A 57,671-nucleotide genomic window follows, 5' to 3' on the forward strand; every position below is an offset into this window, starting at 1 on the left:
CCGGTGGAAAAGTAGAATACACCTCCTACAACGGGCTCATGTATGAGCTGGGTGCAAGGGGTTATCTGTGTCTTGTACCCAAAATGCCCGATAATCTGGCACTTTTAAATACAAGTGCCGTAAATTCACTGACTTCCGGTTATGAGTCTTTCTTTGAAGAAAGGGGTAATATGGACTGGTATCTTGCAGGTCACTCTCTTGGAGGCGTGGCTGCAGGACTGCATATCAGCAGCAATCCGATACCTTTCAATTTTAAAAACGACCAATCAGACGATAACGAGGCAACCTCAGGTTACAAAGGACTTATTCTATGCGCATCCTACCCCACCACGGATCTGTCAGACAGCGATATCCGTCTGCTCTCAATCTATGGCTCATGCGATAAGGTGCTCGACCTTGAGAAATATGAGGACAGTAAAAAGTTCTGGCCAAAGGACTCCGAAGAGCGCATCATCAAAGGTGGAAACCATTCATATTTTGGCAGTTACGGCATCCAGAACGGCGATGGCGTACCCGAAATATCCAATTATGCGCAAATAACCCAGACTGCAAATATCATTGCAGCCTGGATTGAAGAAGATCAGCAATAATTTAATAGTTATGCGTTACTCCTCTATTTCGGGAGCCGCAATTCCTCTGAAAAGAGCAAGTAGCGCTATACTGATAAATACTCCGCCTAAAATGTCGGTAAACCAGTGTACACCACAAATAAGTCTGCCGATAACCGTGATTATCATGATCACAATGCAAAGTATTTTCAAAAGCTTTGCCATATTCTCATTTCTTACGTATTTTCCCAACACCATGACTGCGCTTCCCATAACCACGCAGATAAGCATTGTATGCGATGAAGGGAAGGACGCTTCAAGCTCATCCTGAAACAGATACTCAGGTCTGTAATTTATTACCACCTTTTCAAAAAGTGCATACAGGGCAAGTACAACAACATAAAGACCGCCAAGCTTGATTATGAGAGGATCTACCTTAAAAAGGCTCTTTCTCTTGATTAACTGAAGGAGGCCTACAAAAGCAAATACCGCACATACCAGAAGTGCCAGAATTCCAAATAATTCCGTAATTGAATACCACATGATATTCATACCAAAAATCCTGTGAACTGCAGTATTTATGCCATACAGACCGATAGGAGTACCTGTTAACTCCCATTCAGATACATCACAACTCTTAACAAGCACTATCAATAATAGTGTTAAGAGCGCAAAAACAGCTGAAACAACAAAACTTTTCTTAGCTTTCATACCTAATTATATCTCCCATTAATTATTTGAATACATCCAGTTACCAGCTCTATTTATCCTGATCCCCAGACAGGCGTTCCGCCTCGATAACATTTATGAAGTTAGCAAGCCTTCTGACCATAGAAAGCTGTCCGTGCATCTTCTGCTCTTCGGGAACCTCTATCTCCTTATCCCCGATACCTGTCGGCTGAGACATTGCCTGCGCCCCTTCACGCATACCTATAGCAATCAGCGTCACATGATGCTCAATGATGTAATTGCCCATTCGCATTATCTCGCCACTGGAGTAAAATCCGCTGACCGGCGCGATCAGACTGAAGGGCCCGGTCTCTTTATTGATAAGATATTTCCAGTAAAGCCTTCTGACACCGCATGAATACAGAAAAACTGCCTGCGGAGCAAAGCTTCTTACATTCCATACAACATCCTCAACATCCGATTTGATCACATCAGGATCTCCGTAGGAAAGATTAACCTTGGATCCCTGCTTGATATCAGCCGCAAGCATAAAAGAATTGTCTTCAGTATTGCATGAAAATGGCATACGAAGTACTTCATATCCATGCTGATTCGACATGATCGGGAACTCCAAAATATTGGCGAAAAAGTTCTCATCTGCCTGTATATCAAGATATTTGCTGTAGATGTTCCCTGCCGGTAAATTATCGAGCTCGTAAAGCCTTTTATCCTCAATCCTTGTTACTGTCAGATCTCTTCCAAGGGGCTTCCAACCGGTTGCATGGTGAACATCTATGTGGAAATCCTCACCGGAATATGTAACGAGGACTACGCCCTTGTGACTTATCCCGTCATCACCGATAACCATTGTCTCCGAATCTGCGATATGCTTAGCGGCGCTTCCACCACCAAAGATAACAACATCATTTCTGCATTTTTCAGCCCTTTCAAGAATCTTCGAGCTGTTAAGAGATTTTAGTGTTATTAAAAGCTCAGCAGCCTTGATATCCTCAGAAGCATCGATGATTGTGCAAATCCTTGTGCCTATTTCATCTTCCATGTCAGGTCCGCATTTAAGAAGCGTAACCTTCGTTTCCGTACTCTCAAATACTGAAACAGCCATAACAAGACCACTCTCAGCCAGATGTCCATCGCAAATATCACCGTTAGAGCTTGTTCCGGCTATATGCGCATCAGGATACATTTCCCTGATCTCCTGCTGAATCTCACGAATCTCATCCTCTTTGAATTCGATTGTGTATAGGTGGAATAAGATAGACTTGAAAGAATTTCTCTGAGTGTAAGCATATATCTCTGAAAGGGCCTTGCTTACATCTGATATCCCCGTAAATTCATAATTAAATTGTTTCAATAGTATTAACCTCTGCCATTGGAAATTATTTTCACCCCCTATTATATGACAAAAAATAATTATTCAAAATAGCCTTTTTTCAAAACACCTGTAATGCTGTAATTTTCGCCCTAAACAAGCCAAAAACACAATATATAGTGTTGTACATTAATAACCTGTCTATATATTGACCACCTAGTATATCTGTGGTAACTTATAGTTATGGGTGTTCAAAGTACTAATGGGGGTGTTCTTATGTATGATGTTGTAAAACGTGACGGAAGTGTGGCAAGTTTTGACATTTCTAAAATTTCTTCGGCTATAATTAAGGCTTTTGTGGCTCTTGAAAAGCCCTATCACACCAGTGTGATAGATCTCGTAGCCCTACGTGTTGCATCAGACTTCGAAAGCAAAATTACCAATAATAAAATAACAGTTGAACAGATTCAGGACAGCGTAGAGAAGGTGCTTTCAGAGTCCGGTTACTCTGATGTTGCAAAGACCTATATTCTTTACAGAAAACAGCGTGAAAAGGTCCGCAACATAAATTCTGCCCTTTTAAACTACAAGGACCTGGTAAATGACTACCTTAAAATCAATGACTGGCGTGTTAAGGAAAACTCCACCGTTACATATTCAATAGGTGGCCTCATTCTTTCAAATTCGGGCGCTATAACGGCTAATTACTGGCTCTCTGAGGTTTATGACGAAGAGATCGCAAAAGCCCACAGAAGCGCCGCTATTCATATCCACGACCTCGCTATGCTTTCAGGCTATTGCGCAGGATGGAGTCTTAAGCAGCTCATTCAGGAAGGACTTGGCGGTATTCCCGGCAAGATCACATCCGCGCCTGCTAATCACCTCTCCACACTCTGCAACCAGATGGTTAATTTCCTCGGGATCATGCAGAATGAATGGGCAGGTGCTCAGGCATTTTCTTCCTTTGATACATATCTTGCACCTTTTGTTAAGATTGATAACCTCTCCTATGAGGAAGTCAAGCAGTGCATTCAGTCCTTCGTATATGGTGTAAATACACCTAGCAGATGGGGCACACAGGCGCCCTTCTCCAACATAACTCTTGACTGGACTGTTCCCGCTGATCTTAGGAATCTTAGTGCTATAGTAGGCGGAAAAGAGGTGGATTTCACCTATGGCGATTGCCAGCGTGAAATGGATATGGTCAACAAGGCATTTATTGAGATAATGATCGAGGGCGATGCCAACGGACGTGGCTTCCAGTATCCTATTCCCACATATTCGATAACAAGTGATTTTGACTGGAGTGAGACTGAAAATAACAAGCTTCTCTTTGAAATGACAGCAAAGTACGGCACACCGTATTTTTCAAACTATATTAATTCTGACATGGAACCCAGTGATGTTCGTTCCATGTGCTGCAGATTACGACTGGATCTGCGCGAACTGAGAAAGAAATCAGGCGGATTCTTCGGATCAGGCGAATCAACCGGTTCTATCGGCGTTGTAACCATTAACATGCCCAGAATCGCATATCTTGCCAAGGACGAAAATGACTTCTACAGTCAATTAGATCGTCTTATGGACATCGCTGCCCGCAGTCTTAATACAAAGCGTCAGGTAATCAGTAAGCTTCTGGATCAGGGACTCTACCCTTACACCAAGAGATATTTGGGATCCTTTAGTAACCATTTTTCAACAATTGGCCTTATAGGTATGAATGAAGTCGGCCTTAATGCCAAGTGGCTCAGAGCTGACATGACTAGCGAAAAGGTTCAAGAGTTTACCAAAGAGGTACTTACTCATATGAGAGACCGCCTCTCCGACTATCAGGAGAAATATGGAGATCTTTATAACCTTGAGGCAACTCCTGCTGAATCAACAACCTATCGCTTTGCAAAGCACGATAAGGAACTCTATCCCGATATCATAACCGCAAATATGGACGAGACTCCTTATTACACCAATTCATCGCACCTGCCTGTTGGCTACACAGAGGATATTTTCTCAGCTCTCGATATTCAGGATGAGCTTCAGACTCTGTATACCTCAGGAACAGTATTCCATGCATTCCTCGGTGAGAAGCTTCCCGACTGGAAGGCAGCCGCTAATCTGGTGCGTAAAATTGCCCAGAATTACAGACTCCCTTACTATACAATGTCTCCTACCTACTCCGTATGTAAGGAGCATGGATATCTTTCCGGAGAGCAGACTGTATGTCCAATCTGCGGAAAGAAGACCGAAGTTTACAGCCGTATTACAGGCTATTATCGACCTGTTGCCAACTGGAACGACGGCAAGGCTCAGGAATACAAGGACAGAAAAGTATATGATATCGCTCACTCAACCTTGAAGCATGAAAAGATAAATACTCCTGTTTCCTGCGAAGAAAACATACGTGCTCAGGATTCTCCTGCAACCGCTAAAACAGCTGCAGAGCTGGAAAATAACTTGATTGATATAAAAACAACCGATACTAAATCAGTACTTTTATTTAAGACAAAGACCTGCCCAAATTGTAAAATAGCAAGCTCTCTACTGGATAAAGCAGGAGTAAAATACGAACTGCTTGATGCCGGCGAGAATGCTGAACTTGTTAAGGAACTTGGCATAATGCAGGCACCGACTCTTGCTATCCCTGAGGATGATGGTTACAGACTTTATCCCGGTGTTTCCGATATTAAGGGATGGCTAAACGATATAAAACAAAATACAGCGGTATAATCTATATACCTCCTTCAGAACGAAGAGCCGCATGTCGGCTCTTTGTTTTTTTGTTAAAAAGTGCATTTTGAGGGCCATTTTTCCATATAACATTAGACAAGTTCTGCATTCTCGGTTATTATTGTATGAAAGAGTTTTTATGGAGGAAGCAAAAAATGGGGAAAAAATCCATCAAGGAAAACAAGAATATATACTTTGAGAGCCGCGAAGAGGCAGGTCTTACAAGAGCACAGGCCAGTGAACGTATAGGCTTTATAAGTGAGAGCCGTCTTGAGAAGATCGAGACCGAGAAGACAGCAATTCAGCCTGAAGATGTTGTAGCAATGGCTGAAGCTTACAAAAAGCCTGAGCTTTGCAACTTTTACTGCACACATGAGTGTAGGATAGGTCAGGATTCCGTTCCTGTTGCAAAAGAATCCACTTTGTCCGAAATAGTTCTTGCTATGCTCTCTTCTCTTAATTCACTTGATGAGCAGAGGAACAGACTTATCGATATCACAGCTGATGGCATCATATCCGATGATGAACTGCCTGATTTTGTAAACATACAGAAGCAGTTGTCTCAGATTGATCAGACAGTTGAGTCTCTGAAAATTTGGATGGCTAATACCGTGGCTAATGGTCAGATCAACAAAGAGAAGCTGGATGCGCTTTTAGCTAAGAAATAATGGATAATTCCACCTTTAAGGGTATAAAAATAGCATGTGTTGAATAACACATGCTATTTTAATTTTAAATCATTATTAAATTTGAGCCTTATCCTGCATGTTTACTGCAAGTTCAGCGATTGTACCATCTCTGAAGGGACTCTTAAGTCCTACCTCATCAAGCATATCCTCATAGAACTTACTTGCTGATATCTTACAAAGCTCAAGATAGTGGTTCCATGCATCCTTGTAATCCTTATCCATCCATACCTTGAATTGCATTGCTATTACACTTGCAAGTACATAATCAATGTAATAGAAAGGTGACCAGAAAATATGCCCCTGCTTCTGCCAGAAGCCCCCCTCTGCGAAGAACGGATCTCCATCAAAATCGAGCCAGGGTCTGTAAGTCTTTTCAAGATCCTTCCATACCTGTTTTCTCTCAGCAGGTGTCATTTCAGGTTTCTCATACACGATGTGCTGATATTCATCAACCATACATCCATAAGGAATGAAAGTAATTGAATCTCTAAGGTGCATCTTGAAGTAATCATCTGCTCTATCGCCAAAGAACTTATCCATCCAGCCATATGTGAAATATTCCATGGACATTGAATGGATCTCTGCAGTCTCCATGGTAATGTCATTATGCTCGATAATCTCTTCATTTCTTGTAACATAGCCCTGGAATGCATGTCCGCACTCGTGAGTAACTACATCTACATCGCCTGCTGTTCCATTAAAATTCGCGAAAATGAACGGCACTTTGTACTTCGGAAGGAAGTTCATATATCCTCCCTGCTTCTTATTCTTTCTGCCAAGAACATCAAAGAGCTCATTTTCAATCATGACATCGATAAACTCTGCTGTCTCGGGTGACAGGGCTCTGTACATCTCCTGTCCGGCCTTCATGATTTCCTCGGGAGTTCCTATCGGTGCAGGGTTTCCATTCTTAAAGTAGACCTCATTATCAAAGTACTTAAGCTCATCGAGGCCTAAGTCCTCTCGTCGAGCCTCCTGAATCTTGCAAACAAGCGGAACAAACGACTCCTTAACCTGCTTTCTGAAATTCTCAACCTGAGGTCTTCTGTATGAATTTCTCATCATACGATTGTAGCCAAGCTCGATATAGTTCTCATAACCAAGCTCTTTTGCCTGTTGTGTCCTGTTTTTAACCAGTTTATCGTAGATATCGTCAATTTCATCGGTAACTGACATAAAGTAGTCTGAAAGAGCCTTCCATGCAGCTTTTCTATCATCTCTGTCGTTACCTGTAAGGAACTTTCTAAGGAGTGAAATATTGTACTCTTCTCCCTTGAAAGGAATCCTTGCAGAAGCAATTATCTTGTCATACTTATTGATAAGTGCGTTCTCTTCCTGCATAAGAGGGAGGATTTTCTCATCAATTGAAGCAAAATCCAGCTCCATATTCTTGAATGCTACCTTGCCGATTTTCTCTTCAAGGTAATCTCTATAAGGAGAGTTGTAGATCACTTTCTTATAATCATTCTTATACTGGGAAATCACAGGCCCTATCTCATCAATATACTCCTGCTCTTTCGCGTAAAATGGCTCTTTTGTGTCTACATCATGACGAAAACTTCCAATGATCATCATTGTCTGTACTTCACCTATAAAATCATAGTAGCTTTTATGGAGCTCAAACTGCTCTTCTCCGCTCTTAGCATTTTTACTGTCAGTGATCAACTTTTCAAAAAAAGCCTTCACTTCATCCATATCCACATGCTTATATGGCATTTCTGAAAATTTCATGTAGTTTTCCTCTACTTTCTACTAAAATACTGCTCTTCGATTATATTCTTACAAATGATTTTTGACAAGAAATTTTTAATTGAGTGCAATTTGATATTTTGATGTATTGATGTAATGAAGTGATGTTATAGTGATGTTTTTTATAAAATTTAGTTAATAAATTGCATAATATTTAATAAACTTTTCATTATTACCCCCAGTAAACACCTTTATAATGTTAATAACAGGATTAATTTGTTCATATCTAATCAGACAGAAAGGATGATTATCTATGGCTATCAAAAAGTTTATTTCCGTAATAACAGCCCTTTCGATGATAATTTTAGCTGCAGGTTGCGGTAAAACCGCTGAGGAAACATCAGAGGCTGTTGATCCGGGTTCATTAACTGTCTTAAATACAAAAAGTGAGGTCGCAAGCCAGATTGAAGCACTCGCCAAGCAATATACAAACGAAACCGGAATTCCTGTGACTATTGTGAATGTACCCGCAGGTGTCGATGCGCAGGCCACTCTTAAGGGCTATTATCTTTCAGACCAGATGCCTGATATCATCGCATGTGAAGCCTCCGGATTTGGCAACTGGGATGGTCTTCTCGTAGATCTTAGCGATCAGGCATGGGTAAATCGCACTGATGCTGAATATACCGACAGTACCTATGGTGTTTTGGGCTTCCCCTATACAACAGAGGCCATAGGTCTTGCCTACAACGCAAATATCCTGTTGGCATGCGGAATAGATCCCTCTTCGATAACAAATCCCGAAGCCCTTCAAAGCGCCTTCGAAACTATCGATTCAAAGAAATCGGAGCTAGGGCTTACTGCCGTTATCGGTTATTGCGCTGAGCCAAATGATGTAGGCTGGTCAGCCGGAAACCACATTTTCGGTACTTACATTGATTCAGGCCTCTCGAGAACCGATACCACCTATATAGACCTTCTAAATGACGGCGGAAAGCTGGATGATGAGCGCTTCTCGGCTTTTGCTGATATGATCGGTCTATTCAATCAGTATTCAGACCCCGCTGTCCTGACTGAAAGCGTCTATAACGATCAGGTTGCTAATTTCGCCGCCGGTAAATATGCTTTTGTCACACAGGGTTCCTGGATCGGCGCAACCATGACAGGTGATTCTGCAGCAGATTACGCAGCTGCCGGCAATTTTGAAGTAGGAATGCTACCCTACTGTTTTATGTCAGGACAGGACACTATCCTTACCAGTGCACCTTCCTGGTGGGCAATACCAAAAGAAGCCAATGTAGAAACTGCCAAGGCCTTCCTTGAATGGTGTTCAGAGGACTCGGGCCAGAAGATATTAGTCGAAGATGCAGGCTTTATCAGCCCTTTTACAGACTGCAAATATGTGGCCTCGGATCCTTTTGCAAAGGTTATTTCAAGCTATATTTCATCAGGAAAGACATCCAGCTGGCACTGGATGGACATGCCTGCAGGCCTGGGGCAGAATGGCCTTTCATTTGCATTTTATAAATTTGCAACCGGAGAGCTGGATAAAGAAGGCTTCATTAACGAAGTCAAATCCATCACTTCCGAATGGTATTCAAAGCTGTAAGGAGGTGTAAAAATGTCAAATAACACGCGTAATGATAATTTAAATGTGACTAATATAAGCGTTAAGAAGAAAGATTCAATCCTGTTTCAACTTATGCTTCTTAATTTGCTTATGCTGATTTCCTTTATCATTGTAATGAATCTGGTCATGAGTTCCATGAAGCGTTCAACCAATACCAGTATTGATATGTTTGGTTCAATGATGACGCTTACAGAGCATGAAGCATCCCTTAAAAATGATGTCATGTCTCTATACGATCAGACTACCGGTTATATCGCAGCAGATGCCGCTGAGACGAAGGAAGCACTCCTTCCTCAGATAAATGCCGTAAGGTCCACCATTAAGGCCGATATACAGGCTTTAAATGATGATTTCGCATCTGTTAATGACGAAGAGGCAACAGCACAATTACAGGAGATATCTGAACAGTATCAGAGATTATCAAATCTGATAGATTCTGCCATAGCAAAGTGCGATGCAGAAGACCAGGAAACAGCTTACAATATCCTTTTTGATAAGGCCGAAATTCAAAAGATTGCTATTTTCCACTCAACTAAAGCCTTAGACAATGCCATTACTGCCCAGTCAAATGCAACCACAGACACAATGAATGCACTCCTGGCTTCCGGCCGAATAATTGCACTGCTCGGCATGGCTGCTACACTTGTACTGATCATAATAAACTTCTTCATTAGCTATAAAAACATCGTTAGGAAGATTCGCTCCATAAGCGATGAGGTCAACACAATTATCACCAATATTGAGAACGGGAACGGTGATCTCACCTCCAGAATACAGACAAAAACGAAGTCAGAACTTTTATTCATAACAACCGGTATCAATCATTTTATCGAGACTTTGCAAGGAATCATGCGAGATGTAAGAAATGGTTCACAGGTTCTTACTTCCTCAGCGGAAGAGGTTGCTTCTCAGCTTCAGATAGCTGATGATAACGTCACAAATTCTTCTGCAGCACTTGAGCAACTATCAGCAAATATGGAGACACTTGCTGATACCGTAGCCTCAATCAATAATAAAGTAGCCGATGTTGAGGATGCCACAAAAGCCATAACCGACGAAGCTGCAAACGGTACAGCTACCGCCTCAGCTATAAAGGATGAAGCTAATATTCTCAAATCCCGTGTTACAACCAAGAAAAACGAGGCCGGGCAAAAAATGTCAGTGCTCTCCGAAACTCTTTCAAAATCCGTTAAGGATTCTGAGAAGGTAGGTCAGATAAGCGAACTCACCAATACAATCCTTGATATTGCTTCGCAGACCAATCTTCTCGCTCTAAATGCTTCAATTGAGGCAGCCAGAGCCGGCGAGGCAGGAAAAGGCTTCTCTGTAGTAGCAACCGAGATCAACGCACTTGCCGATAACAGTCGTCAGACTGCTGCAAATATCCAGGTTATAAGTAACGAGGTTACAGATGCAGTAAATGACCTCGCTAAAAACGCTCAGGATGCCCTGGATTTCATTAATGGCACCGTTCTTAATGATTATGACGAGTTTGTTGAAACAGGGGCCAAATACGAGCATACAGCTGATATTATGGATGATATGCTAACCTCATTTACACACAAGGCTGATAATCTGAATGAGATCATGACAGAAATGGCTGAATCCATACAAATGATCACCGCTTCAATAAAAGAAAGCTCCACGGCAATAAGCCTGTCAGCCGAGAGTTCTACTGAAATCGTTGGTGGTATTAAAAAGATATCGCTTGCTATAAATCAGAACAACGATGTTACTGAACAACTGAATGAAACGACAGAAAAGTTCAAATCTCTCTGATAGTTATGTCTATGATTAATTATTTAGAGGCAGTGAATATTATACACATTCACCGCCTCTTTATTGAATAAATAACATACGCTACATTATTTATCTTACTGCATCTATGAGGATTTTAGCCAAATCAGGCTTATTCATGATATAGAAGTGAATTCCATCCACTCCTCTCTTCTTTAGCTCCATAGCCTGTTTTATCGCATAATCAATGCCATATTTTCGCATTTCATCGGGATTGTCGCCATATTTTGAAATAATTGATGACAACTCCTCCGGAACAGTGGTTCCTGAAAGCGTAACTGTAGTTCCTAATTGTTTTGCACTCGTAATTGGCATTATTCCGGCCGATACGGGGGCTTTTACACCTAAGTCATGTAATTTATCGACCAGACGATAAAAGTAGTCATTTTCGAAGAATAATTGCGAAATAAGGACATCACAACCCTTTTCAACCTTTATCTTTGTATTATTAACATCATCCTCTTCACTTTTTGCTTCAGGATGCATGTGGGGATAGCAGGCACCAAGAAGGGTAAAATCCATACCTTTTCCCTTAATAAACTCTGCCATATCGCTTGCATGAAGAAAATCTCTTGTAGCAAACTGCTCATCAGTCATAAGTCTGGGCCTGTCACCTCTTAAAACAAGGATATTCTCTATGCCGATCTCCTTGAATCTGTTAAGACCTTCCTCCAATTTTTCCTTACTGAATCCGACGCTTGTAATATGAGAAACAACCTCTAATCCGGCCTTATTTTTGGCATAATCAGCGATTTCAACTGCCTTTCCGGCATTTGATCCGCCAGCTCCATAGGTAACGCTGACAAAATCAGGCTTTATCTCTGAAAGCTGCTCCAATTTTGTATATATATTACTGAATTCATCTTCTTTTTTAGGCGGATAAATTTCGCAAGATAATACGGTTTTACCTTTGTTATAAAGATCTTTTATACTTCCCACTTTTTCCTCCTCCGTTTTTTAAAGTGTATTGTACCATACTAACCATAAGAAAAAGCAAGTCTAATCTTCCTAACAATGCTATAACAAATGTCTAATATAATTCTTTTACGAAAATCCAAATACCTATTTACGTGAAAACTGCCGGGGGGCAGCCCGGCAGCTTTCTATATGGTTATCAAGCTTGCGATCCATCCTTTGATCACCGCAACGGTCCCTAAAAAAGGGCATAAAAAACCTGTTTCCATGTCGTTTCCCTTCCATGGAAACAGGTTGCTTTCCGTTGCTAATAAATATATCGGTGCATCTGTCAAAAATATTAGTGCAATTAGATTGATTTATTTTATCATTTAACCGATTGCCTTCTTAACAGCCTCAAGTACGCGGTCTGCCTGAAAAGGCTTAACAATAAAATCTTTTGCACCAGCCTGAATTGATTCAATAACCATTGCCTGCTGACCCATGGCGGAGCACATAATGCAACAAGCATTAGGATCCGCTGCCTTTATACCCTTTAGAGCACCAATACCATCAAGCTCCGGCATGGTAATATCAAGAGTTACAAGATCAGGCTTAAGTTCGTTATACTTGTCGATGGCGATTTTTCCATTTTCGGCCTCGCCAGCAATCTCATATCCACCCTTTGTCAGAATGTCTTTCAACATCATGCGCATAAAAGCGGCATCATCTGTAATAAGTACTCTCTTAGCCATTTCGAACCTCCATATTTTCTATTCCGGACTCTTAATTTGCGCTCCGGTATATCTCTCGAATTCATTTTCTATTTTATCATAAATCCATAAAAAAAAACCCTTAATCGTCGCTCAAACAATTAAAAAATGATAAAATTTCGTTCCGTTTCGAAATAAATTCTAAAAAATTCATATATAACGACAGCATAACATCATTATATATTGATGTATTCACCGCATAATATATCAAAAAATGGCTTTTTCACTTATTTTTTTCTTCTAAAATTATGTCTAATAATAATTTAGCTTTATTTAGAGCAGCATCTAATAGACTAAAGGCCAAATTTCTAAGATTTATTCTTCGATCTCCAACGATTTAATCTGTATTCCCTTTCCCTTTAATAATTTGCCTTTTCTTTCCCCACATTTAGGGCATCTATATCTGTTTTCTTTATCCGGATGGTACTTTTCTCCGCAGCCCTCACACTCAATTTCTACCTGAATCAGATTTGTTTCAAGCTCTGTATCCCTTAAATCCGTGTCTTTAACTGCCTCAGGATAGTATTTATGCAGATAATAGGGCACAACTCCACTCATTTCACCTACATCTACAATAATTTTCTTTACCTGTTTTATCTCATTTTTTTCAATTTCTTCCTGTACTGTATTAACAATATCGATAATATAGCTTAATTCATGCATATTAAAATAATCTCCTTAAATTGATTATACAATATAAAAAATAATCCAATGACTAATCAAGTCAATGGATTCTTAATTAATTAAGTAATATTTTATATAATATCATTTGTATTTATTTTATTCCTTATAATTTCTGAATTATATAATCAATAACAATTGTAATAATATGTAATTGACTATTCTGGTCATAAAATACTTAATTTACTATTTAGCAAATTAATATGTTTAGTTTTGCCGATATTTAGTGATTATTTTAATCAATAACATGCGCTATAATATAAATTGTATATTATATTCTGTAATATTATGTCAATTTATCTTATTACATCAAATATCCAGATTAGTCTGAAATATAAATATTTTTACTGATTATTTAATGTTTTCATATCATAGCTGCGTTTTTCCATACCATATTCACGCTCTCTGGTATGGATTTTTTCTGATCAGGAATCCCTCATAAATCATCCGGATAATTCACCTTGAAAAATCAGGCTAAAATCCCAGGATTTTTTCACGAATTTTTCTCTGATTTTTTCCTATTTTTGGCCTCTATATTATTGCGAAATAATAACGGCTTTATGATACTATTATATTTTATCATCTTTATGTCGTTTTATCAAGTTATATTATCATCTTTCTACATTGATACTATTATATTCTAGTATTTCGATATATTACTATATTGATAAAATGATAATTTGTAATTTTAGTATAAATGTATTTTGATAATTTGCTCTATTAATATAAGAGTATTTCGACATAACGAATTAATAATATATTTATATTTTATCACCAAACTAATAATATAGCAATATATTCTAATAACATTTTAACATATTATTTTGATATATTTGAATTTATACATCATGTAATATCAAAATCATTATATCACGATATTTATATATTATGCTATATTCACATCATTATATATAATTATATTTATACATCTACACCACATTATATAAATACATTTAGTCATCTTTACATAATGATGTATTTGATAAACGATATATAAATATATTATTCTCTTTACATCAATACATCAGAATACAATACAAAATACCTATGCTTTGTCATTCGTGCATCATTATATCATGATGTCATTACATCGCTTAAATTAAATAAATCAAACTTTATATATTATACCTTTAGAAACCAGATCAATTCTTTAGATTATTCCCTGGTAATTTTTGCAAAAAGCATGCTACTATATATTGATGCTTGATAAGTATATATATACAATATTTAGTATTTATCAATATATAATGATGTCATTACATCATTATATATGCAAAGCCCAGAACTATTATCCATTATATACAAATAGTTTTATCAGGAATGTATCAATTCATCAAAACATCATAAATGCATGCAAAAAAGCAGAGGTGATATAATGATGTCATGATGTACTTATATCATAATTCATAAATACACCGACCTCATTATATAATGTATCACCACATCATTTTATCATTTTATATTATTACATTTATTGTTTTATATATTTGTATTTTGTTATAATGTATCATTATATATTTATGTATTGTTATATTGTAATATTTATATTTTGTTTATTTAGTATCTTATATTCATTATATATTATTATTTTGATATTTTATTACTTTGATGTTTTATTATCTTATTACAATATTATATTGCCATCATTATTCATTTATATCTCGATACTTCTATATATAAATACATTTGTCTCATTATATTTTTATGCTTTTATATCAATGAACACTTATATCAATATACATTTTTCTTTACACATCGAGACATCAATGTTACTATATATAAGGAAATTTTGAAGAAAATGGGAGGGAATATGAAAACTATTTCATTTTGCAACCAAAAAGGTGGCGTTGCAAAAACAACATCTACTTATGCATTAGCTTCCGGTTTGGCAAAAAAAGGCTACAAAGTCCTTATGATTGACTCAGATCCACAGGAAAATCTCAGCCAGGCGGCCGGAATTGATCTTTATAATATACCTGCAGCCACATTATCCGACGTTTTTAAGCGCGAAAAAGGCGAACCAGGTGCAGATATCAACGAAACTCTTATTCCTGTAAATAAAAATATCGACCTTATTATTGGAGGAATAGAGTTTACATCAGCAGATCTTGACTATTCTGGCGTTACATCACGTGAATTTATGCTTAAAAGAGCTCTTAAGAAGCTTAATAAGGAATATGATTTCTGTATTATCGATTGTAGCCCTACATTGGCTCTTATTACGCAGAATGTGCTTGCTATTACAGATAAGATCGTTGTTCCCATGACTCCTGAAGCATTTGCGACAAATGGTGCTAATATGCTGTTTTCATGGATTTCTGTTATGTCTGAGAGACTTAATAACCCTGATCTTGATGTTGCAGGCATTCTTGTTACAAATTGTAGAAATACAAATAATGCGAGCATTTGGCTTGAAGGTATCGAAATGCTTGCGAAAGAGTATGAGATTAAGGTATATAAGACCAAAATCCATCAAAATGTTGCTGTAGAGGAGTCCCAGACGCTTAATCAGTCATTATTTGAATATGCACCTACAGCACGTGCTACAAAAGATTATGAAGCCTTTGTTAAAGAGTTTCTGAAAGGAGAATCTAAATGAAAAAGAATCTTCAGAATGCAATGACGAAGAATTTCCAGAAAATGGTGAATGAACAGCCTTCACAGAGTTCATCAAAACAGTCATCGTCAAGTTCAGAAAAAGAGACAAAGAAAGCAGAATCTTCTAAGGCAACAGTAGCACCTGTTATTGATGAATCTCCAGTATCCATGCCTGCTCCAGAGCCTGTAGCGCCTCAACCAGTTCAAGCTGTTAAGGAGCCTGAAGTACAACCTGTACCTACTCCTGAACCAGTTCCTACACCTGTTGCAGCTCCGGTTCAAACTCCTGTTGCAACTCCTGTCATCCCTCAGGTTGTTACACCTGTTGCAACTCCTTTTCCGCAGCCTGTTGTTAGCCAGCCTCAGCAGCCTGTACCGGCTCCTCAGCCTCAATATGCCGGATACGTTACAGAACCGGTTCAGTCAATGAATCCGCAGCCTTTTTATAATCAGCAGCCTGTTGCAGCTGTTCCTTCATATGAGCAGGAGAATGTAAAACAGCCAAAATCCTCCAATAAAAAGCCAATTCCTCTTATGCCAGAGGAGAAGAGCAGTGGAGTGCTTCATATCAGACTTGGTGAGTTAAGATCCTATGTAGATTTTATGACTCAATCAGGTAAAATATCCTATCAACAGTACATTAGTAATTTAATTGAGCAGGATTATGAAAGAAATAAGGATTTATACCTTAAATATAAGTCCTTTATGGAACAATTAAATATGTAAGCAACACTTGTTGTATACATATAATTAATTAACAACAAATTTCTTATTAATTAGAGACCTTGGGAAGCCAGTAAACATGAGCTTCCTGGTTTTTTTTTATGTAGAAAAAGGGGCAAATAATAGTAGAAAAATGGTACATGTTAGTTATATATACGGTTAAAGATGATAGAAAAATGGGACTTAAAAGGAAAAAAAACAGTTCAGATAAAGTATTAGTTAGTAGAAATTAGGTATATTTGAAGAATTTTATTAGTAGTTTATGGGGATGAATAATAGAAAAATGGTATAAACAGGTAGTTTTTAGGTAGATATATTTTTGCCGATAAATAAGGCCAAAACTGAGGATCAGATCAGAGAATATGGTAGAAAAAAGGTTATTTCGAGTAGTTTTTAGGAGTCTAATTATATAACTTAGTAGAAATTAGGTAGATAAATATTTTTTATTAGTAGTTTTTAGGGAGAGTTTTTACTAACTTCGATAGAAAAAGGGTATATAAATGTCAAAATCAAAGCATTTTTATCGAAAAACCCTAAAAAAAATGAAAAATCCATTGACCGGAAAAAGATTAATAATGACGAAGTTAGTAGAAAAAAGGTATATAAAAAGCTTTCTTAGTAGTAAATAGGTATATAAAAATTGTTTTCTAGTAGTTTTTGGGGAGATTATAGAGTTTTTTAGTAGTAAAAAGGTACGAATATTCTTTGGTACCAGTGTAGTCAATTTTGTCGCTGACCCATTTAGTCAACCAATAAATACGCTATAATGATAAAATAACATACATTATAATGAAAGATATTAGTAAAAGGGTATATAATATATAAAAAAAGGAATAAGTTAAACAAATTGAGGTATTTTTGTTTACAGTGTGTTAAAATAGCACTATAATAAGCTAGTATTAAAGAGGTATGAATTAAGACCTTTTGGGGTGAAGGAGGTAGTTTTGGGGCGTAAATCAAAACAGCAGATGGAAGAGGAAACATCTGCTATTGAAAGCTTTTTATCCAATCAACATTATAAAAAAGCAAATACACTAATAAATTCTAAGGGAAAATCAACACTTCTTGTCCAGAAGCTCTTCGCGGTCAGTATCGCGAAGGCAGAGCTTAATCAGGATAGCAATACGCTGGAAGCAAATATATATGGTACGGATCTTAAAAAGATATTCGGTGTTAAAGGTGGATCTTTCTACGAGCATATTAAGGCTGCAATCGAACCGGTTAAGTCAAAACCATCTATATTAGATTGGAGAATCATCTATTCTAATGATGAAACCAGGGAAATTGAGGCGATTAACGTTATTACGGATGCTTCATTCAAGAACGGTGTTTTGAATGTTCGTTATAATAGTAAGATTACTCCATACCTGGCGAATCTTCAGAATAACTACACCGTTTTGAGTCTTGCTGAAGCTGTGCAGCTGAATAGTGTTTATTCATTCAGATTATATGAGATTTTGAAGGCTGAAATGGATAAACAGCGCGCAATCACCAAGAAGGAAGGGCCTTATTATGTTCAGTATCACTTGACTGACTTAAAGCTTCGTCTCGGAATCATTGATTCACAGGCTGATCCGGCGATAATAAGTGCACTTAAAAAGGGTAATCCTGATTATGATGCGATAGAGAGACAGGCCGATAAACTTGATGGAGCCGGAAAACTCAAGACCTTTGGAAATTTTAAGAAGTTTGCGTTGGACAAGGCTCAGAAGGAACTCAATGAGACCACCAGTATCTGGTTTGACTATGAACCAGTAAAAGCAGGAAGAGGTGGAAAGGTAGTAAGCATCAGGTTTAAGATAGATGTTAATCCAAGAGTTAAGGATAAAAATAACATTAGTAATGATTTGATTCAAAAGGAAAATGCAATAAATCCTGCAAGAGAATTGGAACTTATGGATCAGGTTCAGGATATTATTGATGAAAAGGTTAAGCCATCAGAGATCAGATCAATCCTTAAAGTTTCCGGATATAACGTTGATAAGATCAAGAATGCCTATGATCTCTATACCAGACAGAGCAATACAGTTGAGAATTTTGTTGGATGGATGATTTCAGCGATCAAGAATAATTACAGCATTGCTGGAGCATCAACAAGACCTATTGTTGGCGAATATGTGCAGAGTACTCTGTCATATGAGGATATGGAATCGGAATTATTGGATAATTTCTAAAGAAAAAAGGAACTCGCAAGAGTTCCTTTTATTTGTCTAAAACAATATTCAGTTATGAAAATCAGCCGGCTACGAGATGATAGCTCTGGTAACCATCGATTAAAGCAGTGATTTTATTGGAATCACCGATAACAGATACATATAACGGCTTTAATAAATTAAGAGAAAGTAGTCCGATGATGGACTTACCGTCGATGTAGCTGTGTCCGCTGCGGACATCAACCTGGCAGGATGAACTGGAATTCATCTGCACGAACTTCAATACTTGCTTTTTGTCTTGGAAACTGATTTTAACATCTCTTGTCATAGTACAATTCGCACTCTATGAGTGCATCCCCCTATATAAATAATAAATAATAAAAAAATACAGTCACTACGATATCATAAATGAAAAAAAAGAACAAGCACAATATTTAGTATATAGAAATTTAATAAATACAATATATCGAAAATTGAATTATCATATTGCGACAAAAACTGTGTAAATTGCAAAAATTTGCGAAAAAAAGGCTGAATTTCATAAAAATTCTATAAAAACACAGATTATTCACAGAGTCTATGATATATTGATGTTGTAAAACAAGAAAAATACAGAAAGGAATGGATGATGCAAATGAAAAAGGTGCTATTTTATGGTGATTCCAACACCTATGGTTTTGATCCAAGAGGAATGATGGGCGGACGTCTTCCGGAGTCAGATCGATGGACAGACCTTCTGGCTAACAAAATGTACGGTGAGTGGCGTGTATTTGCTGATGGGATGAATGGCAGATTAATTCCGGATAATCCATATTCCCTTTTGTCTTTAGATAAATCAGTGTTGGATTACAGTCCGCTTGATCTTTTTGCAGTAATGCTTGGCACAAACGACCTGATAAATATGTCGCTTCCGGATGCTGAAACCGTTGCGACTAAAATGCGCGATTTTATCGAGAGACAGCTCGATAGAACCGAGTTTATCGATAATAAAACAGGATTTCTTCTGATTTCTCCGCCAAGAATTCTTCCGCATATGGATGAGCATCTTGAAGAAGCAGAGGCACAGAGGAAGAGATTTTCCTCAGAACTCGATATAATTGCTCAGGAAGTCGGCATTTTCTTTGCAGATGCAAGCGAATGGGATCTTGATATGTCATTTGACGGTGTTCATATGAATGCCGAGGGTCACAGATTATTTGCAGAAAAAATGGCAGATATTCTTCAGGGAATAGACCTTACTTCCGAGAGGCGTGAAGTGGATGATTATGTTTGCGCCGGCCTCGCATAATACAGTTTTTAAAAATTATAATTATATTTAATATAATGAAAATCCACGAAGTTATCGACTTTGTGGATTTTTTGTTGCATAATATAAGGGTAGAAAAACTACAAAAATATCAAAAATATTGACTATTAAAGTCAATTATTTACGAAAAAATAGCGTTAAATAACAATCGTAACGCATGATTATTTGAGGTAGTTTTGGGGGATGTTTTTAGAGTTATGAGAGTTGAGGAGAGAAAGATAACGACCAAAAAGGGAGTGGATATGAAGCTGCGAACTCCTACTGCTGATGATGCTGAAAAGGTATTAGCATTTAGGAGAGATGTGGCCGGAGAGACGATTTACCTGACCAGATATCCATATGAGATAGAGAATTCCGTGGAAAAAGAGCGGGATATTATAAGTAATTATCAGAGAGCCGAACATCTCGGAATGATGGCTATTTTTGACGGAGATAAGGTCATTGGTGTAACATCAGTAAGTCCTGTTGGTCTTAACTTCAAGACCAGGCACAGGGCCTCAGCAGAGCTTGTAGTCAGAAAAGAGTATTGGAATCTTGGACTGGGGTCACATCTTTTAGATCTGGCTATAGAAATGGCTGAAAACTGCGGATATGAGAGACTTGAGCTCAGCGTATTTGCGGATAATGCCAGGGCACTTAGATTATATAAGAAAAAAGGCTTTGTGGACTGCGGACAGATTCCACAGGCATTTAAAATGATGGACGGAAAGTATCACGATGAAATATTGATGTCCAAGAATTTATGGAGACATTGAACAATGCGAACATCCTTTGCGCCAATGGAAGGCATAACCATATATTGTTACAGAAATGCACATCATAGTCTGTTTGGAGAAGGAATTGACGTTTATTATACCCCTTTTCTATCGATCTATAAGCAACACTCGATTAAAAAGCGAGATATGAGGGAAATACTTCCGGAGCATAATTCAGATCGCGGAATCAGGATAATTCCGCAGATAATGGCAAATGAAGCAGATGAGATCATATGGGCACTAAATGATCTTCATTTAAGAGGCTATGACGAGATAAATCTCAATATGGGATGCCCGGTTGGAACGGTAGTTAGTAAGCATAAAGGCTCGGGGATGCTTGAGGTTCCGGATAGGCTCTATGAGCTGTTTTCAAGAGTTTTTGATGATAAAATAACAAGTGAAGTTAAATTTTCAGTTAAAACGAGACTTGGCTTAAATGATCCTCATGAATTTGAACAGATTTTACCTGTTTTGAATAAATTTCCTTTTTCAGAGGTCATTATTCATCCCAGAGTCAGGACACAGATGTATAAAGGGGTGCCGGACATGGAGCTCTTTGAATGGGCTTATGAGAATAGTACCAATCCGGTTGGCTATAACGGCAATATTTTTAAACCGGAGGATTTTAACAGAATCACGGAAAAATTCCCCAATTTATACGAAGTAATGATTGGAAGAGGATTAGTTGCCAATCCGGCGCTTGCAAGAGAGATAAGCGCCGGTGACGGAATTACCCTGGAAGAATTGAAGGGATTCATTGAGAAGCTGGAAAGCAGTTACAAGGAAGAAATACATGCTGATGAGTCCATAATGCATAAAATGAAAGAGATTTGGTTTTATGTAGGAGGACTTCTTGTAAAGGATGATGGTTCGGACGCAGAATCATATATACACAAGATTAGGACATCGAAAAATATCTCTGAATACAGGAATGCAGTCAGATCAGTATATAAAAACTGTAGAATAAAAGAGCAATAGAATATCACATCAATACATCATGATGTATTGACATCAAACATTATTCGGGATGATCCTTCATGAGCATCTCGTGGATTGCCTGTGCAAGAACTTCATCGGGGGCAGCCCTGAGTTTCTTTGCTTTGGGGGCTTCCTCGGGTTTAGAAGGAATATCCTGTAATGGATCTTTTTCTTGATTTTCTTCTGCCATAATTCCCTCCAATACGGAAATTGTCACTACAACATAATAATAGCACTAAACGCCGATTAAATACAGATTTTCGGTTAATAATCCACAAAAAAACGCAAAAAGGCGCACAAAAGCGTTGATTTAAGCAGAACGTAGTGGTAGAATTGCTTTAGTTTCTAAAAAACCTAACATAAAGGGGGAATAAAAATGAATAAGACAGAACTTGTAGAAGCTATCGCAAAGGAAACAGGTCTTTCCAAGAAGGATTCTGAGAAGGCTGTTAAGGCATTTATCGATGTTGTTTCCAAGACACTTAAGAAGAAGGATAAGGTTCAGCTCGTTGGCTTTGGTACATTTGAGACCACAAAGAGAGCAGCTAGAACTGGTAAGAACCCTCAGACAGGTGATACCATTAAGATTCCTGCTTCAGTCGCTCCTAAGTTCAAGGCTGGTAAGGCCCTTAAGGATCTTGTTAATAAGAAATAATTCAGATCATGAGCTTAGACCCGGGGTGTCATTAACACCCCGGGTTTTTTTATCTTATAGAAATTCCTCCGGAATTCCTATAAGATAAAAAACGCTCCGCGAGGATGCGCACTCGCGCGATAGGAATATGTTGCATAAATGCAACCGCGCTCGGCGCGAGAATGCCGCAAGCGGCATTCTTTCTTGTATTATATGAGGATGTATTATGAGAATTTTTAAGTCATTTGTAATCACACTGGTGGTTGTTTTAGCTATCGGAGGTATTTTCCTCTATTCAAAGGATTCATTAATGAAATCCGAAACCGATGAGGTTACACAGGGAATAGAAAGTACAGAAGATGGCGAAAAGGCCGAAAAGACCGGGGAAGGTGGAATAGCAGGTGCTATCAATGAAGCCAAAAAAGAGGTTGTAAAGGGCGTTGCCAAGACTGTAGTCAATAAGGCTATAGAGGAGTATGCAGAAAAGGCAGGCTCTGAGGAAGTAAAGGAAAAGCTGGAATCTATCACGGAAGAGGATAAGGATAAGGTTTCAGAGATTATTTCAGAGAATATTTCAATTGAGTCCATGGGAGATGTGGAGTCCTACATTTCCAACAAGGATATGGACGGCCTTATGGACTATGCTGAGGATAAGCTTACAGCTGAAGATTATTCCGAGTTGACTGATATTATGGAAAAATACTCGGAAGGAATGTTGGATCAAATAGATGGAGTAACAAATTAATATATGAAAAAAGCATCAATGACTGTGGCGGAAGCAGTAAAAGTCAGGCTTTCGCTTAAGGAATGTCTGATTGGTGAACCGCGTTTTTATAAAAAAGTAGCAATGGTTGTCCTGCCGATGATCATTCAGAATACTTTATCAAACGTTGTGGGATTGCTTGACAACATTATGGTTGGTCAGGTGGGAACCCTTGCAATGTCAGCTGTGGCGATCGTAAATCAGTTGATGTTCGTCTTTATGCTGTGCGTTTGGGGTGCTTTGGCAGGCGCCGGAATATTTGGTACACAGTTTTTCGGAAAAAGAGATTACGATGGGGTCAGGATCACCATGCGCTTTAAACTTGTTGTAGCGATGGTGATCAGTGTTTCTGCGGTGATTTTCTTCATGATTGCGGGAAAAAGCCTTATCGAGCTATACATTGCAGCGGATACACCTGCCGGTGAAGCCACTGAGACATTAAGACTTGCCAGGAATTATCTTGATATTATGCTGATAGGGCTAATACCCTTTGGGCTTACACAGGTTTATTCCGGGACAATAAGAGAGTCGGGAAAAACGACTTTACCTATGATAGCCAGTATGACTGCTATGATAGTTAACTTTATATTCAACTTCATCCTTATCTTTGGACATTTCGGCTTTCCTAAGCTAGGAGTGGCCGGTGCAGCAATTGCAACTGTTATTTCAAGATTTGTAGAAGTTGGAATAGTAGTTATTGTAGGACATGTGCAAAGTGATAAATATCCGTTTTTGACGAATGTTTACAAGAATTTTCATGTTCCGCGCAATATGATTTGGCCCATAATGTCTAAAAGCCTTCCGCTTTTAGCTAATGAGTTCATGTGGAGCATGGGACAGGCAGTGCTTCTTCAGAGCTATTCCATCAGGGGAATAGAGGTTATTGCAGCTATGAATATCGCCAATACCATAGCACAGATATTCAATGAAGTATTCATATCTCTCGGCAATTCGACGTCTATTGTTGTTGGGCAGGAGCTAGGGGCAGAGCATTACTTAAATGCCAGAAAATACGCCTGGAGAATGGCTACGTTAAGTGTAGCAAGCTGCTTTGTTATGGGAACTTTACTGTTTTTAGTAGCACCCGTTATTCCTCAGATATACAATACAGAGCCTGAAATAAGGAATCTTGCAATGCAGTTTATTAGAGTTGTAGCGGTAGTTATGCCGGTAAATGCATTTGCTAACGTTTCATATTTCACTCTCCGTTCAGGTGGAAAATCGCTGGTTACATTCCTGTTTGACAGCTGCTTTACATGGGTTGTCAGCGTGCCGGTTTCACGAATTCTTGCAGGTTATCTTGTAATGCCGGTGGCAGTCGTTTTCTTCTGCGTCTGCTCGCTTGAACTTATAAAGAGTACAATAGGGTTCATTTTAGTAAAAAAAGGCGTCTGGGTGCGAAATATTGTCAATAGAGATAATTCATAACGTCCGAGTAATATAGCACTAACTTTAATAAAGATTTTATAAAGCATACCTCACAATTTTGAATTGATGTGGTATGCTTTTTTATATCACTAGAGAGAATTTCGCATGCGAAATCCTTTCTCATGACGATTGGTATAGACAATGACTTTAGAGGAGAAGGCCATGGATTCAGTAAAACCGGAATGGATCCTTAATGAGAAGTTTTTCTCTGAGGATCACATGTTTACGCGGCTTATGGGACATGCAATTGAAGAAAATCTCTCCGAAACATATCAGGCGCTTTATTATGCCAGAGATAAGCATGCAGGGCAGTCCCGTAAGAAGAGTCCGTTCACGAGGGAACATATACCATATATAACGCATCCTCTTATGATGGCGTGTCATGCACACGCTATGGGAATAAAGGACGATAAAGTCCTTGCTACGGTTCTTCTTCATGATGTATGTGAGGATTGTGGTGTAAAACCTGAAAATTTGCCCTTTTCAGCGCCTGTAAGACACTCGGTGGCATTATTGACCAAACCGAAGGGTTATAAGGGCTCTGATGACGAAAAAAGGCGATATTACGATGGTATAGCCACTGACAGTACGGCATCGATCGTTAAGGCACTGGACAGATGCAATAATGTAAGCTTTATGTCCATGTCCTTTACAAGGGAGAAGATAATAGCTTATGTAGAGGAGACGGAAGAATACGTTTATCCGCTTTTGGAGCATATTAAGCATGATGATATTATCTATAATGATGCTGTTTTTCTGATAAAATATCAGCTTAAAAGTACCATCGAGACAATAAAATCGTTCATAATAAGTGAATAGATAACAGAATAATAAATATCATGTGATATAAAACACAAATCCCCGCAGAAAAGCTTAATCTGCGGGGATTTTTAGAGGATAGAAAAAAGGAAGGATTAGCGATTTTTATCAGCCCATAATGGCTTCAACGTTATACTCCTTAACGGAAGGATCGTGAGGAATTACTGTACCTTCGATCTCTGTGCCGTTTACAATAAGCTTCTTAATACCCTTCTGTGCACCATTTGTCTTAACAGAGATGTTGTATGTGGTGCCTCTGTATTTTCTTGTAAGTTCGAAATCGCCAAAGTCAGCAGGAACACAAGGATCAACGGATAATCCCTTATGTGTGGGATAAATTCCGAGGATATACTGTGAAATGTTAACAAAGGTCCATGCTGCTGTACCTGTGAGCCAGCTGTTCTTACCCTGACCGAAGAACTTAGCATCTCTTCCGGCAACCATCTGAGAGTAAACATAAGGCTCTGTGCAGTGTACATCACTGATTTCCTCAACGTAAGCAGGGCATGTCTTCTTGTAGATCTCGAATGCTCTGTCGCCGTGGCCGAGAACTGTCTCTGCGATTGAAACCCAAGGGTTGTTGTGGCAGAAGATACCGGCGTTCTCTTTGTATCCCGGAGGATATGAGCTAACTTCACCAAGCTCTAAGTGGTACTCTGTGTAAGCGGGCTGAAGGATCATTACACCATACTTGGTATCAAGACGCTCTTCAACACTCTTAAGTGCCTTCTCTGCGAGGCCTTCCTTAACACCGATGCCTGCAAGTACACAGAAGCCCTGGGGCTCAATGTAGATCTGGCCTTCCTTACACTCATGTGATCCAACCTTATTGGAATGTGCATCGTAAGCACGAACGAACCATTCGCCGTCCCAACCTGCTGTGCAAACAGCGTCATACATCTTCTTAACTTCAGCGCGAGCTCTCTCAGCCTCAGCGTTGTCGCCCTTAAGCTCACATAACTGAGCGTATTCTTCACCATATTTAACAAACATGCCTGCGATGAAAACAGACTCAGCAACGGGGCCTTCACTGGGACCAAAGGTCTGGAAGGATTCACCGGGATGAGCTGAGAAGCAGTTGAGGTTCAGGCAGTCATTCCAGTCTGCACGTCCGATAAGAGGCAGATCGTGAGGACCCTTGTGGTTAACGATGTAGTCGAAGCTTCTCTTAAGGTGGTTCATAAGAGGTGTAGCAACGCTCATATCGTTGTCAAAAGGTACTGTCTCATCAAGGATTGACATATCACCTGTTTCTCTAATATATGCGCTGGTACCTGCGATCAGCCAAAGCGGATCATCATTGAAGCCTGAACCGATGTCTGAATTACCCTTCTTTGTAAGAGGCTGGTACTGGTGGTATGCGCTACCATCCTGGAACTGAGTAGAAGCGATATCAATGATACGCTCTCTTGCTCTGTCAGGAATAAGGTGTACAAATCCGAGAAGATCCTGGCAAGAATCTCTAAAGCCCATTCCACGGCCGATACCTGACTCATAATATGAAGCAGAACGTGACATGTTGAATGTAACCATGCACTGATACTGATTCCAGATGTTAACCATACGGTCAACCTTTTCATTGGAAGACTTGATGTGGTAGATGGAAAGAAGGTTGTCCCAGTATGCTCTGAGCTCTGCAAGAGCCTTCTCAACATCAGCATCTGACTGATAGCGAGCAAGCATCTCGTTTGCGGGCTTCTTGTTGATGATGCCGTGTGACTCCCACTTCTGATCCTCGGGATTCTCAACATATCCGAGAACGAAGTTATATGTCTTGGTCTCACCGGGAGCAAGTGTTATGTTAATCTGATGTGCAGCGATGGGAGACCAGCCGCTTGCTACAGAATCTGTAAGCTTTCCTGCGAAAACTGCATCCGGATGATCCGGTCCGTTATAAGCTCCAAGGAATGCATCACGGCTTGTGTCGATAGCATCAACCTTGGTATTTACTGAATATACGGCGTAGTGATTACGTCTCTCACGGTACTCTGTTTTATGGAAAATAGTAGAATCTACGATCTCTACCTCACCTGTGCTGAGGTTACGCTGGAAGTTCTTCATATCATCATCTGCGTTCCAGAGACACCACTCTACATATGAAAAGAGCTGGATTGTCTTCTCAGATGAGTCGTTATTTGTGATCTCTACATGAGAAATCTCACATGTATCACTCATAGGAACAAATGTAAGAACAGAAGCCTTAACATTGTTCTTCTCAGATGTGAACTTACTATATCCTATACCATGACGGCACTCATAGGAATCAAGCTCAGTCTTAACAGGCTGCCAACCGGGATTCCAAACAGTATCGCCATCCTTAATATAGAAATACTTACCATTGTTATCATAAGGTACGTTATTGTAACGATATCTTGTGAGACGCAGAAGCTTAGCGTCCTTGTAAAAAGAATAACCACCGCAAGTATTAGATAAGAGAGTAAAGAAATCCTTATTACCAAGGTAATTTATCCAGGGTAAAGGAGTTTTGGGGGTGGTTATTACGTATTCGCGGTTTTTATCATCGAAAAATCCGTATTTCATCGTAAATCCTCCTAAAAAAATCTTAAACGATTAAGCGTCATTAGCTATTGTCGATTATAAAGGGAAAGTTGATAGAATTCAAGAAAAAAAAGAAACAATAAAAATATGGGGTTTCGCAAAGGTTTTCGTAAAAAATGAGCGATTTTAACCTATTTATGATTATTTATGGAAATATTAATAAATTTTTAAGTTTCAAATTTGTTGATAAGTAACAAAAAGATACAAATTGCACAACAAAATGAAAAAATCGTATTGATTTGGTGGAAAATGTGTTGTATATTCAACTTACGAAAACGATTTAGAAAATTTAAGGGGGATAGATGGCAGCACGTAAAAGAGTTTCATTAAAAGATATAGCAGCTGCGTGCAAGGTATCTGTCGCTACAGTTTCAAAAGCGTTGAATGATCAGGCAGACATAGGACAGGAAACAAAAGATTATGTTCGCAGAACTGCCGAATCCATGGGATATTTTCCTAATTTTGCCGCGAAGGCATTGAAAACAAACAGAACCTATAATATAGGACTTTTGTTTATGGATGATTCCCAAAGCGGATTAACCCACAATTATTTTGCCAGAGTTATTGAGAGCTTTAAGAAGACGATCGAGGACAGAGGTTACGATCTTACTTTTATAAGTAACAACAGAAGCTCACAGGGATATATGTCCTACCTGGCACATGCACGATACAGGAATTTTGATGGCGTGGCAATAGCCTGTGTGGATTTTTATAATCCGGAGGTTGAGGAGCTCGTCAGAGGAAACATACCAGTTGTTACGATTGACCATGTTTTCAACGACAGATCAGCCATTGTCTCGGATAACGTTCTTGGAATGAAGGATCTTCTTACATATATATATGAAAGAGGACACAGGAAGATAGCCTACATACATGGTACAGATTCAGCAGTTACACAGAGCCGACTGAAAAGCTTCTATAAAACAGCGTTGGATCTGGGGTTGGAAATTCCCGATGAGTATATTTATGAGGTTGAGTATCGTGATACTGTAGGGGCTCAGGAAGCAACGGAAAAACTTTTGGAGTTGGAAGACAGACCAACATGCATATTATATCCGGATGATTTCGCAGCATTCGGTGGCATAAATGCACTAAAGAGCAAGGGTCTAAGAATACCGGATGATATTTCGATAGCTGCATATGACGGAATCGATATCGCGATGAAGTACAGTCCGCAATTTACAACTATTGTTCAGGACACAGACCTTCTTGGAAGAAAAGCAGCTGAGAAATTGATCGATTCCATTGAGAATCCCAGAACAACTCTCAGTGAGCAGGTGATAATACCGGGGCATCTCAACGAAGGTGAGACAGTAAAAAATCTACTTAATTAAATAGGTTTAAGACAGCAATGCTGTTTTAAATAAATAACAATTCATTTCATTAATTTGAAAAGGGAGGTAAAAATTTCATGAAAAGAAAGTTACTTGGTGTATTGCTTTCAACATCTATGGTTACAGCCATGATCGCTGGATGCGGTGCGAAGACAGAGGCACCTGCAGCTAACGACACACCTGCAGCAGAGGAGCCTGCAGCTGAGGAGACAGCTGAGGAACCCGCAGCAGAAGAGCCTGCAGCTGAAGAAGCAGCTGAAGAGACAGCTGAAGAGACAGCAGAGGAGCCCGCAGCAGAAGAGGCAACTGAGGAAGTTGCAGCTGACGAGGGTAAGGTTCTTAACATCTATGCTTGGAACGAAGAGTTCAAGTCAAGACTTACAGATCACTACAAGGGATATGAAGAGGTTGATGCTACACACGGTAAGATCGGTGATGTTGATGTAGTATGGAACATCACTCCCAGTGATGACAACGCATATCAGAACAACCTTGATGAGACACTTCTTAAGCAGGCTGATGCAGCTGCTGATGACAAGATCGATCTTTTCCTTGTTGAGGCTGACTACGCTCTTAAGTATGTAGATACAGATTACACAATGCCTATGGCTGATCTTGGTATCACAGATGCTGACCTTGCTGATCAGTATTCTTACACACAGGCAATCGTTACAGATAGCAACGGCAAGCTTAAGGGTTCTTCATGGCAGGCATGCTCAGCTGGTCTTATCTACAACCGTGAGGCTGCTAAGGAAGTTCTTGGAACAGACGATCCTGATGAAGTTCAGGCTGCAGTAGCTGATTGGGATAAGTATGTTGAGACAGCTAAGAAGGCTGAGGAAGCTGGCTACACAATGTGTTCTGTAAACGACACATATCGTACATATTCAAACAACGTATCCGGTAAGTGGGTTCAGGATGGCAAGCTTGTTATCGATGACAACCTTATGAACTGGATCAACGATTCTAAGGAACTTGTAGACGCTAAGGCTGAGAACACATACGACCTTTGGGGCGATGACTGGGCAAAGGGTAAGACACCCGATGGAAAGATCTTCTGCTACTTTGGACCCGCTTGGTTCTTCAACTTCTGTCTTGATGCTGATGCTGATGGCACAATCGCTAACCAGGGTGGTTGGGGATACTGTGTAGGACCGCAGTCATACTTCTGGGGCGGCACATGGATCTGCGCAGCAACTGGTACAGACAACGCTAGTCTTGTTAAGGATATCATCCTTACAATGACAACTGACAAGGATGTTCTTAAAGAGATCGCACAGCAGGATGCTGACTGTGTAAACAGCAAGACAGTTCTTGCAGAGCTCGCATCTGATGATTCTGGTAACCTTGCACTCCTTGGCGGACAGAACCCTTACAAGCAGCTTGCTGAGGGTGCTGAGAAGGTTGATCTTTCTAACCTTTCTGCATACGATCAGGGATGTAACGAAGAGTTCCAGAACGCAGCTAAGAACTACTTCGAAGGCAACGCTTCTCTTGACGAGGCTCTTGAGATCTTCAAGAAGGCTGTAGTTGAGAAGTATCCTGAGGTTACAGCTGACTGATTAAAAACTAATAGATAGGCATAAAGCCTGTGAATTAGATTATGAAGCTATTGCAGGGCGCATGGAGTTATCCACGCGCCCTGTATAATGAAAAACTTTAATCTAACTTATCCGAAATACCCCAATATATTTTGGGAATAAAGAAAAGGGGATGCTTATGAAAAAAAAGAGTAAAGTAGTAAGCTTCAATAAATGGGGATATATTTTCCTGATTCCTTTTGTTGTTGTTTACCTTATTTTCCAGATGGTGCCGCTCGTTACCACTGTATACAATTCTTTCTTTGAGAACTATCGTTCAGGTCTTACACAGATTGGACCTAATTTCGTAGGACTTAAAAATTATTTAACAATTATCACAAACGGCGATCTGCCGACTTACACAGCCAATACTCTTATTATGTGGGTAATGGGCTTTGTGCCTCAGATCATTCTTTCACTTCTTCTTGGTGCATGGTTCACTGATCCTTCACTGAGACTTAAGGCACAGGGATTTTTCAAAACAGTTATTTATATGCCTAACCTTATCATGGCATCAGCTTTCTCAATGCTGTTCTTTACACTGTTTGCAACAACCGGCCCTATCAATTCACTGCTTTTACAGCTTGGTGTTATTAAAGAAGCATACCAGTTCATGTCTCATATTTGGTCAGTACGTTCACTGGTAGCATTTATGAACTGCGTTATGTGGTTTGGAAATACGACTATTCTTCTGATGGCCGGAATGATGGGTATCGACCCTTCACTTTTTGAGGCTGCTCAGGTTGATGGAGCTACGGCTACTCAGATTTTCTATAAAGTAACATTACCGCTGCTAAAGCCTATTCTTATCTTTGTTATGATTACATCACTTATCGGTGGACTTCAGATGTTCGATGTTCCTCAGATCCTTACAAATGGTACCGGTGATCCGATGCGTTCATCAATGACACTGATCATGTATCTGAATAAGCATCTGTTCAGCAAGAACTACGGTCTTGGTGGTGCGCTTTCAGTATTTATGTTCATCATAACCGGTATACTCAGTCTTATTGTATTTAAGTTCACGGCTTCACCTGAAAAGAAATAAGACGAAAACAGGAGAGTAGCTTCTGTTACCAACAGTTTAAGAAAGGATAATCATATGGCAGCAAATACAACCACATTGGTGGCAAATACAAGCGTTATGGCTGGACAGAAAGAGAACGGAGCTTCTATCCATGCCAGAAGAATAATTGCATACGTTGTGCTGGGGCTTGTATCATTCCTTTGCTTGTTCTGGTTCTATGTACTTTTCATCAACTCAACCAGATCACATCAGGAACTGAGTGCAGGTTTTACAGCAATTCCCAGTACACATCTTGTAGAGAACTGGGTTAACCTTAAAAATGGTACATTACCGATTTTTAATGGTATTCTCAATTCACTTTTGATAGCAGTTGTTACTGCAGTACTTTCAACATACTTTTCAACAATGACAGCTTATGCTATCCATGCATATGACTTTAAATTAAAGAAATTTATGTTTACATTCATCCTTATGGTAATGATGATCCCTGCACAGGTTACAGCGCTCGGATTCCTGCAGTTGATCGGCAAGATGGGACTTGATGATTCATTTATTCCTCTTACAGTTCCTGCAATCGCAGCTCCTTCAGTATTCTTCTACATGAAGCAGTATATGGATTCAACACTTCCGCTTTCTCTTATTGAGGCAGCAAGAATCGACGGATCAGGCGAGTTCAGAACCTTTAACAGCATTGTATTACCTCTTATGAAGCCCGCTATCGCTGTACAGGCAATCTTCACTTTCGTAGGTAGCTGGAATAACTACTTCACACCTGCACTTGTGCTTCATACAGATACAAAGAAGACACTTCCTATCCTGATTGCACAGCTACGTGCAGCAGACTGGCTGAAGTTCGATATGGGACAGGTTTATGTAATGATTTCATTCTCAATCTTCCCTGTTATCATTGTATATCTACTCCTTTCAAGATACATCGTTGGTGGTGTTACACTCGGTGGTGTAAAGGGTTGATATAAAAACATACGTTATACTTACTCTTTTTAAATAAGCGTTAGTACTAAAAAGCCACGGCATCCCCAATGCCGTGGCTTTTTACCTATATAAAAATCTCCGCTCATTTGATGAGCGGAGATTTTTTAGCTATTAAACTAGTCGTTTATATCTAAGTTATTTATCAGTGTAAAAACTCGAAGCTCTTAAGGGAACCGCTTCCGCTTCCTACAAAGGTGAGATACAGTGCATTCACACCGGTTATGGGAGCAAAGCTGCAGGTTCCTTCTTTCCAGATGTTCTGAGAATCAACTTTGATCTCTCCAAGGACCTCTCCATCCCATTTTGTTTTAACCTGGACAACTCCGTTGAAATAGCCTCTGGTTTTGATTTTAAGGCCTGTTACAGCCTTCATATCGAAGTATTTGAAGCCTGCTGTGGAATTGTTGCAAAACTGTCTTATATAGCCGATTTCGGGGTCTCCGTCGCCGCCATCCTGAACGATTCTGGGACCCTCGTGGCCAACGTAAATATCGTGGTTCTCGGTAAACAGGTTGCAGGCGATATATGCGGGATATTCACCAACATCACAGAGAGGACCACCATTAAGTCCACAGGATGTAATCTCGGGCTGAATGATGCTTCCGTCTGCCTTAAATTCAAGGGGTTCAGCGCAGCCCTGTCTGCAGTACCAGGTGTTGTTTGTGTGTCTGTGATAGAAGATATACCATGCATCCTTTATCTGAACCATGCTTCCGTGGTTATTTGCACCGCTTGCCATGGACATTGAAGCCTCTTTGTAGGAATCAATGTGCATATCGCAGTTGCTTACAATCACACCACCATAGGTGAAGGGACCTTCGGGGCTGTCTGATGTAGAGTAGCAAAGTTCATGCATCACCTCTGATGAGTAGATAAAGTAGTATTTGCCATCCTTTTTGCGAATAGAAGGCGCTTCGAAGAAGGCATGCCCTTCATACTCTGTTCCCTGGCTGTAGCAGCTCCCGGGAGCTACGATAACCGGTGCCTTTTCAACAGTGAGCATATCCGGTCCAAGTACTGTGAGCATTGCGCCGTGGCGGCTCTTGTCGCCCTGTCCGCAGAAGCCTGTGAAGAGGTAGGTCTTGTCACCTTCTGTGAGTACACCGGGATCAAACTGAGGCTCATCACCTTCCTTATCTCCGAGCTTTGTTCCGTCCGGATAGTGAACATAGCCGAGGAACTCGTATTTTCCTGCAGGTGTATCACATACTGCAACAGAAACGATTGATATTTTATCAAGTACATAATACAGATAATATCTGCCATCAGGGCCAACTGTAACGTCGGGTGCGTAGAGGCACATATGTCCGTCTTTGTTCAGCGGATCAGCTGTTTTAGGATAAATTACACCCTCATAGTGCCAATCACCGAGATTATCTACAGGTGCTGACCAGCATACATAATCACCAAGGCAGAAGGTCTCGCCGTTGTAAAGGTCATGTGAGCCATAAACATAGACTCTGTCGCCAAATACGTAGGGCTCGCCATCCGGAATATACTCCCAGGAGGGCAGATAGGGGTTAACTGCCTGTTTTTTGCCTGTAGGAACCAGTCTTATGCCGCCTTCCTTCTGAGGAACAGCTCCGCGTCCGTCAAACTGCATTTCAGCGCGATTTTCGTTGGTATAAGGCTCCCAAAGAGGAAGATCCTGACCATCCCAGCCTTTGCCGTTAGGATCGCCTGTTTTGATGAAATTAGCGAACATATCGCACATTTGTCTGGCAAGATCAAAATGGCGTCCTTTAAAAGGTCTCCAGCATTTTCCAAGTGATTCGAAGAAGAACCAGAGATCAACAGAGTGGAAGGTTCCGGGAGTATCGTCACCTGGCATATCGGGATCGAATCTATAGTAATAATGGTTCTGATTTCTGTTATTTTTCTCAGCTTCAAGGAAAACTGTCTTAACGGACATCTCAACGCTGCTCTCACCATCAATCTGGAACTCATCTGAGGTGTTGCCTGAAATTACGGGAACAGGAGCATTTCTGCCCTCAAGGAACTTGGTTGTAGGATCCTCCTTGCAGAATACACCGTCCTGAATAGGGAACATACGGGGGTGATTCTGGACAAATTCGCCGTATTTTTCTCTGAGAGTAAATACATCGATTTTTCTTGCTTCTTCAAGTGATTTTACTCCAATAAACTCAAAGAACTCTTCGCCAAGCTTCTCAGCCCCAGCTAAATCAAGGGGTTTAAAAATATCATCTGTCATTTTAGGGTGGTGGATCATACCACTCATAACAACTGCGCCCTTGATTTTGTCAAAGTTATCGTCGCATGCGAGCTGATGCATTGTGCTGCCGCCGCCTGCGGACTGGCCTGCAATAGTGATCTGCTCGGGATTACCACCAAAAGCAGCAATATTTCTGTAAACCCACTCAAGACCTGCCTTCTGGTCGAGGAGACCGAAGTTACCGGGAGCCTCGGGAGCTTCCTTGGTGATCTCGGGATGAGCCAGGAATCCAAGGTGATTTAAGCGATAGTTGACGCTTACTACGATAACGCCGCGTCTTGCCAGCTTTTCTCCATCAAATTCCATCTCGGCTGTGTAACCCCACTGAAAACCGCCGCCAAAGTACCATACAAGTACAGGGAGCTTCTCGTCTGCCTTTTTAGCAGGTGTCCAAACATTGAGGTAGAGGCAGTCCTCATCCATGGGAATCTCGGGATCTACGTGCCATTCCCTGCAGTAGAGGTCTGTTCCCAGGCCGGGTGTATCCTGGACGGAAATAGGACCATATTCAAATGCCTCTAAAACACCTTCCCAATTATTGCAGGGCTGAGGTGCGCGCCATCTGTTTTCACCAACAGGCGGAGCTGCAAATGGTATTCCTTTGAAAACGGTGACTCTGGGGTCGGAGCCGGGAAGGCCTCTAACCTCTCCGTTTTCTACTTTTGTCTGTCTTAACATGTTTTACAACCTCCATATAGAAAAAAGTTTCTTGTATACCTTATTCATACTTTGATTGTAGCTATATTGCTTTTTGAAGGTCTATGCGAATCTTGCTATTTGTTTTCTAAAGATTGCTATGTACTACGCAATTTGTGCAAAAAATTCCGCAATTAGTTTGTGGCAAGGTGCAATAGATGACAATAAAATTTATTATAGACTAGTGTAAATATAGGGTTTTGCGTATTTCGCAAGATTTGGGAGGTAAAAATGCAGGTTTTAGAAGCGCAAACTGTAGAAGAAATTTTTAGTAATATTCAGCTTAAAAAGGCTGTTAAGGGGCTTAAGGATCACAATCCTGTTATGACACAGAGATTCGGCGCAGATCCCTACGCTCTTGTATATAATGGAAGAGTTTATCTTTACATGACAGGCGATATGCCTACTTATGATGCTGATGGGAAGCTCCAGGAGAATACCTACGGCAATATCAATATTATCAATGTTATTTCATCAGAAGATCTCGTTAACTGGACAGATCACGGTACTGTTTATGCTGCTTCTGAGACCGGTGCAGCAACATGGGGCGCTAATTCATGGGCTCCCGCTGCAGCTTATAAGAACATAGACGGAAAAGACAGATTTTTCCTTTATTTTGCTAATAACGGAAACGGAATAGCAGTTCTTTCAGCAGACAGCCCGGTGGGACCTTTCACAGATCCAATAAACGGACCTCTTATTTCAAGAAAAACTCCTAATTGTGCGGAGGTTACATGGCTTTTTGATCCCGCAGTCCTTATGGATGACGACGGAAGTGCATATATATATGTAGGTGGCGGCGTTCCTTCAATTGAGAAGGCTGCAAATCCCGGCACAGCACGTGTTGCTAAGCTTGGCGATGATATGATCAGCCTTGCATGCGATCCGCAGCCTATTGAGAATGTGCCTTTCCTGTTTGAGGATTCCGGTATCAACAAGATGGGAGATAAATATTATTATTCATATTGCTCCAACTTCAGTATGAAGCCTGAGGATGAGGAGAAGGCAGGCTATAACCAGGGTGAAATCGTAACACTTGTTTCTGAATCACCTATGGGACCTTTTGAAGTATACAAGCCTGTTTTGAAGAATCCTGAGTATTTCTTTGGCCGCGGAGGTAACAACCACCATTGCATGTTCGATTTCAAGGGTAATTGGTATATCACTTACCATTCAAGAATCCTTGAAGAGGCAATGGATATGAACGGTGGATATAGAAGCACAAATATCGACGTTCTTGAAGTGAAGGATGGTGGTCCGTCTGTTTCGAAGGGAACAAGAAGCGGAGTCAAGCAGCTTTCATATCTTAATCCCTATGACGATGTTAAGGCAGTTACAATGGCTAATTGCGCGGGAGTTGAGACTAGACAGTATGGCGAAGAGGCAGAGAAATATGGCTCAGGAGATATGATCGTCACAGGCATATCCGACGGAAGCTGGATCAGCGTAATGGGGGCTGATTTTGGCAATGCAAAACCTTTTGAATTAAGTGTTAAACTGGGCGGCGATGGCACTGGTGCTATCCGAGTAAGCCTTGACAGTCCGGATGGGGAAGTACTGGCATATGTTCCGGTAGAGGCCATGAACGGCGAAGTTGAGGATGTTTTTGTGTCACTTAAGTGTGTTCCTGAGGGAGTACATGATGTTTACTTTACATTCGCAGGAACAGGGTATGAATTTCTTTCATGGAGATTTATAAAATGATTAGAGAAAAAGTTTCTTTGGGGACAATCAATCCAGTAATACCAACGGATTATCCGGATCCTGATGTGATTCGGGTGGGGGATACATACTATCTTGCAAGTACAACTATGCACTTTTTTCCCGGGTGTGAGATATTAAAATCTCATGATCTTCTGCACTGGGAGCATGCTTCCTATGTGTATGACAGATTGGATGACACTCCAGGACAGTGCCTTAAAAATGATGAAAATATCTATGGTAAAGGAATGTGGGCGCCTTGCTTAAGATTTCATAACGGAAGCTATTATTTAAGCTTTTGTGCCAACGACACGCATAAAACCTATCTATATAAAGCAAGCTCCATATATGGACCCTGGAAGAAGCAGTATATTGAAGGCTTTTATCACGATGCCAGCATTCTTTTTGATGATGACAGAGTTTTCATCGCTTATGGAAACCGAGAGATCAAACTGGTAGAGCTTGACAATGATCTCAAGGGACCTAAAAAGGGCGGGCTTCAGAGGACTCTTGTAAAGGAAGAGAATAATAACGTTCTCGCATATGAGGGTTGTCACTTCTATAAGATAAATGACAAATATTATCTGTTTCTTATTCATTCATTGCCGGATAGATGGATGAGAACACAGAACTATTTTGTATCATCTTCTCTCGAGGGTGAATTCCATGGTGGAGAGATATTCTGTGATGATATGGGATATTTCGGACAGGGCGTTGCACAGGGCGGAATTGTCGATACGCCAGATGGACACTGGTTTACGATGCTTTTCCAGGATAGAGGAGGAGTTGGAAGAACACCGTTCCTTCTTCCACTCAGATGGAAGGGTGCAGTTCCGTTTATTGAGGAAAATGGTAAGCTTCCTGCTGAGATCGAGATCTGCAATTCGATACCTGATTATGAATATATGTCACTTACCGGAAGTGATGATTTCAGCGAAGGTTCAAAAGCTTCTGATAAAGCGGATGGAAGAAAGACAGAAAGCTCTGAGTTTGACAGCTTTGGAATGAGAAGCTTCTGGCAGTTTAATCATCAGCCTGAGATTTCGCTTGTAAAGCAAGATGTGAAAAAGAAAAGACTTTTGATTAAGACCGATAGATTATGTGATAAGTTTGATAAGGCAATCAACACGCTGACTCAGCGCATGACGCTACCTCGAAGCAGAGCGAGTGTTATCGTAAATGTTGAGGGTTTAAAGATAGGCGACAGAGCAGGACTTGGCGTTTTGTGCGAAGAATACTGCTATCTGGCTATTGAGAAAACAGAAAAAGGAAATGAGCTTCTTCTTATAAGTAAGGAGAATGGTGAAGAGGTTGAAAAACTCAGAGAAACCTTGGGAAATGAGAAGGCGTATTCACTAAGAATTGATGCAAATACCTTCGCTTTGGTTGGAAATGCAACAATTTTCTGGAAGAGACTTCCCGAAAAAGAGTTTAAGCCGGTTCCTTTCTCAAAGAGCCTGCAGTTTACCCTTGCTCATTTTGTCGGATGCAGATTTGCGCTCTTTATGTTCAGCACTAAAGAGTCCGGCGGTACGGCAGAATTTAGCGATTTTAAATATGAGATATACTAAAAAGTCTTCCCCCACAGGGGGAAGATGTCAGCGAAGCTGACAGATGAGGGGATACCTCATCCGCCGGTTTCACCGGCACCTTCCCCTCAAGGGAAGGCTTTATCAATTCGTTAGCATATTTCTCTCGCAGGAAAGATTTTAAATAACCCTCCCAAAAGAAAGGATTTAAACAATCTTTTCTCTGGGAGGGCTTTAAATAATCTTTTTCTAAGAAATACTTTAGATAATCCTTGTTGCGACTGCATCTTCTTCAGATACAGGAGTTTCTTCATTGTTCTTGTTGTGTCTGAACAGTGCTCGATATTCGCCCGGTGTGCAACCTTTCTTCGTTTTAAACGTACGATTGAAGGTTGAGATGCTTGAAAAGCCCGCCTGAAGCGCAACATCTGTTATTGAAAGATCATGCTGAGAAAGCAGGATCTCGGACGCTTTGATGCGGCGGCCAATCAAATAGTCATAGAAGGTACAGTTCATGTATTCTTTGAATAATCTGGTGAAGTGGAACTTGGAAAATCCGCTGAAATCGGCCACTTCGTCCAAAGTAAGGTCTTCTGTGTAATGCTCATCGATGTATTCAAGAACGCCATTCAATCTTGTGAAATAATCTCTGCGCTTGTTCGGGCTGCTCTCGGTGAACAGATGAATCTGATTGAGCTGACACCTGGTAAGCAAAGTAAAGGCCTGCAGGAGGTTAGCATAAATTGAGAACTCGTAAAACTCTGTATTTTGGAAGTATTCGTTCCAGATCTGAGTAAACAGATCATAAATCTCGCTGTATACCGGCGCATAGGTCTCAGGAGTTATGTGGATGCAGCTGTTTTTAACAAAGAGCATACCTGTATAATCCTTAACCTGTGAAAAGAAATCTACATTAAAAAGGCATATGAAACGAGCGCCGCTCTCGGGAGCGTGCAAATGATGCATTTTTCTGGGAGAAATCATAAGGATCTCGCCGGGAAGAATGTGATGCGGCTCGTTATCGATGTCTACATCATAGTAGTTATCGATAGGAATAATAACCTCCATGGCATCATGCCAGTGGGGGAGATAATCGCTGGTTTGTACGTTGTACCAGATACGGACGGATGCATCCTTGGGAAAGATGCTGTTTTCCTTCTCAGCGACCATAACCCTGTTTCTAAAGTCAGTATTCTGCTGATAAAAATTTAGATTGAGATTTTCTTTCTTGTTTTTCATGGTATCCTCGAAAATTATGAAACCAATATTTGACAAACAGATATTGGCAACAAATGTGCAATAATTGCTAAAAGCAATCCTTCAATTTGAAACTTTAGCATATATTGCTAAGACTATCAAACGGAAAATGCAGTGTTTTAGCAACTTTGTGAAATGCATACAAGTTTAATTATCAAATTTTGTAGCTAAAAACGCAATAATTGAGGATTAGATAGCAACAAAGTGGAAGAAATTTTTGCCGAAGTACTATATTCATATGTTGCGATTATGAACGAAATATGTTCCTTCTATAAACTAAATATAAACAACTGATGCTTCTTTGAAAATGATATTGTATAATATTAACAAAAACGGGAATCCTTTTTTGGAAACTATAAAGCAATAAGCGCACATGGAAAAGCAAAATGTGATAAGCACGATACCGCACAAAAGGCTAAGCTATAGTAACAGCACAGCTTATAAGACTTTTAGCAAATTTTGAGAAGCAGAAAGGAATATTTCATGAAGAAATATGATCTTATAAAGCGCCGGAGGATTGGCGCGGCGGTATTGCTGGCTACAGCGGCGATAATCGGCGCAGGATGCGGACAATCCTCTGTGGGAGGCAATACTGCGACGAGCAATAATGATCAAATAACCGCAACATCTGATGATTCAAATACAAATAATGAAGAAAAAGATGAATCGGTGAATGATTCTGCTGAAAATGCTTCAAATATGCAAGAAGATGTTGCTGAGGAAGCAGATAATATAGAGGTTGCCGAAGAGACAGAAACGGATAGCACAGAAGCAGATACTGATGGTACCGAAGAGAGCGCAGAGGACAGCGAAGAAGAACTTCCTTCATTAAAGGATAGTGTTGAGAAGAAAATGGGTTGCCGATTCGGATGCGCAATAACGGGCCAGGAACCATGGGACATTGAAAACTGGAATATAGTAACAAAACACTTTAACTGCGTAACACTTGGTAATGAGTTAAAACCGGATTCACTTTTCGGATACAGTAATGCCAAGTGCCCCGGAACAGAAGATGTGGAGCTTAACGGCGAGACGATAACGGTTCCGGTTTTGAGTTTTAAGAATCCTGAGAAAATCCTTGATAAGATTCTTAAATGGAATGAAACACATCCTGATCAGTCACTTCAGGTAAGAGGACATGTTTTACTGTGGCATTCACAGACGCCCGAGTGGTTCTTCCATGAAGACTATGATAAAGAGAAGCCTTACGTAACGGCTGAGGTGATGGATAAGCGTCAGGAATGGTACATAAAAACAGTACTTGAACATTTCGTAGGTGATGACAGTCCATATAAAGATCTGTTTTATGGATGGGATGTTGTAAATGAAGCAATATCCGATTCGACAGGAACCTACAGAACAGATACTGAGAGGCCGGATGAGGATCTCTTACAGGATACTCACGGAGGAAACTCCAGTTGGTGGCATGTATATCAGAACGAAAGCTTCATTATTAATGCTTTCAGATATGCAAACAAATATGCACCTGAGTCATTAGAGCTTTACTACAATGACTACAATGAGTGCGATGCCAAGAAGAGAGGTGGAATCATTGAGCTTCTCAAGGCAGTTAAGGCTGAGGAAGGCGCTCCCGGAGAGGGTACGAGACTTACCGCAATGGGAATGCAGGGACATTACAGTGTAACCGGTCCTTCCAGCACAGAATTTGAAAACGCTATCAAAGCCTACGGTGAGGTTGTAGAGAACATTCAGATAACAGAATGGGATCTCTCAGCCAGCGATTCCTACGACAGCTCAGATCCTGCTTCGGTTGAAGAAGAATATGAGAAAAACAGAAAGCAGTACAACTTACTGTACTACGCACTGCAGTCGGCTCAGAACTCAGGAGCTGCCAAGGTGACGGGAATGACTTTCTGGGGAACAATCGATAAGTACTCATGGCTTCAGTTCCGTTCCAATGTGGGCGGCGGTAATAAATCGGGTCAGTCACAATGCCCGTTGTTGTTTGACAGTAAATATGAGCCTAAACCGTGTTTCTGGGTATTTGCAGATACGGACACGGAATAAAAGAGTTTGGTGGATAACATGAAAAAGACTTCCAGAACAATTTTAATAACAGTCGGCGTTATAGCAGCCCTTGTAGTTGTGTGCGTGCTGATGTCGATGAGAGGTATTGAAACCTTCCATTATAAATATGAAGGAGCAGATCTCACGAGAGATGTTGAGGGAATGGAGAGAACAGGTACTTATACGAACTACCTGCTCGACCATGAAAATGCAGACAGACCTAGCGAGTCAATAGAGGTAGACATCTTTGATAACCAGAGCGAGGGCGATGTTCACGAAGAACAGAATCCCGAGGGTGATGTAGACCAGGCTCTTTACACAGGAGCAGATTCAAAGGTGACTTGGAAAGTCAATGTTCCTAAAGCAGGTCTTTACAACATTTACGTTAATTACTTCCTTCCCGAGTCCAGAGGAGTTGTTGCAGAAAGGTCCGTACTAATAAATGGGCAGGAACCTTTCGAGGATGCAAAGAACATCACCTTTACAAGAATCTGGACAGACGGCGGAGAAGTTAAGGTAGATAACCAGGGCAATCAGATAAGACCCACACAGGTTGAGGTATTTGATTGGCAGAGTGCTTACTTCAGAGATGATATGGGATTTGTTACAGAACCCTATCAGTTCTTCTTTGAACAGGGTGAGAATGAACTTACACTCCAGGCAGTAAACGAGCCAATGATCATCTCAGAACTTGTTGTAAAAGCCATTGAGAATCAGAAGACATATGCTGAATACGCAGCAGAGGTTGCCGGAAAAGATGGTTCAGATACAGCAAAGAGCTATATTCAGGAGATCCAGGGTGAGGATTCAACCTTAAGATCAGAATCTTCATTATATGCAAAATATGACAGAGCTTCACCGACAACAGTTCCTAACAGTGTAACAACAACAGTTCTTAACTATGTAGGTGGTGACAGCTGGAGAAGTTCAGGTCAGTGGATCGAGTGGGATTTTGAAGTTCCTGAAGATGGTTTATACAACCTTATGATCAAGGGACGTCAGAACTACTCGAGAGGTATCGTTTCAAGTAGAAAGGTACTTATCGATGGAGAGGTTCCTTTTAAAGAACTTAATGCAGTAGCTTTTCCTTTTGAAAACGATTGGAACTGCCTTGAGCTCGCTGATGAAAGCGGAACACCTTATGACATTTACCTCGCCAAGGGTAAGCACACCATCAGATTGGAAGCTACTCTTGGAGGAGTTGGTAGCATCCTTGAGGAACTTGAGGATTCAACCTTCAGACTTAATCAGATTTACAGAAGAATCCTGGTTTACACAGGTACAAACCCGGATATTTACAGAGACTATCATATAGAAAAAACCTATCCTGAGATTATGGAAGCTATGGAGCTTGAGTCAAAGCGTCTTTACAAGATAGTAGACGACATGACAGAGTTCACCGGTCAGAAAGCAGACCAGATCGCTTCTGCTCAGACAGTAGCACAGCAGCTTGAAAGATTCTGTGAGAAACCTCAGAAGATAACAACTGAGTTCGTATCATTTAAAGATAACATCACAGCGCTTGGTACAGCTTCACTTAATATGAGTGATACAAAGCTCGATGTGGACTACCTTGTAGTATCAGGCAAAGGCGTAACACCTAAGAAGGACAAGGCCAACTTTTTCTCAAAGGCCGGACATGAGATCGCTTCATTTGTTGCTTCCTTCTTTGTAGATTACAACTCAGTCGGTGATGTTTACGATGCTAAGGGATCAGACAAAGTAGTTAAGGTATGGATCCTCACAGGTCGTGATCAGGGTACAATCCTTAAGTCCATGGTTGATGATACATTCACACCTCAGACAGGAGTTAAGGTTAACGTAGAAATTGTTGCTCCCGACGCACTTCTTAATGCAGTACTTGCGGGAAGAGGACCTAACGTAGTTCTTTCAGTCGGAGCAGACCAGCCTGTAAACTATGCGCTCCGTGGCGCGGCTGAGGATATCACTCAGTTCGAGGGTTGGGAAGATGTAATGGCTCACTACTCAGAGAGTTCATACGAGCAGTACCGTCTCGACGGACACATTTACGGTGTACCTGAGACACAGACCTTCAACGTAATGTTCTATAGAAAAGACGTACTTGAAGAGCTTGGACTTGAGCCTCCGCAGACATGGCAGGAACTTATTGAGATGATGCCCACAATTCAGGGTCACAACCTCTCAGTCGGAATTCCTACCGCAGCAGGTAACAGTTCAACAGCAACAGCATCAACAGCAATCATGTCTAACCAGCCTGACCTTGCGATGTACTTCTCACTTCTTTACCAGAACGGTGGAGATATGTACAACGAAGCAGGTACCAAGACAACAGTTAATACAGAGGCTGGTGTTAAGGCATTCGATGAGTATGTAAGATACTTCAATGACTACGGTCTGCCGGTTATTTATGACTTTGTCAGCCGATTCAGATCAGGAGAAATGCCGATTGGCGTATCACCGTACTCAACATACAACACACTAATGGTATCAGCACCTGAGATCAGAGGCCTTTGGGACTTCACACTGATCCCCGGAACAGAGAAAGCCGATGGCACAATCGATCGTTCCGACTTCATCACAGGTAGTGCGACCATGATGATCAGAGAAGAAGATGAAGAACTTCGAAATCTGTCATGGGAGTTCATGAAGTGGTGGGCAGAGCCTGATACACAGGTAAGATTTGGTAGAGAGATCGAAGCACTTCTTGGTTCATCTGCAAGATATGCAACAGCTAACAGAGATGCATTCAAGAACCTGTCCTGGAGTGCTGAAGATATAAAAGTACTTGATGAACAGTGGGATCAGACAGTTGGTATCAGAGAGGTTCCCGGCGGATACTTCACCGGACGTCACATTGCCAACGCAATACGTAAGGTAATTAACGAAAAGGTTGATTCCCGAGAAGCAATTATCGATTACTCGATCTTTATCGATGAAGAAATCGTGAAGAAGAGGAAAGAGTTTGGAATGCCAATAGAATAACCTATGGCATGAGCACAATATCCCGAGAAATTTTAGGAGAGAAAGAATGAAAGAGTATCTTCAAAAATATATCACCTTGCGGAAGCACGAAGCAAAGGTGGCATATAAAAAGGCTAAAAATCGAAAAATGTGCTATCTCTTTCTGGCACCCTACGCGATTTTGTTTACAATGTTTTATATTTTTCCGGTTTTGGCATCCATATACTTTAGTTTCACATATTACAACGTATTGGAAGCACCGCGATTTATCGGTCTGCAGAATTACATCAGCCTGATTCTGCAGGACGACATCTTCCTTATCGGTGTGAAGAACACTCTGCTGATTGCAGTGATTACCGGACCGCTTGGCTACATAATGTCCTTCCTTTTTGCCTGGCTGATTAATGAATTGCCAAGATGGGTTCGAAGTATAGCAGTCATGGTGTTTTACGCACCGTCAATCGCGGGAAACTGTTTCGTTATCTTCTCTGTACTGTTCAGAGGTGATGCGTACGGTCACGTAAATGCACTTTTGATGAAGTGGGGAATAATTGATACACCTATCCTCTGGCTCGTAAATCCTCAGTACATGCTTCCTATATGTATGCTGGTTATCCTGTGGATGAGCCTTGGTTCAGGATTCCTTTCCTTCGTAGCCGGCCTTCAGGGTGTAGACAGATCTCAGTTCGAAGCCGGTTATATGGATGGTGTAAAGAACCGTTGGCAGGAGCTTTGGTTCATCACACTTCCTAACATGAAGCCCATGTTGATGTTCGGTGCGGTTATGTCAATAACACAGGCATTCAACGTAGCTGATGTAACAATGCAGCTCTGCGGATTCCCCAGTACGGATTACGCAGCAAGAACAATCGTAGCGCACCTTATCGACTACGGTTCACAGAGATATGAAATGGGATATGCATGTGCAATCGCAACAATCCTGTTCTTAATGATGATCTTATGCAACAAAGCAATTCAAAGTCTCTTGAGGAGAGTGGGAACCTGACATGAGTAAAGATATTAACAAGAAAAAAATACAAAAAGAAGAGAAGGAACAGGTTTACCGTAAGAAGCTGATCAAAAAAAGGAAACCTAACAGATCAATTTGGGGTGATTTCTTCCTTTATTTGTTCCTGGTTCTGGTAGCTGTTATCATGGCATTCCCGATCGTGTATGCGGTGAGCAGTGCTTTGAAACCTTTGGATGAGCTGTTTAAGTTCCCGCCTACGATTTTCCCGAAGCATCCTACCATGGACAACTTTTCGGATCTGTTTGTAACAATGGGTAAATCCTGGGTAACATTCTCAAGATACCTGTTTAACACAGTATTTATCACATTTGTTGGTACATTTGGACATCTGATCATTTCTTCAATGGCAGCATTCGTACTTGCTAAGTATGAATTCCCCGGAAATCAGACGTTCTTCAAAATAGTAACAGTAGCGATGATGTTCACAGGATATGTTACAGCAATCCCGAACTACATCATATTGAACAAACTGGGATGGATTGATACCTACTGGGCAATCATAATACCGGCGTTCGCAGCTCCTATGGGACTCTTCCTTATGAAGCAGTTCATGGAAGGTCTTCCGACATCACTTATTGAGGCAGCCAAGATCGATGGTGCCAACGAGTGGAAGGTATTCACAGGAATCGTAATGCCGAACGTTAAACCCGCATGGATGACACTTATCATCTTCTCAGTACAGAGGCTTTGGAATGACAGAGCAGCGACCTTTATCTACTCCGAAGAGAAGAAAACCCTGGTATTTGCACTTCAGCAGATCCAGAGCGGTGGTATCGCAAGAACAGGTCAGGGTGCAGCCGTACTGGTTGTAGTAATGATCGTTCCGATTATCATCTTCGTATTCTCTCAGAGCCAGATCCTCGAGACAATGGCTAGTTCCGGTCTGAAGGATTGATGATTTTAATACCATACCATTTGGAAAGGTGCAAGTTATGCAGACTATGAAAAAAATCGTAAAAGGGGCCGCAGCTGTTATTGCCGGTGTGATGATGCTTACAGCAACTCCTTTAACGGCATATGCAGGTGAATATGGATACACCTACAACTATGACTGGTGGGGAGATGTTCAGGAAAGTCCTGATTTCTACTCAGTATGTAAGGTGTTCACAGGAAGTGATCTCGGCCTTGAGACAAACTTAAAAAGTCCTGACGGAATATTTGCTGATGGCGATAAGTTATACCTCTGCGACAGCGGAAATAACAGAATTATCGAACTTCACAGATCAGCCGCAGAGAAGCTTGAGGTTGTAAGAATAATTGATTCATTTACGGGAGATACAGATGTAACAACATTCTCAAATCCCACAGATGTATCTGTTGCTGAGAACGGCGACTTCTATATTGCAGATCAGGGCAATGCCAGAGTATTAAAACTCGACAAGGATCTGAACTACATAATGGAGTTCACAAAGCCTGACGACAACACACTTGATCCCAGCCTTGTATTCCAGCCTAAGAAGCTTGCAATTGATACCGCAGGTCGTGTGTACTGCATAGCTACAGGAATCAACAAAGGTCTTATCAAGTATGAGGCTGATGGAACCTTCTCAGGATTTGTAGGAGCTACCAAGGTTCAGTTTAACTGGACAGACTATATTTGGAAGAAGTTCGCTTCACAGGCACAGAGAGCCAAGATGGAATCCTTCGTTCCTACTGAGTATGAAAACATCTTCATGGATTATGAAGGCTTCATATATGCAACAATGGCTCTTAATGAGGACAAGGCAAGTAAGACAGACAGTGCTGTAAGAAAGCTTAACCTCCTTGGAAACGACATCATCGTTAGTAACGGTGAATGGGGACTTAACGGTGACCTTTACTGGGGATCCGGCGGTGGATATGAAGGACCTTCAATCTTCACTGACGTAACAGTTATGGATAATGACATTTACGTATGTCTCGACAGAAACCGTGGAAGATGCTTCGCATATGACGATCAGGGTAACATCGTATTCTGCTTCGGTGGAAACGGTAACATGAACGGATATTTCAGAAGACCCACAGCAATCGACTCCATAGGTCATGACCTTTATGTAGTAGATGCTTTAGACAACTCAATTACTGTATTTGTTCCTACAGATTTTGGTAAACAGGTTTACAACGCAGTAGAGCAGTTTGATCTTGGTGAATATGAAAAGTCCGGTCAATCCTGGGAAAACGTAATGAAGGAGAACGGTAACTACGATCTCGCATATATCGGAATCGGAAGAGCACTTCTTCGTCAGAAGCAATATAAAGAAGCAATGAAGTACTTTGAGCTTAAGTACGATGATGAGAACTACTCAAAGGCATATAAGCAGTACCGTAAGATATGGGTTGAAGATCATATTGTAATAATCGTTTTGGTTATCCTGGCACTTTTCGTTGTGCCCATGGTAATCGGTAAGACCAAGAAGATTAAGCATGAGATTGACACTGCAGATATTTTCATGAATGTACAGGACGGAGAAAAATAATGGCAGCTATCGCAAAAGATAAATATGATCGATATATTGACTCGCTGAAGTTCGCTTTATACTGTATCTCTCATCCGCTTGACGGATTCTGGGATCTTACACATGAAAAGAGAGGAACTTACGCAGCAGCAAACACAATACTGTTTTTAACGATACTAATAAGAATACTAAAGCTGAGATACACAAGTTTCATTTTTGTACAAGTATACTGGGAAGATCTTAATATCTTCCTGTATATAGCAAGTATCCTGTTTCCGCTTTCACTTTGGGTAGTCGGAAACTGGGGACTCACAACATTGTTTGATGGTAAGGGACGACTTGGACAGGTTTATATGGCAACATGCTACGCGCTTACACCATATCCGCTTATCCAGTTCCCGCTGATGATATTCAGTAACTTCGTAACTGTAGATGAAGCAGAGTTTTACGCCATGGTAAGTGCTATTTCACTTGTATGGGCAGCGCTTCTTGTTATAGCTGCGATGGGACAGATACACGAGTATTCAGCCGGAAAGAACTTACTGTTCACAGTAGCAACACTCTTTTCAATGCTGGTAATGATTTTCATACTGATGATCTTCTTTAGTATGATTTCTCAGGGAGTTTCCTATTTCATATCTCTGGGCAAGGAATTCTTATTCCGACTATAGGAATTACGGATGGGAGCAGACATGAAAGAAACAACGAAAAATGTAATAGGATCAATTATCAAACGACTTATAGGTCCTATAATAATATGTGCTTTGATATTGGTTGCCGTACTTTATATCGTAAGTGTAAAAGACCAAAACGCTGAAGAAGCGGCAATTGCTCCGTATTCGTACGAGGGCGGTGAAGACACTGTAGTGATTGAGAATGACAAGCTGAAGATGGAGATGGATCCCGCTACAACTCAGTTCACAATCACAGTTAAGGAAACCGGCAAGGTATGGCGCTCAAATCCGGAGAATGCTGCAAACGATACAATTGCTCTTCCGGAAGAGAAAGCAAACCTTCAGTCTCCACTGATTATGTCATATGCGGTTACTACCGGTCTTGAGACAACCTATAATACACACAGCTACAGTACATCAAATCAGATATATAACATCACTCAGGAGGGTGATTCCATAAGAGTAGATTACTCACTCGGTGATGTTATCAAGGAATATATAATTCCACCTGTTATCACAAAAGATGGCCTTGATACCTGGCTTGATAAGATGGATAAAGAGTCAGTTAACTTTATTCAGCAGTACTATAAAAAGTACGATATCAACAAGCTTGGTAAGAAGGATGAGGGCAATAAGGATGAGCTCCTTGCAAATTACCCTCTGATGGCAGATAACGTTATCTACGTTCTTCGTGACACAACAAAAGAGAACGTTAGAAAGAAGATGGAGAAGTCCTTCGAGGAAGTAGGATACACATATGATGATTATCTTGCTGACAAGGCAAATGACCTTTCCTCCAAGAATTCAGACAAGCCTATCTTCAACGTAAGTATGGTTTATAAGTTAGACGGAAATGACCTTGTTGTAGAAGTACCTATGTCAGACATGCAGTATCACAAGGATACACCGATCTACACAGTTACTCCTCTTCCGTATTTCGGAGCCGGAGCACAGGATGAGCAGGGATTCATGCTTGTACCTGAAGGCGGCGGAGCAACAATCAACTTCAACAATGGTAAAGTATCACAGAGCAGTTATTACACAAACGTTTATGGATGGGATATGTGTCTCTCCAGAGATGCGGTTGTACATAACACAAGAGCTTACTACGGAGTATTTGGTGTTTCCGAGGGTGAAAACTCCTTCATCTGTATTCTTGAAGAGGGAAGCCCTTACGCATCAATCCAGGCTGACATAAGCGGTAAAAATAACACCTACAATTATGTTAATGCCGTATACAGCGTTTGCCAGAGAGAGCAGTACGACGTAGGTGACATCGCAAACAGTGATGTATTTGAATATGTTCCTTCTCTTCCGGATGAAACTCTTACAAGAAGATATTCATTCATCAATTCCGGAAGTTATGTAGATATGGCTAAGGAATATGGCTCATATCTTGAGGATAAATATGGTGATTCTCTCACAATGAATACAGATGAGAACGCACCTGTAGCAATCGAGATCGTTGGTGCTATCGATAAGGTAAGACAGATTCTCGGTATGCCCATCAAGAGACCTCTTAAGCTCACAACTTATAAAGAAGCAGCTGATATCGTAAAGGATCTTAGTGACAACGGCGTATCCAACATGTCAGTCAAGCTTACAGGTTGGTGCAACGGCGGTGTAGACCAGAAGCTTCTTAAAAAAGCTAAGCCGATAATGGCTCTTGGTAGCAAGAAAGACATTAAGAACCTTGTAAAGGTTGGAGAGGAAACCGGTTCAAAGGTTTACCTCAACGGAATAACACAGTATGCGAACGAATCAAATCTTCTTGATGGATTCTTCTCATACAGAGACGCAGCAAAGCTCATAAGTAAAGAGCAGGCTAAGCTTTACGATTATAGCCATATAACCTATGCACAGAGAGAGAATTCAGATCATCTGTATTACCTTCTCCACACAAAGATGGCGATGGCTATAGCTGATAATTTCGCTAAGACATGTAGCAATTACAATGCTGGCGTAAGCTTCCAGGATATGGGTGAGGATATTTCCTCAGACTTCTACAGGAAGAATATGCAGAGCCGTCAGAGCGTAAAGGCTCAGCAGGAAGAAGAGTTCAAGAAGATCCAGTCTGAAGGAACTCCGATAATGATCAACATGGGTAATGACTTTGCAGTACCATACGCAAGCATGGTTACAGGCATGGATCTGAGAGGCTCTGAGTACACAATCCTTGATCAGTGCATACCTTTCTATCAGCTTGCAGTACACGGCAGAGTAGATTATACAGGAAAATCCATCAACATCGGTGGAAATCAGGAAGATGAACTGCTTTACAGCGCAGAGTATGGCGCAGGTTTACACTTCACATTCATGAAAGAGACTTCCTTTGCAACACAGAAGACTCTTTACACTGAGTACTATGGTGCAAACTATGATTCCTGGAAGGATAAGGCAATCGAGATGTACACAAGATACAACAAAGAGCTCGGCCATACCTTCAATCAGGAAATGGTAGATCACGAAAATATAACAGAAGATTTATCCCGCACAGCGTATGCGGATGGTACAAATGTCTATGTAAATTACGGTTACAGTGATGCACAGACACCGGACGGACAGACAGTTCCTGCCAGAGATTATCTGGTTATCAGATGAGAGGAAATGGTTTTATGGAAAAGCAGAAAAGGAAGAAAGTCGTAGGACTGCAAAAAAGAAAAGCAAAAGCCGGATATGCCTTTATAGCACCTTTTATCATTGGCTTTCTGGTATTCATGGTTAAACCGCTCTGGCAGTCACTTCACATGAGTTTTTGTGAAGTAGAGTTGGGAGCCGGAAACTTTAAGCAGACATGGGTTGGAATTACCAATTTCATATATGCTTTCAGAGTAGATCCTGAATTCAACAGACTACTTGTTGAAGAGTTCTCAAGAATGATCGTATACTCTCTTGCAATCATCGTGTTCAGCTTCTTTGTTGCTCTGATTCTTAATCAGAAGTTCAAGGGACGTGCACTGGTAAGAGCAATCTTCTTCCTTCCGGTTATCCTTTCATCAGGTGTAATCGTTGGACTTGAGTCAAACAACCAGCTTATGGCAGCCCTTGCAGCTACAATTGAGCAGACAACACAGGGCGTAAGCGTAACAGCTGCTTTGGAAAGTATACTTCGTACAGCAGGTGTTGGTATCAGAGCTTATGAAAAGGTATTTGAAGTTATTGATAACATCTATGATGTAGCTATCGCTTCAGGTATTCAGATCATCATCTTCCTTTCAGGTCTTCAGAGTATCTCTACAAGTATGTATGAGGCTGCAGACATTGAAGGATGTACAAAGTGGGAGAGCCTTTGGAAAATTACTTTCCCGATGATCAGTTCACTTTTCCTTGTTAACTGGCTCTATACAGTAGTTGATTTCTGTATGCGTACTGATAATCAGGTTATCAAGAAGATACAGAAGGTAATGGTGGATCAGATGCAATATGGCAATGCTTCTGCAATGTCATGGATATACTTCGTAATTGTCCTTGCATTCGTTGGAATTACATCTCTTGTTATTTCGAAGGGAGTTTACTACTATGACTGATATGGCATTAGCACAGAAGATGAGTGCCAAGCAAAGCAAAAAAATAGAAAGAGATCACGCAAAAAAAGATTTTTGGGAAAGAAACAAACTTTCTGGCGGATATCTCTTAAAAAAGCGTATAATGGATATTGCTGTGAGCATTTGCAGATTCATTCTGTTATTCGGAATGTGCTTCATGATCTTACAGCCTATCCTCAACAAGATTTCTGTAAGTTTCATGACAGAGCAGGATTTGTACAACCCGATAGTTATTGCTATTCCTGAGCATTTTACTACCGCCAATTACAGACTTGCAGCAGAGCTTATGAATTACAGCCAGTCGCTTGTGAACTCAATTATTATTTCACTTACGATTGCGTTATTGCAGATCACCGTCTGCGTACTGGTTGGATATGGATTTGCCAGATTTGATTTCCCTTTCAAGAAATTCTGGTTTGCAGCAGTTATCCTTGTAATCCTTATCCCTCCGCAGACAATTGCCAGCTCATTGCATCTGCACTTCAGATTCTTTGATATTTTGGGATTGTTCCAGCTTACAACCGGAAGTACCCTTAACCTCAGAGGTTCAGTAATTCCTTACTACCTTATGAGTGCCGGCTGTATGGGACTTAAGAACGGACTTTACATCTTCATCATCAGACAGTTTTTCAGAGGACTCCCTGTAGACCTTGAAGAGGCTGCATACGTTGATGGATGCGGAATGCTTAAGACATTCGTTAGGATCATGCTTCCTCAGGCTAAGCCGCCTATTACATCATGCTTCTTGTTCGCATTTGTATGGCAGTGGACTGATGGATTCTATTCAAGACTGTTCCTTGGTAACACAAAGCTTGTAAGTACAAGCCTTTCAAGAATCATCGATAGCCTGGGTGCTTATATCCAGCGTATCAACGGTGTTAAGACAACAGTATCAGTTGCTTACTCCAACTGTATTCTTGCAACAGGAACACTTATGATCATCATGCCTCTCATCATTCTCTATCTGTTCGCTCAGAGAGCATTCGTTGAGAGTATTGCTAACACAGGTATCAAGATGTAAAAAAATCTTCTTGCGTCTTTAGGGTGGCGAAGAAGTAAAAAATATTTTTTTCTTATCAGGGAATGCCCATTTGCCCTGGTTGCACCCGGGAATGCGCCGGGGCAGATGGCTTCTATATAACAAAAAACAGAGATTATTTTTAATCTCAATTAAAAGGAGGACAAACATGAAAAGGGCATTAACCAAAAAAGTTACTGCTGCTATTACACTTGCAGCAATGACAATGAGTGCTGTTGGATGTGGAGCTACTTCAAATGGTGGAGACGCTACAACTGCAACATCAACTGAGACAGCTGCAGAGGACACAGCAGCTACAACTGAAGAGAGCACAGAGGCTGAGGATACAGCTGAAGAAGCTGAGGCTGAAGAGGCAGAGGCTGAGGAAGCTGATGCAGAGGAAGCTGAAGAAGAGACAAGTGATCTCTGGGAAGTAAAGACAGATGCTGATGGAAATCCTATCGATCTCGGCGGTATGGAAATCATCATTCGTGACTGGTGGTCAGGCGACCCGACAGAGCCCGCTAACGATTATGAAGAGGCTCAGCAGGAGTACAGAGACTGGATCCAGGAGACATATAACTTCACAATTAAGCAGCAGGCTATTTCTGACTGGGGTTCAACACCTGCAGATTTCGTAGATTATGCTACAACAGGCGGCGACGAGAACTACATCTGGATTCTTCGTGCTGATCCGGCTATCACATCTGCTATGTCAAATGGTCTTATGTATGACCTTTCTACACTTGATTGCCTTGACTTCTCAAAGGAGAAGTTCCAGAGAAACCTGCTTCATGAGCAGTTCTCAAAGGATGGCAAGATCTACGCTATGTATGCTGGCTATTCAGAGCCCAGAACAGGTATCTACTTCAACAAGAGACTTCTTACAGAAGCTGGTATCGATCCTGAGTCAATCTATGATATGCAGGCAGACGGAACATGGACATGGGATGCTTTCGAGGATCTCCTTTCCAAGGTTCAGCGTGATACAGATAACGACGGTGTTATCGATGTTTACGGTATGACACTTAACGAAGGTAACATGACAACTCAGGCTATCTTCTCAAACGGCGGCGACCTTGTTGGTAAGGACGCAAGCGGCAAGTACACATATGATCTTGAGAGCCCTGAGACTCTTGAGGCACTTGAGTGGACTGTTGATATGTTCACAAAGTACGATGCAGAAGTAGCTAACCCTGAGGGTGCTGAGTGGGATTATTATAAAGAGCAGTTCATCAATGGTCAGGCTGCATTCATGCCTGAGGATGAGTATGCTGGATGCCCCGGTAACTTCCTTATCGATATGGAAGACGAAGTTGGTTTCGTAATGTTCCCGAAGGGACCTAAGGGCAAGGATTACATCAACGTATGGACAAACAACCCGGTTGCAATTCCTGCTTGCTATGATGCTGACAAGGCTTGGAAGCTTGCATTCGCTTGGGATCTTTGGACAAACCAGCCTGAAGGCTACGAGGATTACAACGGAAACATTTCTACAGCTCGCAATGGTATCTTCGATTCCAGATCAGTTGATGAGACAATCACAATGATGACTCAGCCTGAGCACGGCACAATCGCTTACCACGGCATGATTCCTAACATGGATGTCGGAGCTGACTTCATCTGGAACATCACACCTGGTTGTGTAGTTTCTGAGCAGGTTGAAGCTATCGCTGATACATGGAAGGCTTATGTAGAAGAGGCTAATAAATAATTAGATCTGCTTAACTCGATAAGTAGAGAATCTGAGGGGCGGCTTTAAGAAGTCGCCCCTTATTTTTTAAGTAATATAGGGGCAAGTAATTATGGGTAATAAAGTAAAATTTCATCTTCCGGGGCTTAGATACAACTATCCCCTCAATATGTTCTGGATCAGTCTTATGGAACAGCATCCGGAGTATTTCAGGGAAGGAATAGAGATAGCTTCATTTTTCGGAGCATTTCCCTTCGCTTTGTGGAATGGCGGACGTTTAGTCGGAAACGATCAGTGCGACGCAGGATTCGTGAAAAATGTAGTAAAGAGCATCAATTCAAAGGGTATTCCGATCAGATATACCTTCACAAATCCGCTTCTTACCGAGGAGGATTTAGACGATCCCTTCTGCAATTTCTGTATGGAAGTAGCAGACAATGGAATGAATGAGGTTCTTGTTTTTTCAGAAGTATTGGAAAAATACCTCAGGGAGAAATATCCTTCATATCACTTCAACAGCACAACCTGTAAGGAAATTCGTGATGTTGAGACACTTAATGAGGAAATGAACAAGGATTATAAGTATGTAGTCCTTGATTACAATTTAAATAACAAGTGGGATTTATTAGAAAAAGTTGAGCATAAGGAAAAGCTTGAGGTGCTCATAAACGCTTGCTGCGTGCCCGATTGTAAGCGCAGAGGCGATCACTACAAAAACATCGCAATGAACCAGAGAATAACCCTTGAGAACAGAAAGCTTCCCAAGGATAAGCAAAAGCCCATCAAGCCCTGGACCTGTGAATACGGTGATAAGAACTGCATTTACACAATACAGGAGTATTCGACCTTTGTTTCACCGGAGATGATCTGGGAGAAATATGTGCCGATGGGTATAAATAACTTCAAGATTGAGGGTAGAACCGGTAACTTGTTCTCCCTGATAGAGACATACAGTTTTTATATGCTTAAGCCCGAATACGTTGGGGAAGCAAGGCTTCTGCTCCTTAGAAACCTTGAAGCTTCGGGAGTTATAAGCGTAAACAAGCCAAGACCAGGCAGATGGCCGTAAATGGCTTCTAGTCAGACAAAACAGCTAAGCATTTGAATAAGTAAAGCGCCACGCTTGAAGAAAAGAGGAGAGTATGAGTAACGAAGAAAGAAAGGGGCCTGTAGCCCCTAAGGATCCTACTAAAAAGAGACCATATTTTTATGTAATGCAGGATAAGGGGATTTTTGCTGCTCCGCAGCCTGATGGAAGAGGAATCCAGTTTATTTATGAGGATAACGGAAGACTTCCGGATTCAGCAAAGCTTACAGGAAATGTAACGGATGAGGAGCTTCTTAAGATGCTCACATCAGCAGAGGGCTTCAGGAAGCTTGTTCACAGCATAGGAGTAAGTGTTACCGAGGATTCCAGGCAGGAAAAGGTTAAATTCGTTTTCCAGATGTACGGACAGAATCAGGAAGATCCCGCAACTATGATCAGCAAGGAGTTTACTGCTGACGGAACAGAGCAGGTTATTGACCTTACAGAGACCAAGTGGTTTGATACAGACCGCGTTCCCGGCCAAATTCGCTTCGAATTTGAGCGTTCAGGCATTCAGGCTATGGCAGATGTATGTTTTTATTTAAACGACGGATTTGAGGCTCCTGAGCAGATTTCAGACACAGCTGTGGACTTTGAGTCTGATGCATACAAGACAATGATAACAAAGTCACGTATGTTTGAGGGTAACCTTGCAAGACTTCGCGCTGTTACAGAGAAGGCTAAGAGGGGAGAAGACGTGACCCTTTCCTTCATCGGAGGCTCTATTA

At 40.8% G+C, this 57,671-nt stretch carries 44 protein-coding genes (2 of these 44 cut by a window edge); 33 read left to right on the forward strand and 11 right to left on the reverse strand.

All coding sequences use genetic code 11. The annotated features are described in order from the left end of the window. On the forward strand, window positions 1-590 hold the 3' portion of the coding sequence (locus G586_RS22240) for an alpha/beta hydrolase (RefSeq protein WP_051204659.1). The gene continues 235 nt to the left of window position 1, outside the view; the window shows 590 of its 825 coding nt (coding positions 236-825); its start codon lies off the left edge, out of view; it ends in the stop codon at window positions 588-590. A gap of 15 nt (window positions 591-605) precedes the next feature. On the opposite strand, the gene G586_RS0108510 is transcribed toward G586_RS22240, so the two are convergent. Both G586_RS0108510 and G586_RS0108515 read right to left on the reverse strand, forming a co-directional pair. Continuing rightward, on the reverse strand, window positions 606-1,259 hold the full coding sequence (locus G586_RS0108510) for a phosphatase PAP2 family protein (protein ID WP_026527422.1): 654 nt from the start codon (window positions 1,257-1,259) through the stop codon (window positions 606-608). A 49-nt stretch (window positions 1,260-1,308) separates the two neighbouring features. After that, entirely contained in the window at window positions 1,309-2,589 is a 1,281-nt protein-coding gene (locus G586_RS0108515) for an FIST signal transduction protein (RefSeq protein ID WP_026527423.1), read from the reverse strand. 234 nt (window positions 2,590-2,823) lie between these two features. On the opposite strand from G586_RS0108515, the gene G586_RS0108520 reads away from it, so the two are divergent. Together G586_RS0108520 and G586_RS0108525 are read left to right on the forward strand one after the other, a co-directional pair. Beyond that, window positions 2,824-5,271 (forward strand): ribonucleoside triphosphate reductase, encoded by a 2,448-nt coding sequence (locus G586_RS0108520; protein ID WP_026527424.1) that lies wholly within the window; start codon window positions 2,824-2,826, stop codon window positions 5,269-5,271. 155 nt (window positions 5,272-5,426) lie between these two features. Continuing rightward, complete coding sequence (locus G586_RS0108525; protein ID WP_026527425.1) at window positions 5,427-5,939, forward strand: helix-turn-helix domain-containing protein; 513 nt, start codon at window positions 5,427-5,429, stop codon at window positions 5,937-5,939. 75 nt (window positions 5,940-6,014) lie between these two features. Here G586_RS0108525 and G586_RS0108530 read toward each other — a convergent pair whose 3' ends face one another. Then, complete coding sequence (locus G586_RS0108530; RefSeq protein ID WP_026527426.1) at window positions 6,015-7,691, reverse strand: M3 family oligoendopeptidase; 1,677 nt, start codon at window positions 7,689-7,691, stop codon at window positions 6,015-6,017. A gap of 271 nt (window positions 7,692-7,962) precedes the next feature. Here G586_RS0108530 and G586_RS0108535 point away from each other — a divergent pair, with 271 nt between their 5' ends. Beyond that, window positions 7,963-9,258, forward strand: coding sequence for an ABC transporter substrate-binding protein (locus tag G586_RS0108535; RefSeq protein ID WP_035772833.1), 1,296 nt, complete (start codon window positions 7,963-7,965; stop codon window positions 9,256-9,258). A gap of 12 nt (window positions 9,259-9,270) precedes the next feature. Beyond that, window positions 9,271-11,058 (forward strand): methyl-accepting chemotaxis protein, encoded by a 1,788-nt coding sequence (locus tag G586_RS0108540; RefSeq protein ID WP_026527428.1) that lies wholly within the window; start codon window positions 9,271-9,273, stop codon window positions 11,056-11,058. Window positions 11,059-11,148: 90 nt separating this feature from the next. On the opposite strand, the gene G586_RS0108545 is transcribed toward G586_RS0108540, so the two are convergent. The 3 genes from G586_RS0108545 to G586_RS0108560 form a co-directional block, all read right to left on the reverse strand. Next, on the reverse strand, window positions 11,149-12,015 hold the full coding sequence (locus tag G586_RS0108545; protein WP_026527429.1) for a methylenetetrahydrofolate reductase: 867 nt from the start codon (window positions 12,013-12,015) through the stop codon (window positions 11,149-11,151). Between the two features lie 347 nt (window positions 12,016-12,362). Then, window positions 12,363-12,725 carry a response regulator gene (locus G586_RS0108555; RefSeq protein WP_022761203.1) on the reverse strand — a complete coding sequence of 121 codons (363 nt, stop codon included), beginning with the start codon at window positions 12,723-12,725 and terminating at the stop codon, window positions 12,363-12,365. A gap of 333 nt (window positions 12,726-13,058) precedes the next feature. Continuing rightward, window positions 13,059-13,406 (reverse strand): hydrogenase maturation nickel metallochaperone HypA/HybF, encoded by a 348-nt coding sequence (locus G586_RS0108560; RefSeq protein WP_026527431.1) that lies wholly within the window; start codon window positions 13,404-13,406, stop codon window positions 13,059-13,061. A gap of 1,828 nt (window positions 13,407-15,234) precedes the next feature. On the opposite strand from G586_RS0108560, the gene G586_RS0108565 reads away from it, so the two are divergent. From G586_RS0108565 to G586_RS0108575, 3 genes are all read left to right on the forward strand, one after another. Continuing rightward, window positions 15,235-16,023 carry a ParA family protein gene (locus tag G586_RS0108565; RefSeq protein ID WP_026527432.1) on the forward strand — a complete coding sequence of 263 codons (789 nt, stop codon included), beginning with the start codon at window positions 15,235-15,237 and terminating at the stop codon, window positions 16,021-16,023. Then, window positions 16,020-16,748, forward strand: a complete 729-nt coding sequence (locus tag G586_RS27290) for a hypothetical protein (protein WP_026527433.1) — start codon at window positions 16,020-16,022, stop codon at window positions 16,746-16,748. The genes G586_RS0108565 and G586_RS27290 overlap by 4 nt, the downstream gene beginning before the upstream one ends. A gap of 941 nt (window positions 16,749-17,689) precedes the next feature. Further along, on the forward strand, window positions 17,690-18,919 hold the full coding sequence (locus tag G586_RS0108575; protein WP_026527434.1) for a replication initiation protein: 1,230 nt from the start codon (window positions 17,690-17,692) through the stop codon (window positions 18,917-18,919). Between the two features lie 61 nt (window positions 18,920-18,980). On the opposite strand, the gene G586_RS22245 is transcribed toward G586_RS0108575, so the two are convergent. Continuing rightward, the gene (locus G586_RS22245; protein WP_035772834.1) at window positions 18,981-19,226 is read right to left on the reverse strand and encodes a hypothetical protein; all 246 of its coding nucleotides are present in this window, start codon (window positions 19,224-19,226) and stop codon (window positions 18,981-18,983) included. Between the two features lie 306 nt (window positions 19,227-19,532). Between G586_RS22245 and G586_RS0108585 the strand changes: the two genes are divergently transcribed. The 3 genes from G586_RS0108585 (at window position 19,533) to G586_RS0108595 (ending at window position 21,937) form a co-directional block, all read left to right on the forward strand. Beyond that, a complete protein-coding gene (locus tag G586_RS0108585; RefSeq protein ID WP_026527435.1) occupies window positions 19,533-20,186 on the forward strand; it encodes a GDSL-type esterase/lipase family protein in 654 nt (217 codons plus the stop codon). Between the two features lie 194 nt (window positions 20,187-20,380). Next, window positions 20,381-20,959 (forward strand): GNAT family N-acetyltransferase, encoded by a 579-nt coding sequence (locus tag G586_RS0108590; protein WP_155834070.1) that lies wholly within the window; start codon window positions 20,381-20,383, stop codon window positions 20,957-20,959. Window positions 20,960-20,983: 24 nt separating this feature from the next. Continuing rightward, window positions 20,984-21,937 carry a tRNA dihydrouridine synthase gene (locus G586_RS0108595; protein WP_242831994.1) on the forward strand — a complete coding sequence of 318 codons (954 nt, stop codon included), beginning with the start codon at window positions 20,984-20,986 and terminating at the stop codon, window positions 21,935-21,937. Between the two features lie 40 nt (window positions 21,938-21,977). Here G586_RS0108595 and G586_RS26040 read toward each other — a convergent pair whose 3' ends face one another. Further along, the gene (locus tag G586_RS26040) at window positions 21,978-22,127 is read right to left on the reverse strand and encodes a hypothetical protein (protein WP_155834071.1); all 150 of its coding nucleotides are present in this window, start codon (window positions 22,125-22,127) and stop codon (window positions 21,978-21,980) included. Between the two features lie 186 nt (window positions 22,128-22,313). Between G586_RS26040 and G586_RS0108605 the strand changes: the two genes are divergently transcribed. The 4 genes from G586_RS0108605 (at window position 22,314) to G586_RS0108620 (ending at window position 25,581) form a co-directional block, all read left to right on the forward strand. Then, window positions 22,314-22,592, forward strand: coding sequence for an HU family DNA-binding protein (locus tag G586_RS0108605; RefSeq protein ID WP_026527438.1), 279 nt, complete (start codon window positions 22,314-22,316; stop codon window positions 22,590-22,592). Between the two features lie 205 nt (window positions 22,593-22,797). Further along, entirely contained in the window at window positions 22,798-23,316 is a 519-nt protein-coding gene (locus G586_RS0108610; protein ID WP_026527439.1) for a hypothetical protein, read from the forward strand. A 3-nt stretch (window positions 23,317-23,319) separates the two neighbouring features. Further along, window positions 23,320-24,762, forward strand: coding sequence for an MATE family efflux transporter (locus G586_RS0108615; RefSeq protein ID WP_051204660.1), 1,443 nt, complete (start codon window positions 23,320-23,322; stop codon window positions 24,760-24,762). A 162-nt stretch (window positions 24,763-24,924) separates the two neighbouring features. Further along, a complete protein-coding gene (locus G586_RS0108620; RefSeq protein WP_026527441.1) occupies window positions 24,925-25,581 on the forward strand; it encodes a hypothetical protein in 657 nt (218 codons plus the stop codon). Window positions 25,582-25,689: 108 nt separating this feature from the next. Here G586_RS0108620 and G586_RS0108625 read toward each other — a convergent pair whose 3' ends face one another. After that, on the reverse strand, window positions 25,690-28,122 hold the full coding sequence (locus G586_RS0108625; protein ID WP_026527442.1) for a GH36-type glycosyl hydrolase domain-containing protein: 2,433 nt from the start codon (window positions 28,120-28,122) through the stop codon (window positions 25,690-25,692). Window positions 28,123-28,442: 320 nt separating this feature from the next. On the opposite strand from G586_RS0108625, the gene G586_RS0108630 reads away from it, so the two are divergent. The 4 genes from G586_RS0108630 (at window position 28,443) to G586_RS0108645 (ending at window position 33,053) form a co-directional block, all read left to right on the forward strand. After that, entirely contained in the window at window positions 28,443-29,474 is a 1,032-nt protein-coding gene (locus G586_RS0108630) for a LacI family DNA-binding transcriptional regulator (RefSeq protein WP_026527443.1), read from the forward strand. Between the two features lie 77 nt (window positions 29,475-29,551). Continuing rightward, window positions 29,552-31,036, forward strand: a complete 1,485-nt coding sequence (locus tag G586_RS0108635) for an ABC transporter substrate-binding protein (protein WP_026527444.1) — start codon at window positions 29,552-29,554, stop codon at window positions 31,034-31,036. A gap of 157 nt (window positions 31,037-31,193) precedes the next feature. Beyond that, the gene (locus G586_RS0108640; RefSeq protein ID WP_026527445.1) at window positions 31,194-32,102 is read left to right on the forward strand and encodes a carbohydrate ABC transporter permease; all 909 of its coding nucleotides are present in this window, start codon (window positions 31,194-31,196) and stop codon (window positions 32,100-32,102) included. Between the two features lie 96 nt (window positions 32,103-32,198). Further along, window positions 32,199-33,053 (forward strand): carbohydrate ABC transporter permease, encoded by an 855-nt coding sequence (locus G586_RS0108645; protein ID WP_026527446.1) that lies wholly within the window; start codon window positions 32,199-32,201, stop codon window positions 33,051-33,053. Window positions 33,054-33,216: 163 nt separating this feature from the next. Here G586_RS0108645 and G586_RS27365 read toward each other — a convergent pair whose 3' ends face one another. After that, a complete protein-coding gene (locus G586_RS27365) occupies window positions 33,217-35,985 on the reverse strand; it encodes a carboxylesterase family protein (RefSeq protein ID WP_081674289.1) in 2,769 nt (922 codons plus the stop codon). A 249-nt stretch (window positions 35,986-36,234) separates the two neighbouring features. Between G586_RS27365 and G586_RS22250 the strand changes: the two genes are divergently transcribed. Continuing rightward, entirely contained in the window at window positions 36,235-37,707 is a 1,473-nt protein-coding gene (locus G586_RS22250; RefSeq protein WP_081674290.1) for a glycoside hydrolase family 43 protein, read from the forward strand. Next, a complete protein-coding gene (locus G586_RS0108660; protein ID WP_026527448.1) occupies window positions 37,704-39,275 on the forward strand; it encodes a glycoside hydrolase family 43 protein in 1,572 nt (523 codons plus the stop codon). The genes G586_RS22250 and G586_RS0108660 overlap by 4 nt, the downstream gene beginning before the upstream one ends. A 219-nt stretch (window positions 39,276-39,494) precedes the next feature. Here G586_RS0108660 and G586_RS22255 read toward each other — a convergent pair whose 3' ends face one another. Beyond that, window positions 39,495-40,472: a helix-turn-helix transcriptional regulator gene (locus tag G586_RS22255; protein WP_051204661.1), complete on the reverse strand. Its 978-nt coding sequence runs from the start codon at window positions 40,470-40,472 to the stop codon at window positions 39,495-39,497. Between the two features lie 501 nt (window positions 40,473-40,973). Between G586_RS22255 and G586_RS0108670 the strand changes: the two genes are divergently transcribed. From G586_RS0108670 to G586_RS0108725, 12 genes are all read left to right on the forward strand, one after another. Continuing rightward, window positions 40,974-42,518, forward strand: coding sequence for an endo-1,4-beta-xylanase (locus G586_RS0108670; protein WP_026527449.1), 1,545 nt, complete (start codon window positions 40,974-40,976; stop codon window positions 42,516-42,518). A gap of 18 nt (window positions 42,519-42,536) precedes the next feature. After that, window positions 42,537-45,482 carry an extracellular solute-binding protein gene (locus G586_RS0108675; protein WP_026527450.1) on the forward strand — a complete coding sequence of 982 codons (2,946 nt, stop codon included), beginning with the start codon at window positions 42,537-42,539 and terminating at the stop codon, window positions 45,480-45,482. Between the two features lie 46 nt (window positions 45,483-45,528). Beyond that, window positions 45,529-46,467, forward strand: a complete 939-nt coding sequence (locus tag G586_RS0108680) for a carbohydrate ABC transporter permease (protein ID WP_026527451.1) — start codon at window positions 45,529-45,531, stop codon at window positions 46,465-46,467. Between the two features lies 1 nt (window position 46,468). Continuing rightward, window positions 46,469-47,386 carry a carbohydrate ABC transporter permease gene (locus G586_RS0108685; RefSeq protein ID WP_081674291.1) on the forward strand — a complete coding sequence of 306 codons (918 nt, stop codon included), beginning with the start codon at window positions 46,469-46,471 and terminating at the stop codon, window positions 47,384-47,386. A 37-nt stretch (window positions 47,387-47,423) separates the two neighbouring features. After that, window positions 47,424-48,947, forward strand: coding sequence for an NHL repeat-containing protein (locus G586_RS0108690; protein WP_026527453.1), 1,524 nt, complete (start codon window positions 47,424-47,426; stop codon window positions 48,945-48,947). Then, a complete protein-coding gene (locus tag G586_RS0108695) occupies window positions 48,947-49,597 on the forward strand; it encodes a YIP1 family protein (protein WP_026527454.1) in 651 nt (216 codons plus the stop codon). Before G586_RS0108690 ends, G586_RS0108695 begins: the two co-directional genes overlap by 1 nt. 21 nt (window positions 49,598-49,618) lie before the next feature. Beyond that, window positions 49,619-52,201 carry a DUF5696 domain-containing protein gene (locus tag G586_RS0108700; protein ID WP_155834073.1) on the forward strand — a complete coding sequence of 861 codons (2,583 nt, stop codon included), beginning with the start codon at window positions 49,619-49,621 and terminating at the stop codon, window positions 52,199-52,201. A 14-nt stretch (window positions 52,202-52,215) separates the two neighbouring features. After that, complete coding sequence (locus G586_RS0108705; protein WP_026527456.1) at window positions 52,216-53,127, forward strand: carbohydrate ABC transporter permease; 912 nt, start codon at window positions 52,216-52,218, stop codon at window positions 53,125-53,127. Next, window positions 53,120-54,166, forward strand: a complete 1,047-nt coding sequence (locus G586_RS0108710; RefSeq protein WP_242831992.1) for a carbohydrate ABC transporter permease — start codon at window positions 53,120-53,122, stop codon at window positions 54,164-54,166. The genes G586_RS0108705 and G586_RS0108710 overlap by 8 nt, the downstream gene beginning before the upstream one ends. Window positions 54,167-54,332: 166 nt before the next feature. Then, window positions 54,333-55,877: an ABC transporter substrate-binding protein gene (locus G586_RS0108715; RefSeq protein ID WP_026527458.1), complete on the forward strand. Its 1,545-nt coding sequence runs from the start codon at window positions 54,333-54,335 to the stop codon at window positions 55,875-55,877. A 91-nt stretch (window positions 55,878-55,968) separates the two neighbouring features. Further along, the gene (locus G586_RS0108720; protein WP_035772835.1) at window positions 55,969-56,925 is read left to right on the forward strand and encodes a hypothetical protein; all 957 of its coding nucleotides are present in this window, start codon (window positions 55,969-55,971) and stop codon (window positions 56,923-56,925) included. 73 nt (window positions 56,926-56,998) lie between these two features. Next, window positions 56,999-57,671 carry the 5' portion of an SGNH/GDSL hydrolase family protein gene (locus G586_RS0108725; RefSeq protein ID WP_026527460.1) on the forward strand. The gene runs 1,037 nt beyond the window's last position, so the window shows 673 of its 1,710 coding nt (coding positions 1-673); its start codon is at window positions 56,999-57,001; the stop codon falls past the right edge of the window.

Source organism: Butyrivibrio sp. VCD2006 (assembly GCF_000423925.1).
Lineage (GTDB): Bacteria > Bacillota > Clostridia > Lachnospirales > Lachnospiraceae > Butyrivibrio.

Excerpts from the sequence above, each read along its gene's own strand:
- G586_RS27290 (WP_026527433.1), top strand. The coding sequence starts at position 16,020 with ATGAAAAAGAATCTTCAGAATGCAATGACGAAGAATTTCCAGAAAATG.
- G586_RS0108560 (WP_026527431.1), bottom strand. The coding sequence starts at position 13,406 with ATGCATGAATTAAGCTATATTATCGATATTGTTAATACAGTACAGGAA.
- G586_RS0108660 (WP_026527448.1), top strand. The coding sequence starts at position 37,704 with ATGATTAGAGAAAAAGTTTCTTTGGGGACAATCAATCCAGTAATACCA.
- G586_RS22250 (WP_081674290.1), top strand. The coding sequence starts at position 36,235 with ATGCAGGTTTTAGAAGCGCAAACTGTAGAAGAAATTTTTAGTAATATT.
- G586_RS0108715 (WP_026527458.1), top strand. The coding sequence starts at position 54,333 with ATGAAAAGGGCATTAACCAAAAAAGTTACTGCTGCTATTACACTTGCA.
- G586_RS0108565 (WP_026527432.1), top strand. The coding sequence starts at position 15,235 with ATGAAAACTATTTCATTTTGCAACCAAAAAGGTGGCGTTGCAAAAACA.
- G586_RS0108615 (WP_051204660.1), top strand. The coding sequence starts at position 23,320 with ATGAAAAAAGCATCAATGACTGTGGCGGAAGCAGTAAAAGTCAGGCTT.
- G586_RS0108645 (WP_026527446.1), top strand. The coding sequence starts at position 32,199 with ATGGCTGGACAGAAAGAGAACGGAGCTTCTATCCATGCCAGAAGAATA.
- G586_RS0108620 (WP_026527441.1), top strand. The coding sequence starts at position 24,925 with ATGGATTCAGTAAAACCGGAATGGATCCTTAATGAGAAGTTTTTCTCT.
- G586_RS0108540 (WP_026527428.1), top strand. The coding sequence starts at position 9,271 with ATGTCAAATAACACGCGTAATGATAATTTAAATGTGACTAATATAAGC.
- G586_RS0108535 (WP_035772833.1), top strand. The coding sequence starts at position 7,963 with ATGGCTATCAAAAAGTTTATTTCCGTAATAACAGCCCTTTCGATGATA.
- G586_RS0108555 (WP_022761203.1), bottom strand. The coding sequence starts at position 12,725 with ATGGCTAAGAGAGTACTTATTACAGATGATGCCGCTTTTATGCGCATG.
- G586_RS0108705 (WP_026527456.1), top strand. The coding sequence starts at position 52,216 with ATGGAAAAGCAGAAAAGGAAGAAAGTCGTAGGACTGCAAAAAAGAAAA.
- G586_RS0108520 (WP_026527424.1), top strand. The coding sequence starts at position 2,824 with ATGTATGATGTTGTAAAACGTGACGGAAGTGTGGCAAGTTTTGACATT.
- G586_RS0108625 (WP_026527442.1), bottom strand. The coding sequence starts at position 28,122 with ATGAAATACGGATTTTTCGATGATAAAAACCGCGAATACGTAATAACC.
- G586_RS0108700 (WP_155834073.1), top strand. The coding sequence starts at position 49,619 with ATGAAAGAAACAACGAAAAATGTAATAGGATCAATTATCAAACGACTT.
- G586_RS0108610 (WP_026527439.1), top strand. The coding sequence starts at position 22,798 with ATGAGAATTTTTAAGTCATTTGTAATCACACTGGTGGTTGTTTTAGCT.
- G586_RS0108685 (WP_081674291.1), top strand. The coding sequence starts at position 46,469 with ATGAGTAAAGATATTAACAAGAAAAAAATACAAAAAGAAGAGAAGGAA.
- G586_RS22245 (WP_035772834.1), bottom strand. The coding sequence starts at position 19,226 with ATGACAAGAGATGTTAAAATCAGTTTCCAAGACAAAAAGCAAGTATTG.
- G586_RS0108525 (WP_026527425.1), top strand. The coding sequence starts at position 5,427 with ATGGGGAAAAAATCCATCAAGGAAAACAAGAATATATACTTTGAGAGC.
- G586_RS0108710 (WP_242831992.1), top strand. The coding sequence starts at position 53,120 with ATGACTGATATGGCATTAGCACAGAAGATGAGTGCCAAGCAAAGCAAA.
- G586_RS0108640 (WP_026527445.1), top strand. The coding sequence starts at position 31,194 with ATGAAAAAAAAGAGTAAAGTAGTAAGCTTCAATAAATGGGGATATATT.
- G586_RS0108585 (WP_026527435.1), top strand. The coding sequence starts at position 19,533 with ATGAAAAAGGTGCTATTTTATGGTGATTCCAACACCTATGGTTTTGAT.
- G586_RS22255 (WP_051204661.1), bottom strand. The coding sequence starts at position 40,472 with ATGAAAAACAAGAAAGAAAATCTCAATCTAAATTTTTATCAGCAGAAT.
- G586_RS26040 (WP_155834071.1), bottom strand. The coding sequence starts at position 22,127 with ATGGCAGAAGAAAATCAAGAAAAAGATCCATTACAGGATATTCCTTCT.
- G586_RS0108630 (WP_026527443.1), top strand. The coding sequence starts at position 28,443 with ATGGCAGCACGTAAAAGAGTTTCATTAAAAGATATAGCAGCTGCGTGC.
- G586_RS0108670 (WP_026527449.1), top strand. The coding sequence starts at position 40,974 with ATGAAGAAATATGATCTTATAAAGCGCCGGAGGATTGGCGCGGCGGTA.
- G586_RS27365 (WP_081674289.1), bottom strand. The coding sequence starts at position 35,985 with ATGTTAAGACAGACAAAAGTAGAAAACGGAGAGGTTAGAGGCCTTCCC.
- G586_RS0108605 (WP_026527438.1), top strand. The coding sequence starts at position 22,314 with ATGAATAAGACAGAACTTGTAGAAGCTATCGCAAAGGAAACAGGTCTT.
- G586_RS0108695 (WP_026527454.1), top strand. The coding sequence starts at position 48,947 with ATGGCAGCTATCGCAAAAGATAAATATGATCGATATATTGACTCGCTG.
- G586_RS0108595 (WP_242831994.1), top strand. The coding sequence starts at position 20,984 with ATGGAAGGCATAACCATATATTGTTACAGAAATGCACATCATAGTCTG.
- G586_RS0108690 (WP_026527453.1), top strand. The coding sequence starts at position 47,424 with ATGCAGACTATGAAAAAAATCGTAAAAGGGGCCGCAGCTGTTATTGCC.
- G586_RS0108510 (WP_026527422.1), bottom strand. The coding sequence starts at position 1,259 with ATGAAAGCTAAGAAAAGTTTTGTTGTTTCAGCTGTTTTTGCGCTCTTA.
- G586_RS0108680 (WP_026527451.1), top strand. The coding sequence starts at position 45,529 with ATGAAAGAGTATCTTCAAAAATATATCACCTTGCGGAAGCACGAAGCA.
- G586_RS0108675 (WP_026527450.1), top strand. The coding sequence starts at position 42,537 with ATGAAAAAGACTTCCAGAACAATTTTAATAACAGTCGGCGTTATAGCA.
- G586_RS0108720 (WP_035772835.1), top strand. The coding sequence starts at position 55,969 with ATGGGTAATAAAGTAAAATTTCATCTTCCGGGGCTTAGATACAACTAT.
- G586_RS0108530 (WP_026527426.1), bottom strand. The coding sequence starts at position 7,691 with ATGAAATTTTCAGAAATGCCATATAAGCATGTGGATATGGATGAAGTG.
- G586_RS0108635 (WP_026527444.1), top strand. The coding sequence starts at position 29,552 with ATGAAAAGAAAGTTACTTGGTGTATTGCTTTCAACATCTATGGTTACA.